The sequence below is a fragment of the Oceanococcus sp. HetDA_MAG_MS8 genome, from assembly GCA_019192445.1.
In the GTDB taxonomy this organism is placed as follows: domain Bacteria; phylum Pseudomonadota; class Gammaproteobacteria; order Nevskiales; family Oceanococcaceae; genus MS8.
In genome coordinates, this window is record JAHCMK010000003.1 from 57,672 (window position 1) to 114,430 (window position 56,759).

At 59.6% G+C, this 56,759-nt stretch carries 55 protein-coding genes (2 of these 55 cut by a window edge); 25 read left to right on the forward strand and 30 right to left on the reverse strand.

The genetic code is table 11. From position 1 onward, the window contains the following. Both KI787_06005 and KI787_06010 read left to right on the forward strand, forming a co-directional pair. Positions 1-875, forward strand: partial view of a M1 family metallopeptidase gene (locus tag KI787_06005; protein MBV6629496.1) — the final stretch only. Its footprint begins 1,123 nt before the window's first position; only the last 875 of its 1,998 coding nucleotides appear in the window; its start codon lies beyond the left edge, outside the window; it ends in the stop codon at positions 873-875. 158 nt (positions 876-1,033) lie between these two features. Next, positions 1,034-2,134: a prolyl oligopeptidase family serine peptidase gene (locus KI787_06010; protein ID MBV6629497.1), complete on the forward strand. Its 1,101-nt coding sequence runs from the start codon at positions 1,034-1,036 to the stop codon at positions 2,132-2,134. An 11-nt stretch (positions 2,135-2,145) separates the two neighbouring features. Here KI787_06010 and KI787_06015 read toward each other — a convergent pair whose 3' ends face one another. Continuing rightward, positions 2,146-3,039, reverse strand: coding sequence for a LysR family transcriptional regulator (locus tag KI787_06015; GenBank protein ID MBV6629498.1), 894 nt, complete (start codon positions 3,037-3,039; stop codon positions 2,146-2,148). Positions 3,040-3,145: 106 nt separating this feature from the next. Here KI787_06015 and KI787_06020 point away from each other — a divergent pair, with 106 nt between their 5' ends. From KI787_06020 to KI787_06030, 3 genes are all read left to right on the forward strand, one after another. Then, complete coding sequence (locus KI787_06020) at positions 3,146-3,352, forward strand: hypothetical protein (GenBank protein MBV6629499.1); 207 nt, start codon at positions 3,146-3,148, stop codon at positions 3,350-3,352. Continuing rightward, a complete protein-coding gene (locus tag KI787_06025; protein MBV6629500.1) occupies positions 3,349-4,323 on the forward strand; it encodes an alpha/beta fold hydrolase in 975 nt (324 codons plus the stop codon). Before KI787_06020 ends, KI787_06025 begins: the two co-directional genes overlap by 4 nt. Positions 4,324-4,428: 105 nt before the next feature. Continuing rightward, positions 4,429-4,716 (forward strand): hypothetical protein, encoded by a 288-nt coding sequence (locus KI787_06030; GenBank protein ID MBV6629501.1) that lies wholly within the window; start codon positions 4,429-4,431, stop codon positions 4,714-4,716. A 63-nt stretch (positions 4,717-4,779) separates the two neighbouring features. Here the strand turns inward: KI787_06030 and KI787_06035 are convergent, their stop codons facing one another. Continuing rightward, on the reverse strand, positions 4,780-5,874 hold the full coding sequence (locus KI787_06035; protein MBV6629502.1) for a hypothetical protein: 1,095 nt from the start codon (positions 5,872-5,874) through the stop codon (positions 4,780-4,782). Positions 5,875-6,186: 312 nt separating this feature from the next. On the opposite strand from KI787_06035, the gene KI787_06040 reads away from it, so the two are divergent. Next, a complete protein-coding gene (locus KI787_06040) occupies positions 6,187-6,507 on the forward strand; it encodes a winged helix-turn-helix transcriptional regulator (GenBank protein ID MBV6629503.1) in 321 nt (106 codons plus the stop codon). Between the two features lie 55 nt (positions 6,508-6,562). Next, positions 6,563-6,922 (forward strand): hypothetical protein, encoded by a 360-nt coding sequence (locus KI787_06045; GenBank protein ID MBV6629504.1) that lies wholly within the window; start codon positions 6,563-6,565, stop codon positions 6,920-6,922. Positions 6,923-7,024: 102 nt separating this feature from the next. On the opposite strand, the gene KI787_06050 is transcribed toward KI787_06045, so the two are convergent. Beyond that, the gene (locus KI787_06050) at positions 7,025-8,080 is read right to left on the reverse strand and encodes a GTP-binding protein (GenBank protein ID MBV6629505.1); all 1,056 of its coding nucleotides are present in this window, start codon (positions 8,078-8,080) and stop codon (positions 7,025-7,027) included. Between the two features lie 201 nt (positions 8,081-8,281). Here KI787_06050 and KI787_06055 point away from each other — a divergent pair, with 201 nt between their 5' ends. From KI787_06055 to KI787_06070, 4 genes are all read left to right on the forward strand, one after another. Beyond that, positions 8,282-8,920, forward strand: coding sequence for an ATP-binding cassette domain-containing protein (locus KI787_06055; protein ID MBV6629506.1), 639 nt, complete (start codon positions 8,282-8,284; stop codon positions 8,918-8,920). Beyond that, positions 8,917-10,362 (forward strand): ABC transporter permease, encoded by a 1,446-nt coding sequence (locus KI787_06060; protein ID MBV6629507.1) that lies wholly within the window; start codon positions 8,917-8,919, stop codon positions 10,360-10,362. Before KI787_06055 ends, KI787_06060 begins: the two co-directional genes overlap by 4 nt. Continuing rightward, positions 10,362-11,183 carry a DUF3299 domain-containing protein gene (locus tag KI787_06065; GenBank protein MBV6629508.1) on the forward strand — a complete coding sequence of 274 codons (822 nt, stop codon included), beginning with the start codon at positions 10,362-10,364 and terminating at the stop codon, positions 11,181-11,183. Before KI787_06060 ends, KI787_06065 begins: the two co-directional genes overlap by 1 nt. 332 nt (positions 11,184-11,515) lie before the next feature. Beyond that, on the forward strand, positions 11,516-12,187 hold the full coding sequence (locus KI787_06070) for a DUF2490 domain-containing protein (GenBank protein MBV6629509.1): 672 nt from the start codon (positions 11,516-11,518) through the stop codon (positions 12,185-12,187). 476 nt (positions 12,188-12,663) lie between these two features. Here KI787_06070 and KI787_06075 read toward each other — a convergent pair whose 3' ends face one another. Beyond that, a complete protein-coding gene (locus KI787_06075) occupies positions 12,664-12,879 on the reverse strand; it encodes a hypothetical protein (GenBank protein ID MBV6629510.1) in 216 nt (71 codons plus the stop codon). 10 nt (positions 12,880-12,889) lie between these two features. Further along, positions 12,890-13,744: a hypothetical protein gene (locus KI787_06080; protein MBV6629511.1), complete on the reverse strand. Its 855-nt coding sequence runs from the start codon at positions 13,742-13,744 to the stop codon at positions 12,890-12,892. 234 nt (positions 13,745-13,978) lie between these two features. Between KI787_06080 and KI787_06085 the strand changes: the two genes are divergently transcribed. Continuing rightward, on the forward strand, positions 13,979-14,356 hold the full coding sequence (locus KI787_06085) for a FixH family protein (protein MBV6629512.1): 378 nt from the start codon (positions 13,979-13,981) through the stop codon (positions 14,354-14,356). A 37-nt stretch (positions 14,357-14,393) separates the two neighbouring features. After that, a complete protein-coding gene (locus KI787_06090) occupies positions 14,394-15,620 on the forward strand; it encodes a hypothetical protein (protein ID MBV6629513.1) in 1,227 nt (408 codons plus the stop codon). Between the two features lie 564 nt (positions 15,621-16,184). Here KI787_06090 and KI787_06095 read toward each other — a convergent pair. The 5 genes from KI787_06095 to KI787_06115 are packed head-to-tail and all read right to left on the reverse strand — an operon-like array spanning position 16,185 to position 20,654. Then, entirely contained in the window at positions 16,185-16,652 is a 468-nt protein-coding gene (locus tag KI787_06095) for a Mov34/MPN/PAD-1 family protein (GenBank protein MBV6629514.1), read from the reverse strand. Continuing rightward, a complete protein-coding gene (locus KI787_06100; protein ID MBV6629515.1) occupies positions 16,649-18,280 on the reverse strand; it encodes a ThiF family adenylyltransferase in 1,632 nt (543 codons plus the stop codon). Before KI787_06100 ends, KI787_06095 begins: the two co-directional genes overlap by 4 nt. Next, complete coding sequence (locus KI787_06105) at positions 18,277-19,419, reverse strand: hypothetical protein (protein ID MBV6629516.1); 1,143 nt, start codon at positions 19,417-19,419, stop codon at positions 18,277-18,279. The genes KI787_06100 and KI787_06105 overlap by 4 nt, the downstream gene beginning before the upstream one ends. Before the next feature lies 1 nt (position 19,420). Beyond that, entirely contained in the window at positions 19,421-20,416 is a 996-nt protein-coding gene (locus KI787_06110) for a patatin-like phospholipase family protein (protein ID MBV6629517.1), read from the reverse strand. 4 nt (positions 20,417-20,420) lie between these two features. Then, on the reverse strand, positions 20,421-20,654 hold the full coding sequence (locus KI787_06115) for a DUF2188 domain-containing protein (GenBank protein MBV6629518.1): 234 nt from the start codon (positions 20,652-20,654) through the stop codon (positions 20,421-20,423). Positions 20,655-20,774: 120 nt separating this feature from the next. Between KI787_06115 and KI787_06120 the strand changes: the two genes are divergently transcribed. From KI787_06120 to KI787_06140, 5 genes are all read left to right on the forward strand, one after another. Continuing rightward, positions 20,775-21,098: a helix-turn-helix transcriptional regulator gene (locus tag KI787_06120; protein MBV6629519.1), complete on the forward strand. Its 324-nt coding sequence runs from the start codon at positions 20,775-20,777 to the stop codon at positions 21,096-21,098. 3 nt (positions 21,099-21,101) lie between these two features. Further along, the gene (locus KI787_06125) at positions 21,102-21,956 is read left to right on the forward strand and encodes an ImmA/IrrE family metallo-endopeptidase (protein MBV6629520.1); all 855 of its coding nucleotides are present in this window, start codon (positions 21,102-21,104) and stop codon (positions 21,954-21,956) included. Between the two features lie 212 nt (positions 21,957-22,168). After that, on the forward strand, positions 22,169-22,684 hold the full coding sequence (locus tag KI787_06130; protein ID MBV6629521.1) for a hypothetical protein: 516 nt from the start codon (positions 22,169-22,171) through the stop codon (positions 22,682-22,684). Positions 22,685-22,727: 43 nt separating this feature from the next. Further along, the gene (locus KI787_06135; GenBank protein ID MBV6629522.1) at positions 22,728-25,403 is read left to right on the forward strand and encodes a hypothetical protein; all 2,676 of its coding nucleotides are present in this window, start codon (positions 22,728-22,730) and stop codon (positions 25,401-25,403) included. Then, positions 25,397-28,402 (forward strand): hypothetical protein, encoded by a 3,006-nt coding sequence (locus tag KI787_06140; GenBank protein ID MBV6629523.1) that lies wholly within the window; start codon positions 25,397-25,399, stop codon positions 28,400-28,402. Before KI787_06135 ends, KI787_06140 begins: the two co-directional genes overlap by 7 nt. Before the next feature lie 268 nt (positions 28,403-28,670). Here the strand turns inward: KI787_06140 and KI787_06145 are convergent, their stop codons facing one another. Then, on the reverse strand, positions 28,671-28,928 hold the full coding sequence (locus KI787_06145) for a helix-turn-helix transcriptional regulator (GenBank protein ID MBV6629524.1): 258 nt from the start codon (positions 28,926-28,928) through the stop codon (positions 28,671-28,673). Between the two features lie 76 nt (positions 28,929-29,004). Here KI787_06145 and KI787_06150 point away from each other — a divergent pair, with 76 nt between their 5' ends. Then, positions 29,005-29,472 carry a hypothetical protein gene (locus KI787_06150; protein ID MBV6629525.1) on the forward strand — a complete coding sequence of 156 codons (468 nt, stop codon included), beginning with the start codon at positions 29,005-29,007 and terminating at the stop codon, positions 29,470-29,472. A 7-nt stretch (positions 29,473-29,479) separates the two neighbouring features. On the opposite strand, the gene KI787_06155 is transcribed toward KI787_06150, so the two are convergent. From KI787_06155 to KI787_06180, 6 genes are all read right to left on the reverse strand, one after another. Continuing rightward, complete coding sequence (locus tag KI787_06155) at positions 29,480-30,085, reverse strand: hypothetical protein (GenBank protein ID MBV6629526.1); 606 nt, start codon at positions 30,083-30,085, stop codon at positions 29,480-29,482. Next, positions 30,066-30,341: a hypothetical protein gene (locus KI787_06160; protein ID MBV6629527.1), complete on the reverse strand. Its 276-nt coding sequence runs from the start codon at positions 30,339-30,341 to the stop codon at positions 30,066-30,068. Before KI787_06160 ends, KI787_06155 begins: the two co-directional genes overlap by 20 nt. Further along, positions 30,338-31,261 carry a hypothetical protein gene (locus KI787_06165; GenBank protein MBV6629528.1) on the reverse strand — a complete coding sequence of 308 codons (924 nt, stop codon included), beginning with the start codon at positions 31,259-31,261 and terminating at the stop codon, positions 30,338-30,340. The genes KI787_06160 and KI787_06165 overlap by 4 nt, the downstream gene beginning before the upstream one ends. Then, on the reverse strand, positions 31,249-31,530 hold the full coding sequence (locus tag KI787_06170; protein MBV6629529.1) for a hypothetical protein: 282 nt from the start codon (positions 31,528-31,530) through the stop codon (positions 31,249-31,251). The genes KI787_06165 and KI787_06170 overlap by 13 nt, the downstream gene beginning before the upstream one ends. Positions 31,531-31,602: 72 nt before the next feature. Further along, entirely contained in the window at positions 31,603-32,853 is a 1,251-nt protein-coding gene (locus tag KI787_06175) for a site-specific integrase (GenBank protein ID MBV6629530.1), read from the reverse strand. Continuing rightward, positions 32,846-33,082, reverse strand: coding sequence for a hypothetical protein (locus KI787_06180; GenBank protein MBV6629531.1), 237 nt, complete (start codon positions 33,080-33,082; stop codon positions 32,846-32,848). The genes KI787_06175 and KI787_06180 overlap by 8 nt, the downstream gene beginning before the upstream one ends. 122 nt (positions 33,083-33,204) lie before the next feature. Here KI787_06180 and KI787_06185 point away from each other — a divergent pair, with 122 nt between their 5' ends. Continuing rightward, positions 33,205-33,444, forward strand: a complete 240-nt coding sequence (locus tag KI787_06185; GenBank protein MBV6629532.1) for a helix-turn-helix transcriptional regulator — start codon at positions 33,205-33,207, stop codon at positions 33,442-33,444. Between the two features lie 923 nt (positions 33,445-34,367). Here KI787_06185 and KI787_06190 read toward each other — a convergent pair. Then, positions 34,368-35,150 (reverse strand): WYL domain-containing protein, encoded by a 783-nt coding sequence (locus KI787_06190; GenBank protein ID MBV6629533.1) that lies wholly within the window; start codon positions 35,148-35,150, stop codon positions 34,368-34,370. Between the two features lie 119 nt (positions 35,151-35,269). On the opposite strand from KI787_06190, the gene KI787_06195 reads away from it, so the two are divergent. The 5 genes from KI787_06195 to KI787_06215 are packed head-to-tail and all read left to right on the forward strand — an operon-like array spanning position 35,270 to position 42,453. After that, positions 35,270-35,698 carry a hypothetical protein gene (locus tag KI787_06195; protein MBV6629534.1) on the forward strand — a complete coding sequence of 143 codons (429 nt, stop codon included), beginning with the start codon at positions 35,270-35,272 and terminating at the stop codon, positions 35,696-35,698. After that, the gene (locus KI787_06200) at positions 35,685-37,151 is read left to right on the forward strand and encodes a DUF3375 family protein (GenBank protein ID MBV6629535.1); all 1,467 of its coding nucleotides are present in this window, start codon (positions 35,685-35,687) and stop codon (positions 37,149-37,151) included. The genes KI787_06195 and KI787_06200 overlap by 14 nt, the downstream gene beginning before the upstream one ends. Continuing rightward, on the forward strand, positions 37,148-37,864 hold the full coding sequence (locus KI787_06205; protein MBV6629536.1) for a DUF4194 domain-containing protein: 717 nt from the start codon (positions 37,148-37,150) through the stop codon (positions 37,862-37,864). Before KI787_06200 ends, KI787_06205 begins: the two co-directional genes overlap by 4 nt. Beyond that, entirely contained in the window at positions 37,857-41,306 is a 3,450-nt protein-coding gene (locus KI787_06210; GenBank protein ID MBV6629537.1) for an AAA family ATPase, read from the forward strand. Before KI787_06205 ends, KI787_06210 begins: the two co-directional genes overlap by 8 nt. Beyond that, positions 41,254-42,453, forward strand: coding sequence for a hypothetical protein (locus tag KI787_06215; GenBank protein ID MBV6629538.1), 1,200 nt, complete (start codon positions 41,254-41,256; stop codon positions 42,451-42,453). The genes KI787_06210 and KI787_06215 overlap by 53 nt, the downstream gene beginning before the upstream one ends. Before the next feature lie 173 nt (positions 42,454-42,626). On the opposite strand, the gene KI787_06220 is transcribed toward KI787_06215, so the two are convergent. The 12 genes from KI787_06220 to KI787_06275 all read right to left on the reverse strand — a co-directional run. Further along, complete coding sequence (locus tag KI787_06220; protein ID MBV6629539.1) at positions 42,627-44,012, reverse strand: transposase; 1,386 nt, start codon at positions 44,010-44,012, stop codon at positions 42,627-42,629. Positions 44,013-44,122: 110 nt separating this feature from the next. Further along, positions 44,123-45,007 carry a class I SAM-dependent methyltransferase gene (locus tag KI787_06225; GenBank protein ID MBV6629540.1) on the reverse strand — a complete coding sequence of 295 codons (885 nt, stop codon included), beginning with the start codon at positions 45,005-45,007 and terminating at the stop codon, positions 44,123-44,125. A gap of 15 nt (positions 45,008-45,022) precedes the next feature. Continuing rightward, the gene (locus KI787_06230; GenBank protein MBV6629541.1) at positions 45,023-45,700 is read right to left on the reverse strand and encodes a ceramidase domain-containing protein; all 678 of its coding nucleotides are present in this window, start codon (positions 45,698-45,700) and stop codon (positions 45,023-45,025) included. Further along, entirely contained in the window at positions 45,697-46,917 is a 1,221-nt protein-coding gene (locus tag KI787_06235; protein ID MBV6629542.1) for a permease, read from the reverse strand. Before KI787_06235 ends, KI787_06230 begins: the two co-directional genes overlap by 4 nt. Continuing rightward, positions 46,914-50,048 carry an efflux RND transporter permease subunit gene (locus tag KI787_06240; GenBank protein MBV6629543.1) on the reverse strand — a complete coding sequence of 1,045 codons (3,135 nt, stop codon included), beginning with the start codon at positions 50,046-50,048 and terminating at the stop codon, positions 46,914-46,916. The genes KI787_06235 and KI787_06240 overlap by 4 nt, the downstream gene beginning before the upstream one ends. 9 nt (positions 50,049-50,057) lie before the next feature. Then, positions 50,058-51,914: an efflux RND transporter periplasmic adaptor subunit gene (locus KI787_06245; GenBank protein ID MBV6629544.1), complete on the reverse strand. Its 1,857-nt coding sequence runs from the start codon at positions 51,912-51,914 to the stop codon at positions 50,058-50,060. Positions 51,915-51,919: 5 nt separating this feature from the next. Then, positions 51,920-53,206, reverse strand: coding sequence for a TolC family protein (locus KI787_06250; protein ID MBV6629545.1), 1,287 nt, complete (start codon positions 53,204-53,206; stop codon positions 51,920-51,922). Next, the gene (locus KI787_06255) at positions 53,199-53,579 is read right to left on the reverse strand and encodes a MerR family DNA-binding protein (protein ID MBV6629546.1); all 381 of its coding nucleotides are present in this window, start codon (positions 53,577-53,579) and stop codon (positions 53,199-53,201) included. The genes KI787_06250 and KI787_06255 overlap by 8 nt, the downstream gene beginning before the upstream one ends. Before the next feature lie 60 nt (positions 53,580-53,639). After that, positions 53,640-54,485 carry a class I SAM-dependent methyltransferase gene (locus KI787_06260; protein MBV6629547.1) on the reverse strand — a complete coding sequence of 282 codons (846 nt, stop codon included), beginning with the start codon at positions 54,483-54,485 and terminating at the stop codon, positions 53,640-53,642. Next, positions 54,482-55,000, reverse strand: coding sequence for a DUF411 domain-containing protein (locus KI787_06265; protein ID MBV6629548.1), 519 nt, complete (start codon positions 54,998-55,000; stop codon positions 54,482-54,484). Before KI787_06265 ends, KI787_06260 begins: the two co-directional genes overlap by 4 nt. Further along, positions 55,000-56,163, reverse strand: coding sequence for a c-type cytochrome (locus KI787_06270; GenBank protein ID MBV6629549.1), 1,164 nt, complete (start codon positions 56,161-56,163; stop codon positions 55,000-55,002). Before KI787_06270 ends, KI787_06265 begins: the two co-directional genes overlap by 1 nt. Before the next feature lie 22 nt (positions 56,164-56,185). Further along, positions 56,186-56,759, reverse strand: partial view of a copper resistance protein B gene (locus KI787_06275; protein MBV6629550.1) — the 3' portion only. It continues 185 nt past the right edge of the window; 574 of the gene's 759 nt are visible here — the last part of the coding sequence; its start codon lies off the right edge, out of view; it ends in the stop codon at positions 56,186-56,188.

Consider the following 56,759-nt stretch of genomic DNA (forward strand, 5'->3'; position numbering starts at 1 on the left):
ACGGCACCGGACAGGTGGCTATGGAACGCACGATTGCCCGCAATGCGCTGCGCGTGAAGTACGCCGAGATTGAGCCCGAGTTAGAGCTTTTGGCGCCAGAGCCGGGCGTGTTAGCGACTCCAGATGAGTCCAGCAGTGCCACGATTTACACCAAAGGGGCGTGGTTCCTGCAGTTTTTGGAAGAGCGTTTTGGCCGTGATGTGTTTGATCCCTTTTTACGTGGTTACTTCGATCACTTTGCCTTTCAAAGCATCACGAACAGCGCGTTTCTGGACTATCTCAAACAACACCTTTTAGAGCCGTATCCTGGGCGGGTGCGCATGAGCGAGGTAGAGGAGTGGCTGTTCCAGCCAGGTATTCCCGCGCAAGCCCCCGTGACTCGCTCCCAGAGGTTTTCGGCGGTAGATCAAGCGCGTGAACAATGGTTGAGGCAGGGCGAGTTGCCCCAGGCGGAACTGACCCAGGCTTGGGTCACTCAAGAGTGGGTGTATTTTCTGGAAGGCATGCCGGCCACCTTGGAAGTCGCACAGTTAGCAGCCCTGGATGCGGCCTATGGGTTCACGGGAACGGCCAACGGGGAAATCGCCCAACGTTGGTATCCGCTCAGTATTCGCAGTGACTATGTTGCCGCGCGTCCCGCCATCGCCAATTTTTTGCGCAATGTCGGACGGCGCAAGCTCATCATGCCCAGCTATAGAGCCCTGGTGGCAACGCCAGCCGGGCTGGCTTTTGCCCAGCAGACCTTTGAGCGAGCACGCCCCGGTTACCACCCTATTACGACCGGGTCCGTAGATGCGGTGATCCGTCGAGCTCAGCAGCGTTATGCGGCTCAGGAGGAGGACCAAGAGCAGGAACAAGAGCAGGAGCAAGATTAGGACTGGCTCTCAGCGGGGGCGTCATACAGCACCCTGCTACTGCATTGCGCTCCGCACGGGGGTTTCATTGAGCTGCTGGCGGTTTGGCTGGCCAGGGCGGGGCGGGTGCTATGCTCCAGGGCACCTGCGTCAATGCAGGCTGGAGAAGGAGACAAACAATGCGAGAACTACGGGCCATTGGCTTGGCGCTGGTAGGCGTGCTGGCTGTGCAAGCCTGCGGGGGCGGGCGTCCCGATAAGCTGGGTGCGGCGGAGGTTCTCCGCGCTGATAACCACCCAGCAGGCGAGCCCTTAGCGGGCATCAAGACCGAGCTTATTCGCATTGATTCCAGCGCTGTTCAGCAAGCCCTAACCCCGGTTCCTGCCGCCGAGGACCCCCGCCTGCCAGAGGCTATCCTGAGTTACTTACCCGGCTCTGAGCCCACTAGGCTGGTGGTGATGTGCCACGGTTTGAATCAAGATGTGCGCAGGGTGTGGGTGCAGCATACGGAAGCCGTCGCGCGGAGCGATACGGCTGCACTCGCAACCAACTACCGCGACAATTTCCGCTTTCCCATTGCCAAGGGGGCGCATGACGTCATCGCGGCAACCTTGCAGGTCAAAGCCCGTTTTCCAAGTATCGAAACGGTCTACTTAATGGGCGTGTCTATGGGGGGCGCTGTCGCCGCGACGGCCATTACAGAGTCCATCGCCTTGTCAGCAGATGGACAATCGCTATTTCAGCACTGGATTGCCCCGGAGCCGCTCACCAATTTAGTTGAGGCTTGGGCGGAGGCCAGTGTGGCCTTGCCGGCAATCGCGGCAGACATAGAACATGATGCTGGCGGCACGCCGCTTCAGGTTCCGGCCGAATATGTGCGGCGGAGTGGGGCGCTTAATGCCGATATGATGGCGGCTGGTGACTTAAAAACCCTGACCATGACCCATGCCGTCAATGATGGGCTGGTGGTTTACAACCAAGCTCGCGAGATGGCGACCGCCGCCGCAGCATTTGGCATTCCGACGCAGCTTTGGACGGTTTTGCGCGTGGCTCCGGAGCAAGACACAGGGAGCCAACTCACAGCGGCGATTACAGGGTTTATTGGGGCCCCAGACCCCACGCAGCCCCTGGGGTTGTCGGGACATGGCTGGGAGGGTGACCCGCATCACCCTATTATGCGGATCGCCTTCGAGCAGTTAGAGATGTTGCTCGACGGCAGTTATGACGAATCGCTGCCCTATGCCGAGTACTTGGTCGATGAGGGTGAGCCCGGCCTCTAAGGCCTTCTGAGTTACAAGTTGAGCTCTTGAATGCGCTCTTCTAAGCACTCGATGAAGGCATGTAGTTTGGGCGAGCCAAAACGGCTCGCGGGATACACCGCGTATAAGTGAGCAGCCCCGAATCCTTGGTAATGATTTAAAACCTGGCGTAGGCGACCCTGCTTCAGGTCGTCAACGACGCTGTAGTTGGGCAGCAAAGCCAGCCCCACACCGTCGAGCACCAGCTGGCGTAGAACCTCCGCGCTGTTCACTTCCAGGGCTGGCCTCACTGCGGCTTGGACTGGGCGACCTTGGTAGCGAAACAGCCACTGCATATTGCCCAGCCCGGAGTAACCCAAGCACATATGGGACACCAGCATGTCGACATCATCCGGAGTGCCGTGCTCGGCGAGATATTCGGGCGAGGCGCACATGGCGAATTGTACGGTGGTCAGGCGCTTGGCCACCATGTCAGGCGGTGGTCGATCCGTGACTCGGAGGGCGAGGTCGAAGCCTTCGCTCAAGAGGTCCACCATCTGGTCGCTGGCGTGGATTTGTAGCTGAATATCCGGATATCGCGCATGGAAACCCGCCAACATCGGGGCCAGCAATAGCTGACTGATGGACTGCACCGTCGTCATCCTGAGCTGTCCACGCGGCTGAGATTGCAAGCTGTGCACGGCCTCTTCAGCTTGTTGTAGTTCAGCGATGATGCGGGCGCAGTGCTTGGCCAGTCGGTGGCCGGCCTCTGTGAGGGCTAACTTACGGGTGCTGCGCCTTAACAGCTGTGCTCCCAACTGCTCCTCCAGTTTCGCCACACGTTTACTGATCACCGAGGGCGTCAGTTCCAGCTGATTGGCTGCACCTACAAAGCTACCGGCCTGGACGACGGCGTAAAAGGTGTGCATCAAAGGCCAATGGTCCATAAGCCAATTCATTCCCTAAAGGAAATAGTCTTTTTCATTAAACGCTATTTATCCATGAATAGGCTAGGGCTAGTCTGAAGCTTTACTGCTGAAGAGGGTCAGAACCATGACCGCCACACCTCAGATTTCACCGTCCAGCAAGCCGATGCAGCGCAGGCTGCAGCAACCCACGCCTGTAGCGCAGGCATGGGCAGTCACGGACACCGAGATTTATGCCGATCTTTGCTACGGTCGGGATGACGACGAGCCGGATCAGGGGCTGCCACCGAGCTTTGATGTGCTCAGACTCTGGCGCCAGTGGGGGCAGTCATGACTGTAGCGGCGCAGCTGCCGATGGCTATCTCAGGTGCACCGCAGGCCTCAGCGGCGCAGCCGACCATAGCGCAGCCACTTTGCGTTCCAGCCAGGGACGGATTCAGCCTGGGGGCGACCTGGTTTAAAGCCGCGACCGAATCCAGTTCTCGTTGGCTCATCATCAACAGTGCTACGGCAGTGCCGCAACGGTACTACCGGCATTTCGCCAGCTACATGAGTGCGGCGGGGTTCAACGTGTTGACCTTCGATTATCGCGGTATGGGCTTATCCAGGCCTCAGTCTCTAAGGGGTTTCCGAGCCTTGGCCAGCGATTGGGCGGAGCTTGATATGGCCGGAGTCATTGATTGGGTCCATGATGAGCATGGTCCAGAGCAGCTGATCGTCGTCGGTCACAGTATCGGTGGCCAGCTCATGGGGCTGGTCGACAATCCGCACAAAGTGGACGCCATGCTCACCGTATCCTCACAAAGTGGGTATTGGCGCTTGCAAGGAGGCGAGCAGAAGTGGGCTGTGTTGGCGCATATGCATCTGACTTTTCCGGTGTTGTCCCGGCTTTTTGGTTACATGCCCTGGAGCAAACTAGGCAGCAGCGAAGATATGCCCCAAGCCGCCGCTTTGCAGTGGGCGGCCTGGTGTCGCCACCCAGACTATGTGTTGGGAGATGCCCGCCTTCCCCTTCAACGCTATCAGCACTTCAGCGCTCCGGTGTTGGCTTACAGCGTGGCCGACGATAAATGGGGTACTGCGCGGGCGGTGGATGCCATGATGCGCGCTTACCCTCAGGTGGAGCGCAGGCATATACAGCCACAGACATGGGGTTTAAAGCAGCTAGGCCACTTTGGTTATTTCAGGCCCAGTGCACAAGTGCTGTGGAGCGAGGCTTTGGAGTGGCTGGATTCTCTGCCGCAGGCGCAGCGCTTGACGGGGGTGGTGCATAGCGGTTCGCCATGCTGGAGTTTGCGTCAATAAACTGACGCTATTTACCTCCGGGAAAGCTCCACTTATGATGCAGGTGTGAAATTTATGTTAAGACCCTCGCGCAACAGCGGCGAAGGCTCAACGTAGGAGAACCCCATGAATCTCACCCTTGCTCGTCAGTTTGTAGAAGAAGCCCTGGAAAACGGTTTGCAGCTCCACGGCATTAGCGTGAGTGGTCACCCGGCCATCAGTTTCGATCCGCTGAATCCGCGAGCCGAAGAAGCCCGCCGAATTTTTCAATCCACTGAAGGCTTGGTGCGTGATTTGCTCCGCGCCGCCATGATAGAGCACTGCCAGAAGCAAGAGCTGCCAGCGGAGTTGGATTCCACGCAGGCTCGCGCAGATTTGCGCAGAGAAATGGAACAGGCCCAAGTTACGCATTAAGTCTGGTGATAACAGCGCCGCTGCGGGACGAGCAGCGGCGCCATCGCATGAGAAAGGTGGGTGCTACAACGACCGCCGCACCCATTGCCCACGATCTGCGGGGCCGCGGCAGGCCCATACAGTGCGGGTCTCCAAATTGATGTACAGCACGGCATCAGTCGCCGTGCCCTGGTCGTCTTCGGCGTAGCGATTGATGCTATCTACGCCGTCGCTGCGATCCGAGAAGATGGCCAGCAGCCGGCTCTCATCAACTTGCCCCTCTAAGAGCATGCTTTGCACGCGGCTGAGCCGTGCCGCACTGCTGCTATTGGTGGGTTCGGCTTGAACACGAGCGTGCTCGTCGGCTAAGCAGTGATTTGAGCGCCCCAGTGGTTGTTCGCCGGCATCCCTCAGGTAGGCACCGCTTGGTGAGCGTTCCCATTCATGCCGGGTTTGGGTGTCGGCCATCCAATAACTATGCGCGGCAGCCACTGGCGCCTTTTCCACCAGCGCGGAGGCCTGTGCCGCAGTTTCGCAGCGAATAGCTCGGTGCAAAACGCCCAAGTAGCCGACGCCTGGTTTGGCGCCCAGAGTTTTGAGGTTGGTGGTGCCGACGGCAACGCCATGTTCGTTGCCGCCCATGAGCGTTAAGCAGCCAGCGCAGGTCACAGAAAACGTGGCTGGTCCAGCGAGAGGGCGACGCTGTACGCCGACCACAAAATCGACATCCTGCGGGTTCAGGTCCCAGGTTTGGCCAGCCCAGGCATGGCCATGACGACTGTAAGTTGGAGGCACCATGATGGAGGTGCAGCCCTCCGCGTCTGCAGCGAAATCGTGCCCAGGCGCTTGCTCACCTAATAGCACCACGTCGCGCATATCGGTCATTTGAGTGGCGGCATACAGGGCTACGGAGTCTACCTTAGCGCCTTGGGCAATACCTCGATGCTCTTCCATTCCTGGTCCGTCCCAGGCCGTATGAATATCCATAGACTGCCGGGCAACCTCACTCAGCGAATCCACCAGTTTCGGTTGGCCGCGCTCACTGCCGTAGGACCGCATGGCGGCAAAGCGCATATCCACAAAGGCTTGAATCTGCTCCCGCCAATGCTCGCCTTGGGCCTCTCCCATGGCGCTGGGTGGTCCAGAGACTTCAAGAATGTCGAGTGTCAGTGCGGCCATGGGCGGATGTGCTCAGCAAAGGGGAGAGGGTTAATCCGTAATTTTACTCGGTTGAGGAAGCGCTGATTGAATCGTCGAGCGCAGCAAGGTGAGTTGTCGCCGGAGCGCAAAAACCGGAGTGTATGTGGGTATACATGAGGATTTCGAGCACCGCCGACAACTCAGATTGCAGGTGCAGGCATTAAATCAGTACTTCCTTAACTGGATACAGGCTGCCGTGGGCTTGGGTGCCGAAGAGAGTCGAGGCCATTGGCGCTGCCCTCTCTTGATCTTTGCTTGCCAATACTCTATGGTTCTTTGGAGTATTGGAAAATGAAAATGTCACTCGAGTACAGCAACAAACAACTGGAAAAAGCGACGGCCATTTTTAAAGCCTTGGCTGACCCAGAGCGCTTGGACATCCTGGTGTCGCTGGCCTCGGGTGAGGCCTCCGTGAGCGAGTTGGCGCAGGCACGTCAGCAGCGCTTAGGCACCGTATCGGCCCGGTTGCAGGTGCTGTCCCGCGCCAATCTGCTGCGCCGTCGTCGTGATGGTCAAGTGGTGCTGTATTCGCTGGCCGATGACCACGTCGTAGAACTTATCGAAAACGCATTGGCACACGCCGATGAAGATCACCCAGGGCACGCGGACTAACAGCCTATGCTGCGAATCCAACTGCTCCACTCAGGTCCGTCCCAAGGAGTCAGTCATGAGCACCTGTAACAACCCTCAACACCACAATCATAACCACGAGCATGGGCCCAACTGCGGGCATACCGCCATTCAACATGATGGCCATGTGGACTACCTGCATGACGGTCATCTGCACCATCCCCACGAGCAGCATGTGGATGAGCATGTGTTGCCGGTGACGGCCACAAACCCCAGCGATTGTACCCCGGATCACCAGTGCAGCGGTCATGCCGATGGCCACGTCCACGGCCCCGGCTGCGGACATGAAGCCGTTCCCCATGGGGATCACGTGGATTATCTGGTCGATGGTCATCTGCACCATCCACATGGCGACCATTGCGACAACCATGGCCCGGTGACGGTGGTCTCTGCCTGAGACCCTGCTAGCCTGAGCACTCGCCCGCGTTCACAGATGGCTGTGAGCGCGGGCTCGGCTCCATACCGCGGATCGACGTAACAAGGCTGTGGCGCAGAGGCGCTACTGAGGTTTGTCTGTGCTCAGTCTGCCGTCAAGAGGTCCTTCGAGCACGCAGCTCCACAATATGGTGTCCACACGATCCAGCTCTTCGGGCTGGTCCGTGATGCACTCTAAACGGCTATCCAGGCAGTCATCCCGATGGCTGATGCTGAGTTCCTCATCCACCATGTTCAGGCTCAGCACGCCTTCGTCGGTGACTATCACCGCCTTGAGTCGCTGCAAAGCCAGTGTGCTTAAACCAGCGCGCAGTTTGGATGCGGAAAAAACATAATGGGGCTCGAAGACCCAGCCGCGGCTGACGAAGCCGTCCCCGGCATTATCGACCCGCACAAAGCCCTGCTCGGAATCTGCTGCCGAGGTGGGGGGCGACAGTGTTTGGGTGCCGCGCTCGTGGGCATGCGTCTTGGCATTCTCCTGCGCTAGCGCGGCCGCGCTCCGTGCTGGCTCAGCCAGCCAAGCGATGTCGAGACGACCCTGCTTCACGGCATGCACCGGGGCTTCGGTGCCAATGGTCTGCGCCATGAAATGCTGGAGACGGTCCAGATCATCTACCGCATAGGTATCGGACTTATTGGCCACGATCACATCGGCGATTTGTAACTGCTGCACAAAGGTGGGGTGGCTGGTGTAGCGGGAGTCCGACACCTTACGGGCGTCGACCAAAGTGATCGTCGCTCGCAGATCCAACACCCCGGCATAGTGCGGGGCACCCAGCGTCTGCATCACTTCTACCGGATGGCCCAAACCGGTGGGTTCAATCAGCAGGCGATCGGGGCGCGCCTGTTGTAGCAGCGTATTCAGGGCGACCTGCATGGGTAGCCCCGCAGCACAGCACATACAGCCGCCCGGAACTTCGCGAATAAAAATCCCGCCCTGTTCGTTGGCCTGGCTATGAAACAGGGCACCATCAATGCCCACCTCGCCAAACTCATTAACCAGAACCGCCCAGCGCTCGGATGCTGGCTTACTTGCCAGAAGATGCCGTATCGCTGTGGTTTTCCCTACACCGAGAAAGCCGGTCATGATGTTGGTGGCTACCGCATGAATGAGGGGCATAGCGAAATGAAAGCCTGTGTTGGGGTTGCGAGCTGGCTACTGTGCCCCTCTTTGAGAGGACATAATGTTATGAAATATCATCCCAGTGGTGTTGTTGCGCTCATTTAGGGGTCAGCGCCATTGATGATCCTGCACCAGCGCGTATCGAAGTCTATTCAACGGAGAACCACGGGCCTGTGTCTTCAGAAAGCGAGTCCTGCCGTGCTTGAGCTTATTGACCTGCAACATGCCTACGGCGAGCAAACGGTTTTGCGCATGCCACCAACACATCTGGAGCCCGGGGAGCAGGTGGCGGTGGTGGGGCCTTCCGGTTGTGGGAAGACCACCTTGTTGCACGTTGTGGCCGGGCTTTTACAGCCCACCCATGGGCAGGTGATCATGCAAGGGCAGGATGTGTACGCCCTCTCGGCGAGTCAGCGTGATCGCTTTCGGGGGCGCCAGGTGGGCATCGTGTTTCAGAAGTTGCACTTATTGCCCGCATTGACCCTGCGTCAAAACCTGCTGCTGGCGCAGCGGCTGGCAGGTGCTGCGCAGGACCACCCTGCCGTTGATGCGCTTATAGCCGATTTGGGTCTGGCTGATCTGCACTACAAGAAGCCCGCCCAGCTCAGCCTGGGGCAGGCCCAGCGCGCCGCTGTTGCCAGAGCGCTGGTCCATAAGCCCGCACTGCTGCTGGCCGATGAGCCCACCTCGAGCTTGGATGCCGCCAATGCCGACCGCGTGCTCACCCTGCTGAAGGTACATGCGCAGCTGGCGGGTGCCACATTACTGGTTGTGACCCATGACCAGCGCTTACAAGGCCAATTGGATCGGGACATTGTGTTGGGTGGTGATGCATGAGTTGGCTGCAATTCGTGGCTCTCAATCTGCGCCACAACGCCCTGGGCACGGCCGTCAACCTGATACTGCTAGTTTTAGGCACGGCCAGCATTGCTTTGCTTTTGTTGGCCACTCATCACTTCCAGCAACAGGTGTCGCGTGATGCCCAAGGCATTGACTTAGTTATTGGAGCCAAGGGCAGCCCGTTGCAACTGGTGCTGTCCAGCGTTTATCACGCGGATATGCCCACCGGGAATATTCCCCTGGAGTCTGCACGGCGGTGGCGCCAAGATCCGAGGGTGCAGGCCGTGATCCCGCTGTCGCTGGGGGACAGTCATCGCGGGTATCGCATCGTAGGAACCACGCATGAATATCCAAGTTTATATGCAGCGAAGCCTCAGGCTGGGCGGCTGTGGGAGCAGCCCATGGAGATTGTGGCCGGTACCACAGCCGCCCAGCAGGCCAATATTGCTGTGGGCGATCGCTTTGCGGGCGCGCATGGCTTGGCGGAGGGCGGGCATAGGCACCAAGACCGCCTTTACCATGTGGTGGGAATTTTGCAGCCCACGGGTACGGTTCTGGACCGGCTGCTATTGACCTCGCTGCAGAGCGTTTGGGCGGTGCACGGCGATGCGCACGATGAGGATCAGCATCACATGGAGCCCTCAGGCGAAAGCGACGACGGCCACCATGATGAGGACAAGCACCATGCGCATCGTCGCCCGGAGAACGACCATGACCATGCCGAGGATGAGGCGCTCGAAGACCACTCCCATATTCATCAAGAGAAAGAGGCAGACCGCGACTTCCACGGCCACCATGATGAGCATGACCACGACCATGACAACGAGGGTGGGGATGGGGAGAATGACGAGGGCGCGCTCCATCATGAGGGGGAGCACCCTCACAACGATGCCGACCGCGAGGTCACCGCGCTGCTCATTCAGTACGCCACGCCGATGGCGGCACTCAGCCTGCCGCGGGAGGTGAATGCCCAGCCATTGCTGCAGGCCGCCGTGCCTGCCAAGGAGCTCACGCGTCTGCTGCAATTCATCGGTGTGGGGCGTGATCTGGTTTTGGTCTTTGCTGGCCTGCTGATTCTGGGGGCGGCGTTGAGCATATTAGCCGCGCTCTACAATGCCCTGCGTACGCGGCGTTTCGACCTTGCCATGTTGCGCTGCCTGGGTGCGACGCGGCTGCAGCTCTTGCAGTGCATCCTGCTCGAGGGAGTCGTGCAAACAGCCGTGGGTTTGGCTGTGGGCGTGGCGCTCGGTCATGGGATATTGGCCGCCATGAACATCTGGCTACCTGTGGCACAGGCCGGCGCTTTGAGCCCTTGGGTATGGTTGCCCCAAGAGACTGCGCTGTTGGGGGTGGTGTTGCTACTCGGTCTCCTGGCCTCGGCATTGCCGGCTTGGCAGGCCTATCGCACCGATGTGGCCCACACTCTGGGTGGGCAATAATGGTCTGGCGCCACGCATTACTCTGGCTTTTTTGGGGTCTGCCGCTGAGTACTCTGGCCGAGGCGCCTGCGCCGGCTCAGCCAGATAAAGTTCAAGACGCAGAAGTGTTCTTGCAGATCTTTACCGAGTCGGGTTATCAGAATGCGCAGGGTGTGCAGGTCATTGATTTGCTGGAGGGGGACTACGCTTACATCACCTTGCAAGCCGAGACCATCGACGGCAAGGCGGTGGTGGGTGCCACTCCCGAGCTCTCCCTCAAGGGCAGCAGTCGCATCCAGTCTTTGACCCCGCCTGGGGGCAAAGACCGCACCGATGACGCTGGCAGCTACGAGTTTGCCGTGGTGGGCGGAAGTATGGGGCTGGATACGCTGACGATCGCCGTGGGCAAGAGCACGGTGCAGGTGCAGATCAACGTCATCAGTCTGGAGTCAGCGGGTTTCGCGCCGCCAGCCTCCGTTGAGGGCAGTTTTCCCTGGGATGAACTGCTTCAGGCAAGCATCGAATATGGCGTGGATGGTGCCGTGCGTGCGAGCTTCCCCAGCAAGCTCAAAAAGGCCAACGGACAAACCATCAAACTTGCCGGGTTCATGATGCCTTTAGAGCCGGAGGCCAAGCAGCGACACTTCCTGCTCACCTCCAGTCCGCCCAGTTGCTTCTTTCATATTCCGGGCGGTCCAGCCGGGGCCGTGGAGGTGCTTGCCCCCCGCGGTGTGAAAGCCAGTTGGGATCTGCTGTTGTTGGAAGGACGTCTGGAGCTGCTGGAACACAGCGAAGACGGTGTGATTTATCGCTTGCACGAGGCCAAGGCACTAAAGCTTTAGTGACCAATGCGCAGGCTTTGAATTGGGGCTAGGGTCGGGCCAAGATCGCCCTCGCGAAGCGCTGTTCGCGCACACAGCCTGCACACTTGAGGGTCGCCCTTGGCGCGCGGAGGCCGTTCTGGCGCCAACCCTGCGCAGGCGCGTGATTCCACCTTGCATGAATTTGAATCCTGGCTATTCATCGCGGGTTCATCTTGGACACAGGACGCGTTCATTGAGTGGAGGGCATCTTCAGCGCTACACCAAACCGGGCGCGTTAAGGGCCCTCATAAAAGGGAAAGGAACTCATGTGCAGACCATCGAAGACGACCCTAAAGACGATCGCGTTCCTCATGTGTTTTGGCCTCTTGCCGCAGCTCTCGCTGGCTCAGATCGATCAGGGCCAAACTGGCCTGTGGAGCATGTACTTTTGGAATGCTAGCTTTGATGACAGCGTCTTTGGCGCACAGGGCGACGTTCAATATCGGCAATGGGAGGTCGGCGAGGACCTGGAGCAACTTCTGCTTCGCGGTGGCCTGACCTGGCGTCCTAAGAGCATGCAGAACACCTTGTTAACCCTAGGCTATGCCAACATTACCTCCGGTACCTTCGGCCCCAGTGATGCGCAGTCCACAGAGAACCGCATCTATCAAGAGGCCTTGCTCGGTCAAAAACCCGCGAGCTGGTTACACCTGCGTCACCGCTTCCGCTTTGAGCAGCGCTGGGTCGAAGACCAGGACTTCCGCACTCGATTCCGATATGCAATCTTTGCCGACGTTCCCTTAAACGGGATTGATCCAGGCCCGGGCTCGATCTATCTGTCTTTGTATAACGAAGTTTTCGTGAACGGTGAGCGTGATATTGGCGGCGGTAATGAGGTGCAGCTGTTTGACCGAAACCGCAGCTATGCCGCCTTAGGTTACGGCCTCAATAATGGACTGCGCGTACAGGCAGGATATATGCACCAGGAATCCGCGAACTTTGGCAAAGGACAGCTGCAGCTAAGCCTGCACCAGAACTTCTAGCGCCGCGCGGCTCGCATCCTCGTTAATGCCTTCCGCTTGAGCGTTCGTCACGCCTTAGAGAGGCAGTGGGTTGCTGGAGGCTCCCTAGCGGGAAAATTGAGGCTTAGAGCACAGTCCGCAAATGTAACGTGCTTGGAATAAAGCCCTCGGCCGTGACTCGGAGACACATTTCAAGACGGAGGATTGTTTGCTAACTCCACGATTTACGTAGCGGTGCGCAAGGGGCTGCGGATAGACGCGGGCACCTTCGGTCCTGTTGCTCTAGCGAGGGGTGGAAGCCAGGGACAGCTCGCTCGAAGAAAAAGCTATATGTGCTTGAGCTGTAGTAAAAGCCTCTTCCAAATACCTCGGTCTACACAAAAGCTTAGATCGTTAACGGTGGCGGGTCTGGCGGCTAGTAGGGCGCGGTACATTGACTATGAACAAAAAAGAGTCGACGCAAAGCGCCGACTCTCCGTTTGCAATGATGGGCTTCGTCAGAAGCCGCCACGCCCACTGTCATCGAAGACGGCGGCGTAGTCGAATTCCTCATCGGGAACCGCCAGCGCCTCTTCTACTGAGGTAGGCACCACGGGCCCGGGCGGTGGTGGAGTGGGGTTTACTCCACTGACGCCATCATTCTCTGAGCATGCACTGGTCAATGCCAAGGCTGCCAAAGCCAGGGTGCATGCCGTTGCTCTATGCAAGGACATCGTCGACCCCCTAGCGGAAGCGCTCGAAGTTGAAGTTGGGGCTGAAGTCATCGCCGTTATCGAAAGCGCTGGACTCACGAACGAACAGAGCATCTGGGTTACCAGTGCCGTTATTCATTCCGAATCGGAAGCTGCCAGTCACAACCGTGTCGTTGATGATGCCGGAGCTATTGCCCAAGTAACTGATGCCATCACCGGGAGCTGGCGAAAAGTCGGCACTTGGAAAATCACCGGTACCTGGGTTGACGCGATGCCCGGTTGAGGTGATTCGGCTGCCGACAATGGCAACCCGCGCCGTATCAGACACCACAATGCCGTTATTGATGTTGTGTTCGGCGCGCACATTATCGATCATCACACGCGATTCTCCGGTTACACGGACGCCATCAGTCCAGTTGCGTGTGGTGAGGTTACGCAGCACAACCTGCCGGTTGGCCGGTGCATCCACAACGATGCCAGGGGCACTTTGCAGGCTCCCTGATTCCGGAGCCGGCTCGCCTTGAACGAAAGCCTCAATGTTAGCGCTGACGCCTGGGGCCGCTTCCAGCGTCACATTGCCAGTGATTCTGACAACTTCGGGAAAGGTGCCCGAACTCACAACGGTAATGATGCCGTTTTGAGAAATGTCAGCCAAACCTCCGGCGATGGTTCCGAAAACGTTATCGCCGTCGGCATCTTCGGCTGCACCGATCAGACCGTCGCCATCGTAGTCTCCACAAGCAGCACCGGTAAGGCCGTTGATGGGCGCGTCTGCCGTAGGCGTGCCTAGGCAATTGCCTTCAACAAGTACCGGGTGATTGGCAAGTGCATGCCCCCCATGAAGCGCTAGCGCCGCAATAGCGACACAGCCTAGTGTCTTGTTCATCTTATTTGTCACTCCTCAATCGTTTGAAATTATGGGTTTCCCCATTACTACAAACGCAGGCGTGTGATTTTTAGATGCAGCGAGGCTGAAATAGACGGCTTTGCGTTACAGGGTTGTTTTGTTGATACTCCAGCAGCCTGGTTATCTGAGAGCCTTTGCATGGAACACACATGTCGCGTTTTCGCTTCCCACCGCCCTCCTATGCTGCGTTTGGGTGCGCTTGCTTTTTTCGTGATGGCTGCGGGATTGGTTGCTGGCTGCGGAGACAGCAAAAGTTCTACTGATGCTTGGGCTGAGGTTGAGGGCGTGAGCTACAAGCTCGTCGCCCAGCCGATGATTGAGCCTTTGGCCATCAACACCATCCACGACTGGCGTCTGGTATTGCAATCACCGAAGGCGCAGCCTGTGAGTGGGGCGCAATTCAAGGTTAGTGGCGGCATGCCGGCTCATAACCACGGTCTGCCGACCGCTCCTCGCGTCACCGCTGAACTGCAGCCTGGAGTGTATAGGCTGGAGGGAATGAAGTTTCAGATGGGCGGCCAGTGGGAGGTGCAATTCGACGTTCAAGGTGACTTGGGCAAAGAGACCTTAACCATTGCTTTTGAGCTCTAGACGAGTCCGTTTTCTGCGCTTCGTATGGTGGGTGCTGGTGAGTATGCTGGCAGCCTGCGACCGGGCAGAGCCACACCTGCCGTGGACTCAAGATGAACTTGCGATCATCGAAACACTTTGGCTGGGTCGCTTGCCCGAGATGCCAGCAGCGAAGGGGAACACGGTCGCCGACAACCCTCGCGCCGTCGATCTTGGGCACCGGCTTTTTTTTGACAAGCGTCTTAGTGCGAACCAAGGCATAGCCTGCGCCAACTGCCATCAGCCACAGCTGCAATTTACGGATGGCTTGCCGCGCGCTCAGGGGCTTGGAGTAACGCCCCGTAAGAGTATGAGCTTGGTGAGCAGTGCCTTTAGCCCATGGCAGTTTTGGGATGGTCGGCGAGACAGCTTATGGGCCCAGGCGCTCCAGCCCCTAGAGGACCCTCGGGAACATGGAATCACGCGAGTGGAGGCTGTGCGGGTTCTTTCTCGAGATCCGCACTACCGAGCTTTTTATGAGCGCATCTTTGGGGCTTTGCCCGACCATGACTTAGTCGAGAGCCTTCCTCCTGCTTCCCCTCTTGGTCAAAGTGAAGAACGGGATGCCTGGAACAAAATGAGCTCGGCAAATCAGTCACAGATATCGGCGGCCTTCGCGAACATTGGCCGCGCTTTGGAGGCTTATCAACGTCAGCTGCGGTATGGCCCTAGCCCCTTCGACGAGTTCGTCCAAGCGGCCACTCAAGGACAATGGGCAAACGCGAATCAAGCGCTTGGAGAGCAGGAGCAACGCGGCTTGCGATTATTTATCGGTAAGGCGAACTGCATTCATTGTCACAACGGCCCGTTATTGAGCAACAACGAATTCCACAACACGGGCTTAGAGGGGCCAGGTGTTCTTCCCACGGACCGTGGTCGAGTGGATGCTGTGCGTAAACTGCTCGCCGATGAATTTAACTGTCTCGGCCCTTACAGCGGAGTCGAGCGCCAAGACTGCGATGAACTACGCTTTGTCAAAACAAGTGGTATTGAGCTCGTTGGCGCCTTCAGAACCGTGAGCCTACGCAATATCGCGGAGCGGCCACCGTATATGCATACCGGGCAATTCTCCACTTTGGAAGAAGTCGTCGAGCACTACGACCGGGCGCAACCCACAATCATCAGTGATGAACTCAAGCCGCTGAATCTGACTGAGCAAGAAAAAGCCGACCTTGTCAGTTTTCTCGGCTCATTGAGCGGGCCACTGGCCACCCCGAAGCGACTGTTGTCACCACCGAACTACTAGGATTGGGTGTCGCAGACTACCCAGTCCTCGCGCTTATGTTCATCGTAAGCGGAGCGGCGGCGTTTAGCTTGTGCGCTTGCTTGAGTGGCGCGCCCGGCAGGCTTCGGAGGGCATAAAGGGACGCAACTGCATTTCACCCCAAGAGCACCCGTACACCGTTAATACACGTGATTCCTTCATTCTCTGCGAGCTTGCCGGCGGACGCAGCGTCACTTAGCGTCAATTTTTCTTACACAAGGTCGCTCGTGGTGTTTTGTGCGATTCGCACAAAACGACTGCTGCTCTACTGATGAAAACGTGAGAAATGCGGTCTCAATTCTGTCCCCGGCGAACGAGAAAGAACCCGCAGGCTTGGTTTCGATGGCGACTTCTATCGTGGACTAGAATCCTACCGAGTCGGTGTCTTCAAAGCGAGATTTTCGATGCAGAAGCGGGTTACGAATCGAGCACGTGCGAAGCGCTTCTCATACTGCTTCGCAGCGTCAACCAAGCTCGCCAGCATAGACAGAACCCGCGTTCTAGGCGACCCAACTAAGACCATCGTGCGCGCGTGCAGTGTGCTTGCTACAAGGGTCGGTAGCACTCCACTTTCCCGGACGCACTCGCCCGCGCCACGTACAAAGAAACCGTTCCGACGATTACAGCCACCACGGGCTGTTTATCAGCTCGAATCGCAGCGAGCCGTTGCCATTCTGTGTAGTCGATGTTTGAGGGACAGGGATCGCGCTCGGCATGTGTATGCCACTCGCCGAGGTACCTAATTTGCCCCCGGCTTCGCCGCCAGTGGGCTCCCGCAATCTGCGCGTGGCCGTGTGGTGCTCGCCGGAAGAATGCGCGGCAACGGCGGTCAGATGTTGTTGGAGTTGTGGCGTGAGTGATTGCAAGATGTGAGCCGTGAACTGTCCCTAGCAGGATGCCACCGGCTTCCAGATCCAGCGCCCGCAACTGTCGGTGCGTCTCGAAAACCCGACGAGCGAAAGTAGACAGATGAAGCAGTCGCCTGCCATCCATCGACACCCAAGATTCGCTCATGTGCAGGCTGGGCAATGCGGATGGACCCCCAAATCTGCATCCTCAGTAGCGCTGGAATAACTAGGCTCTACGATTCGAGTTCTTAGCCGCGGCGAAGTCCGCCCATTGACCCAGTCAAGTGCCATGTCTGCGCCCAGCCCCGCAGCCTGCAGAGACACCGAGGCAGGAAATGGGACGTACAGATCTTCACAGCCTTGGCCCGCCCACGATATCGGCAGATCTTCCGAGACCGCAGGGTACTGACCCGTACGGTTGTACTCCCACAAGCAGCGACTACATGCAGCCGATTCCGTGTCACGCATGATCCCCCGCACGGCGGTGCCTGGACCTTCGATCCAGATCGAGAGAATCGGCGTGCCCCGCGGTTGAGCGTTCGTCAGCCAATGACCTACTGTGTCTTCCCCAGTCGCATCAACGATCAGATCAGTCGAACTGATCTGTGCTTCACGCACGTCCACCGGAACTGCCCGGACATGCGCATCTGGCATCAGGCGCTGAAGTGAATCGGACAGCGCCTCGGCCTTGGGGTGGAGCAGGCTAGAGAATCCAAGCTGGTGTCGCCCAAGATTCTGAGGCAGCAAGATCTCACAATCGACCAGCGTCAGTTCACCACGACCGCTGCCCGCACCAGCCTTGACGAGTAACTCTGCAAGGTAACCGCCGATCGTTCCGCAGCCCACGAGACAGATGCGCAGATCCCGAAGAGTTCTCTTGCCTGGGATGTTTCGCTCAGCAACATAGCGCTCGTCGAGCCGAAAAACGGTCAACGGAATCACCTTGGATTGCAGCAGAGCGCGCTGAGACTTGGCTACTCGTCTAGCAGGACTACCCTCTGTAGTTCGCGAAAAAAGTACGGCAAACGCATATGTGAGAGATGGGGACTCGACGAGCACGACGCTGCCCGGCTTTTTCGAAAGCATCCCCTCATTCAAGCGCTGCGAGATCTTTCTCCGACAAGCGCCGTCGAGGTGTGATTGCCACGAAAGGAGTTGGCCGACGGTGCGGGGCGGCCAAGCTTCTCGCATAGGCCTTGGTGCTGCGGATGTCTTGACCCGATAGACCGGAACCACCTGCTCCTGTACCCGCATCCCGCAGGGCTCGAGTTTCGCATTGGTCCTCGGCACATCGTCTGTCGCGCACCAATACGTTCGGTCGTTCAGTTTCATGGTGATCGCCTCTACCTTGCCCGTCTCCTCGGACTTTAGGTCTGCAAAGCAGATCGACTCTCCCCAATACGCATGAAACTCTTCCTCAAGGTCATCGACCATCTCACCAGACAGCACTGATTCCAGCACTTGCTCCGCCCGAAGAATGCAAGCCAGTGTTTGACCGACGGGGTCAAACTGATCTAGCGAGACCTGCCGACCATTGAGGTAGCAAAGCCATCCTCCCGAAGAAACGTGAGGAAGAACCGCGGGTAACCCACTAGGCAGATCTGTCAGTCGAATGCGTGGCGGAGCAAAAAAAACCGGATCAAGCTCAATGATGCACTGGTGTGACGCAGCAGCCCCCGGAAGCCGAAGCACGCCTTGGGCTTTCGCCCATCCCGTGTCTGATCGACCGATGTAGCGAAATCCGCGCTCTGCCAGCGCATCCAAGACCTTGGTGACAGCAGAGTCTCCGCTCACCCTGCTTTGGAGTGACCAACCAGCTCGCTTGGTCCCGCCTGCGCCGGCGTCGCAGCGATTGTCGCGGCAACCGATACAACCCGCACGCGACTGGGGTCATTGGGAAACCTGGGACCGAGCTCACGGATAATCCAGTTGCAACCCTGGGTTGGGCTGCTCGACTGGATTGCCCCGCGCAGCAGCGATTCAAAATTCGTAAGCGCCTGCGCAGCCTCCTCTACTCCCTCGGGACCAAGCCGATCTGTCAGCGACTCTTTTTCGTCGGTGGGGTTGGAGACGCCGGATCGAAGCACTCTGGGGAGCTGCTCAATCACATCCAGCAGTGCGAGGTCGTCTCTCCGATCACGCTTCTCAAACGCCGATGCTGCTGCGACCATCAACAAGACAGACGACGGACCTCCCGCGACCCAGTGCCAATCACGAAAGGCTTTCAAGTAGCGCACTACTCTCCTAAGCTGCTCGCCTTTGGCGTCAACTTCAGCGAGGAACCAGTCTTTGATCGGCCTTGGATCAGACTCCTTCCAGTTCTCCCTCCGGTGTGCCAGCAAGACCTTGTCGACTGGCAGCGCTGTCCAAGCGTCACGCTCTGCAAAGGCAACAGCTTCCTCAAGCGTGTCGTAGCCGTAGCGGTTGAAGGACAGCGACTTGAGAGTCTGAAACTCCGAATCCGGTATCGCGTAGAGGGGAACGTCAATGTGCGCACGCTCTGAAATCTCGATGCGAATACATGTTGACTTGCTTGAATCCAGCACCCAACCGTTCTCTTCGATCAGTGGCGCGAGCGCCGCCTCTGCTGCCGCGAAGAACACTGCTGAAGCGGTGCTTGGACGATTGGTTTGCGCGACGAAGCTGAGCGGCAGATAACACCCGTCGTCAAGGTCGCATTGCTGAGGTTGTCTAGCTGGCCCATTCAATGTCCGGTATGCCCACGACCCTTGAGTGAAAAACCTTGGCGCAGGGATGGATCCCTCATAGCCTTGCTCGCGAAGCACAGTGGCAAGCCGTGTACGAAGACATGCGCGCACCTGCGTCTTCGCGTCCGACAAGGTTTGTTTTTCGTCACGCGTCAGATCGAGACCCGCAAGCAGTGACCGCTCAGTTTTGTTTGTAGTGTGAAAAAGCGGGCTGAAATCAAGCATCTCAGTTACCCCCTGTACTTTTGTTTGGACCGTGGAAAAATTCTGGAACGTCGGCGCGGTGGTTCCGGAAGGGTTTGAAGGCTGGGTCGCCCAAAGCGCGCTGCGCGGCGTGTAGCCCCCGTGTTCTCAGCGTCTGTGTTGCCGCGGCACTAGCTCGGTCCAGTGCTTTGATATCTTTGCTTTGGTCAGGTGTGGCCTCGTCATCGATACGGTAATAGTGAGAGCCAAGTAGCTGCCTCAACATGGAATCGACCGCTCCTTCCTGAGCGGAAATGACGAGATCAAACAAACTGCCGCGCCACCGCCCAAACCCGCGGTCTAAGTTTGCGTTGCCTCGGATGGTTGCCCCGATTGTCATAGTCCCAATCGAGAGCACACGAACGGTGGTGGTTGTATTCGGCGCGATGAAATGATTGACCTCATGCAAGCCGAACAAGCCTGGCGCGTTGGCTACGAGGCCGCCATCTGCAAACACGCCTCTCACGTTCTTCGAGAGCGGAAAGTAGACAGGTGCCGCAGTCGTTGCCATCGCAGCTTCCACGACAGGCATTCGGTAGTCGATCTCAAAGCTCTTGTGATGTGGCGTCTTGAATATCTGCCCACTGCCTTTCGAATAGTTCACCGCAGGCACAAGCACCCGATGCTGAAGGTCGCCGATTTTTGTGTTGCCGAACTGCTTCCGCAGCGCGGCTTTCAGCCCCGTGGAATCGTGCTTGGCGCAGAGCCAGAAACCGCAAATCCGCCGATACAGGCTGCGCGAGCCGAAAATTGCCGCTCCCTCATCCTCGAAAAGGCGCTGTAGTTCGACCGCAGGGATCTCCGCCGCCAACCCCATCGCCAACATCCCACCTACGGACGTGCCGCAGATTAGGTCGAAGTGCGAGGCGATCGGGCGACCCATCGCGGCTTCCAGTTCGGCCAGAACCGTCGCGGTGTACAGCCCGCGATAGCCGCCACCGGAAAGCGCGAGTACATGAAGTGTTGAGTCGGCACCCATCGCGCTAGCCCCTAGGCGGGAAGGGGTCCGGGCCGTGACTATCAGCACCGCTGATGCGCCCGTTCTTGTTGTGTATCCGCAGCTCTGTTTTCTGATTGCGGCTTACAGCCCGACCGCTGTCAATGGCCTCTTGCTTGGTGCCGTGATGGCTACTAGCGCGAGCTGCGCCTCCCCTTTTCACGTCCCAGCCTCCCGATGGATTGGGAACCACATGATGGCTATTGCTTCGTTTCGGCATGGCAATACTCCAAGCTAAAGATGGAAGAAAAGTACGTCTATACCGAACAAGCTACGCGCTTGCAGTTCGGAAGTCAAACAAGCAACATACGTCGTTTCCGAACCACCACTTGGACGAGCGATGCGGGTAAATGCTCTTGGACGCAAGATCAAGGAATTGCGCAAGGCGAGCGAGCTGACGTTGGATCAACTGGCTGAGCGATCAGAGTGCAGCAAGAGCTATATCTGGGAACTTGAAAACCGAAACCCGCCCAGACCGTCTGCCGACAAGCTCTCGAAGATTGCCAGGCAACTTGGTACGACGCTGGACTACCTACTGGATGATGACGGCCAAATCAACCAGGAAGACGCAGCGGATACGCAGTTTTTCCGGGAGTATCAGCAAATGCCGGCGGAGACCAAAGAGAAGTTCCGCAAGATGGTCGAACTGTGGGGCAAGGAATAGCTAGTGGAGCAAAAGCGCCCCAAGCGATGGGCGAATGATCTCACCTTGCTGCTAAATGCCCGCGACGGTTCGGAGCGGTTTCCCGTTGATGTCCGGCAACTAGCGTTGGATTACAGTGGCCAGGTATTTCCGGAAGATCCAATCAGCTTGATCAAGGGTGCTGAGCTTCCGGGGTTTGAGGGTGCGTTGCAGCGAGCTCCTGACAGCGAGCTTGGTTGGGGAATTTTCTACAACAATGAGATCAGTCAATCGCCAGGGAGGATCAACTTCACGCTCGCCCATGAGTTTGGGCACTACTTAGTGCATCGGCTAAGTCTTCCGGACGGGATTCAATGTGATGCCGAAGATATGGTGCGTTGGGGCAGCGCGTATCAGGTCATGGAGCATGAGGCGAACGATTTCGCGGCGACACTTCTCATGCCTCTCGACGACTTCCGGCGGCAAATTGACGACACAACGCGTCCGACGCTGGGCGATCTCAGCAGATGTGCTTCCAGGTACAACGTGTCCTTGATCGCGGCGACGCTTCGGTGGCTTCAATACACCAGGAAGCGAGCCCTGCTTGTGAAATCCTCCGATGGCTTCGTTCAGTGGGCGCGATCAAGTACCCGAGCATTCAAGACCGGTGCCTACATCAAGACAGTCGGCCGCCCGCCAATCGCGGTGCCAATCACCTCCCCTGCTGCCGATCCCGACTGCCCCGATGGAACTGGTCATGTGGCGTCGCATCCGGAGAATTCCTGGCTTCCAGAGCCATGTGTTGAAGAATCGTTCGCATCGCAGCGTTATGACTTCCGCCTAAGCCTTTTGCAGCTAGAAGATGACCTGCGTTACGTCGAGGGCTTCCGGGAAGGCTGAAGCAGCCAGTTGAGAACGGCATTCCCCGGGGGGGTGAGGTCTCCGCAAACCAACGGTCACTCAATAGTGACGCACTGATCGGTAACGCTTTCCTATCGAAAGTTATCCCATGTCGAACCAATCGCGCTGTCACTAAACCGCCAAATCAGCCGAGGTGCCGAAAACAGGGTGTAGATTGAAGGTGTGATTTATTCCACCGCAGGGCTATCCCAATGGAAGAAGGCATCCCAAAGCTGAGAATCGCCCAGGAACAGCGGCGAGTTCTGGGCCTGAAGCTAATCCGCCCCCAGGCAACGCAACTCCGCATCACCGATGCCGCTCGCTTCGTCGTCAAGGCTGGCACGTATTCCGGCGGCTTCGAGATTGAGGAGGTTGAAACGGTCTTTGCGCTGCGCCCACCGATTGTCGTCCCCTCGAAACACGACGGTTTCGAGTATGACGTGATCGCCAACTTTGAAGGCTTGGTGTGGTTCCGCACCCTGTCACCGCTAGTACAAAGTCGCGTGTCACGCATAAACTGCCTCCGGATTGAGGGCAGCACGATGCCACGAGAGAACTGGCCTGCAATCGGCACGTGGTTCCTCGAATACTTGTTCGGAAAAATGTCGACTCGCACGGAGCGGGCTGCTCGCAAAGCCGTACGACACTCCCGATTCCGAAAGTTAGAGCCGCTTGCAAAACTCGAAGTAGCACTGGAGCCTTTGACCCGAGATACGCGAGATGACTAGCGCAACACCCCTGCGCTGGAGCGGTGGAGAATCGAGCGTCCTCATGCCCTTGGACGTACTGTGCAAAGAGATCGCACAGTCCAACTCGATGACCGAGGCCGATGCGCGGACGCTAGTTGCAATTCTTGGCATGCCGCCGAGCGGTGAGTACCTGATCGATGGACTCCGTCGCACTATAGAGGTGCTGAATCTGGCGGAGGCATCCTTCGATGCGTGCTTCTCTGTGACTACGACGCGGATTGATCGCGCCGATCAGCTGAGGCGGCAGATCAACGTGATGCTGGAGTACCTGGAAGCTCTCCCGCTGCCCGCCGACGACCCAAAGAAGCTACGCATGGCAAGGGATTCGGAAGATGCGCGACATCCCCTGCGCGGATATTGCCTGTCCCGGATGCACTTCTGGTGTCTTCTGTTTTACGAGCTGAACCCGGCGTGGGATGACGGTGCAACTGGACCGGCTTATCAGCAAATCGCGGCGGAAGTCGCGGTCCATATCCTTGCAGCCAACTCTCAGGTCAAACCGGACAGCTACTTCTCATTTTGCCGCGAACACTGGAAGACAGGCGAGTGGCCAGCAAGCTCGCCGTTGAAGCTGGTCCAGGAATCGTCCGGCGACACGCTGGCGAGCCGCGTCGCAAATGCGGCAGTTGCCGTTCGGCAACTCGCACACCCCGAGTTGGGGCTCGCCGACGCTGAACACGATGGCGACTTCGATCCTGCCGATGTGCCGACCGACGAACCAGAATCTGACGGGGGTTCGACAGAGGGCGATTCAGCAATCGATGAATCCCCGGATGAAGACTACAAACAAGTTCGCTTGGCGATCTCCCCGGCCAGCAGCCCGGATGATTTCGGCGCTTTGGTTGTGGCTGCCGAATCCTCAGGTATCTGGTCCCAGATGGCCGCTCGCAGAGTGGCGCAGCTCAGCCGTCTGCTGGAGGCGGTTCGTCCATTCCATCATCGTGCGAACTCTCGGGCTGCAAAGATACGTGCGGGCTCCCGGAACGCACCACGGGGTACAGCCCGTCGCGCACTGCGAGACGGTTACGTACGACTCCCCGGTTCCGACTATGTCGAGCAGCCATCCGGAGACGCGGGCGGCGGAAGCGTTATGGGCCGGCTCCCGCCGGGCTCCGATGACCCGAATGACCCTAGATACGACGACCGCTGGATGCCCACCGATGACCGTATTGAAGGCGAGCTACTCGAATCGATCTTGGCAGAGTCGGAAGGTCGATCCAAGACCAAGCGACCAGCTACTGCAGGCTCTCAAGCACACCAGGCGCGGTGGGCAGCCGAGCAGGCGCGGCGATACCGCCTACTTCTACCGTTCCGAATTGACTCGCTGCACGCCGTTGACGGAGCCGCGTTGTTGCGAGCGATCACTGAGGGGCAGATACCAGGCGCCTTCTTCGACGCTAATCCATCAGAGAGCGAGAACGACCTGCGCGAACGCCTGAGCGAGGCGCTTGGTCCGTGGCTTTGCTCCCTTGCTCTTGGCCGGGCATACAAATACGCGTTCGAAGTTCGGATTGTGCTGGATCAAGCTGAGGCAGAAATTCTCGAGAAGACCATCTGTTTCTGTCGCTCCGAAGCGTGTTGGAGCATTCCGTTCGAGCCTCCGGCTTGGCGCGACCTGGAAATCACTGCGATTGAGCGGCCGGTCAACAAACGCCTTGTACTGCCGGACCTCGTCGGATTCTCGAATTTCTTGAGATCAAACCCGTCCGCGCTTGACGGTAGTCAGCTTGCTGCGAAGAAGCTAACCCAGAAACGCCGGAAGCTGATTGCTGATTGGATCGAGGCCGTCACCCCGGGTTGCGCGGTATCGATTGCTGGCGTGGAACGCTCGCTGTTCGAGCGCCTTGTCATCGCGACCTCTGGCGACATCGGTCTTGCCTCATTGATCACTGGCCGAAAACATGCGCACTCTGGATCCGTCGCTCACTACGCACACTACACCGCTGACGAGGTGCAGACAGCGTATGCGAATGCATTCGAGCCGCTGGGTGTCAATCCGTCCAGCGTCGAATTGCTGCCAGGCAGCGCAGACAAAGGCTACGGTGCCAAGCGTGTGCCGACCCGAACAGCGGTTTCCACGTTGCTCCAAGGGTTGCGCAACTGCGATTCTGATGATCTGTACGCCAAGCACAATCAGTACACGCTGTACACGTACTCGAGCATGCACTTGGGCATCGCATTGCGGTCTATCGTCGACCCGCGCTTCAAGTCGGTGTCCGAACTCCTAGGTGCGCTGGTGAGCTGGACGGATAAGGCGCGGACAGACTATCACCGGCGAGTATCGATTCTGTGCGATGCCATCGTCTCGCACCTTCGCCACTACGCTGAGTACTTGAACTTGGCGCGGGCTACGGATTTCTTGCCAAGACGACCGAACAAACTGGCGAACGCAGCGCTTCTATACTTCATCGACGGAAATTTCGAACCCCTCCGTCCAATACACTTCGAACGGGCAACCGCAGCCTATTACCCGCTTGAGCCGTACTCTCTGCGTAGGTTTATGCGCACTGAACTGGCTGCACACCCCTCCGTGGAAGGGTGTGATCTTGATGCGTTCTTCGGTCATTGGTTTGATCGAGCCTCACCCCATGACCCATTCTCATGCTATGCGTTGCAACGCATGAGGGTACTCGCGAGCGGCCCTGTTCCGGATGTGCTGGCGAGTGTCGGTTTTCAGCCGATGACGTTTCAATGGTAGGCGAGATCGCACCGATCTGGTCTACCCCGCCAGATGACGCATCGGACTTGGCACTTGTGGCCCACAGAGAGCTTCTTGGCGTTATGCACCAGCTGTCGAAAACGGAGCCATTCGTTCTCGACCAGCCTGAGAAGCTGTCTGCTGACCGCGTGATGCAGCGTGCGATACCGCTGGTGCTCGACCGCGTAGCGCCCACTGTTCCGAGCCCGCTGTTGCTCAATCTGCTCGAAAGGCGGCTTGCGCAGCTGAAACCAGATTCCCGGTCTTCGGCAGACAAGGCCAAGACCTACTTGCCTGCTTTTGGCAGTAAAAACCGGGTCAGCAAGGATTTCGGAAAGACACAGGAGGATCTCGCTGACCTGATCGATGCTTTCAACTACGCCGTGCGTCAGCGTCGGCACGTTTGCAAAACTGCGACGGCTGAGTCAAAGGCCGGCTACTTTCTCCTCGCGCTGATGCTCCGCTCGCGTTTGTGTGGCGAGAACACCTTAGCCGCGGCCCTCAGAAAACTGGCAGAAAAACCCCATGCCGAGTCTGGCAGTGGGTGGGCCTGGATGGATGTTGTGGTGGATGCAAACAGCCATGCGAGCACACATGTACGGCGCATCTTTGTCGATCCCACAACGCTTTCGCTGTGGGCTATCGCCGCCCGCAAGGCTGCTGATTTGCCCGAGCCGCAAGGCAGCACTCGCCACAGGAACCCGAAGAAGCATTTCCGGCGGCTGGTGAAGCGGTGCGTCGGCGCTGCACTCAACGACATCTTTGGCAGCGGCAGCCGTAGCCCCCGGGGCTGGACCGTGAACCGCATTTGCAAGGCTGTTGCCGAGTGGGTGCATATCAATACCTGCCCGATCCTGGCCACGTATGCGGCAGGAGAACTCGGCTGCACCTCCCTGACCCTGGATACATGGCTGCGACTGATTGGCTGCCATTTTTCTGAGCCGACGCCAACTGATGCGCGGGCGGCACCTGATCTTGACCAGACAAGGCACTCGACAAGCGACGCGAGCGGCCAAACAGAAGACGACTGGTTGGACGCTGCACTGTCTGGCGAGCTCGATGAGGGCGGATTCATCGGCGAACTCAATCGTGTCATGCGCGCGCCGATGGATGAGTGGGACTCAGGACTGACGAAGCTGCTCCGGTCGTCTCAGAAAGGCGGGAAGGCTCGACTACGGACTGAGGTGTTGATCGTCCGGTGGATTCAATGGCTGGCAAGCGGTCGAGCAGACAGCCAGAATCCACTTCGCGCAGGCACGATACGGTTATACAAAGGGCAGCTCGCGAATCGGATTCTGCAAGCGTTTCCTGACGACCTGTCTGGCATCGATGAGGATTCACTGACCAGCATCTACGAGGCCGTTGGAGAGGCCACGACAAGCCCGCAGAACAAGGACCGTGTTCTCGGGACGCTACGGCAATTCCATCAGTTCGTCCGGCAAGAGCTTGGGCTTGACCTGCCTGATGTCCAAATCGAAGGATTCAGCGCTGGCGGCTATGCGGTCAGTGCCCGAATCGTGACCCATGCTGAAGCTGATGCCGTTCTCTTCGAGCTTGAGAGCGGCGAGCGTACCCGCAAGCTCAACGCGAACGATTCTCTGAACGCTCGTGCGTTGGTCATCTTGGCCTTCTTTCGATCGCTGCGCTTTCAGGAGGCCGTTGGCTCCCAACGACGAGATTCCAGAGGGCACGAATTCGTTGTGCGCGACAATCATGTGCGGACGACAAAAACTCGCAATGGCGTCAGGCGCCTGCCATTGCTTGATTTAGATGAGCGCTACCAGGTGTTGCTTCGCGAACATTCCGAGATCGCTGCTACGGCGGCAGGCTTCCCGTTCTGCAAAGGCAAAACCGAGCCCTCGGAAAAGTCGGTTAAAGAGCATCGCTGCCGGCAAGACCTGAAGGTCGCTCTCAACAAAATTGTCGGTGACCCGCACCTGCATCCCCACAACCTCAGACATAGCTTTGGGAGCTTGACGGAGTTCGGAGCGCTGACGGAAATCTTGAGATGGCGCAAGCTGAGCGTGCACGATCATCCATTTTTCTCAGACTGGATGGCGGATGCCTCAACCCGCGCCGCAGCGCTCATGCCTGAAATCAAAAGCCCCCTGCAAGGCGACGGCAGCGTCTGCGCAGCTATCTCGATGATGATGGGCCATGCGTCTGAGTCAACGACGTTCCAGCACTACATCCACACAATGGATCTCGTCTTATTTCTCGCGTGCGATCAGACGTTTGAGCGGGTTGATCTGGCGGATAAGCAGCGGCATCCACGCTTCGCGGCAGGGGAGGCAGCACTGTTGACCGCAGCGATGGGGCTCTGCCCGACCACACGGGTCCAGACCGACGACCTCGAAGCCCTCCACAAGAGAATCGGGGCGCTTTCTGGCGGCAGGATGATAAACCACGAATCTGTCCGAGACAGCCGTTACGACCCAGCATTCACGTCCCGGCCGCTTGAGCACTTAACACTCGAGGGCTTGCGCGCCACAGACTCCGGGGCATCGGCCGAGACAGCGTACGATCAGCGTGGAGAGCCTACCGGTCAGGCGCAAATTGACTGTGCTCAATCGATGCTCGACCTAGTTCGAGATGCCTCAAGTGCCGAGGTGGAGAGCCGAGTGCGGATGTTGGACACCCTCGCTGCCGGCCTGCGGAAAAACAGTGATCTGTCATCGATGAAAATCAACGAAGCGAATGATTGGCTTGCGTCATTCGAGTCTGCCTTCGGCGAGACAGTCCAAGTCGATTTGAAGCATGTCTTCACACCAAACAGGGAGCGCAATAAGGTCCGAGAAACGATCTCGCCCAAAGACTTGCGGCGGCTTGCAAAGAAAGGTGCCCCAGGCGTGGTTTGGCTGCGCATCCGTGACCCTCGACCGGGGGCAGCGCCGGAGCGCAGCCGTCTTCAATCAACGGTGACTTGGTGCCTCAAGCGATTGCCGAGCTACGCTCGCGCTGAGCTGAGGAAGCTAGGGCAAGCGGATATGTTTGTTTGAGACCTGCTGGGGCTGACAGGCCAAGAGGCCCGTCAGGCAGGAATGCTAGGCTGTTGGCAAACAACAACAAGAGGTCGCGATGACCGTATCTGATGCGCTAAACCTTTCCGCCTGCTTTGCCGCCTACGGCTGCACGACGGCCAACTTGCCTATCGCCGTGACCGTATGCGTTTGCCTTGCGGTTGCCGCCATCTCAGGCTTTGCTGGGTATTGCGGTGTTTCCAACGCGTCGTTGGCTTCCCAATAAGGCTAGGTTAGCCCGACAAGCCTAGTTGGAAGACGGTTTACGTACGCGCGCTTCATAAGCGATCGCGAAATCGGCAATCGTCGTTCCACAAGCCAGACAGACCTCGTCTATTTCCTGCAATTCGAGTCCCCGGTCTCCGGATTCGAACTTGCTAACGTGGCTCTGAGGTTTTCCAAGAGCTACCGCAAGTTCAACTTGTGTGAGCCCGGCATCCTCGCGCTTCGCGCGGAGCAAATCCGCTACAACTTTCCGTTCATTGCTCCATCGAAGGCGTCCCATAGCCAAATGCTAGAGACGCACCCAAATTATCCCTTAAAGGGATATACTCGGCCCGAGTTTTTACTTGGCCTACACCATGCAACAGCTTCCGAAGCTCGGGATTCTTAGCGCACTATTGATCTCTGGATGCGCTTTACTTCCCGACCACCAAGCCTATGCGCCAGGCTCGGATCCATCGCAACGGTCTGAACTGCGAGTCTACGACGCCGGCAATTTTCAGAACCCGGGGCCGGATGCTGCGGACATCAAGGAGATCAACGGGCAACGATTTTCGCTGATCGACCATTCAACCCACAGCAATGTGTTCGTAGTCGATCCTGGCGAGAACGTCGTCACGTACAAGTGCACGGATCACGAGGACCCCCAACACTGGTGGAAAGTTGTCGAACGCGCTCGGCCGGCAACGTTTACGCTGCAGGTTGAGCCTGACAGCGTCTACGACCTGGGTTGTCGATGGGAGCGTGCGCCTGCCAGCCCAGCACCTTCACACCGAAGGTTTGTACTCATCTGGCGAAAACGAGAGGCACCTCGCTCACAGCAGTAAGCGCGTTCTACCCGGACTCGACCGGTAGCAACAAGGCATCGAGCGTTGCCTTACGCTCCAAAGCCAGCGTTCGGAATCTACGCAAATCTCGGCGCACACGAGCGAGTTTGGCCTCGCTGGCTGCGAGGTCAGCCTTCATACTGGAAAGCTCCGCATCCGCGGTGCGTTGCTGTTGAATGGAGTCGTGGAGCTGGTCCGCCAAAAGCGCCGCATTTGCTTGGGCTGACGCTGTGGTCTCGTCGGACTCGGCCAAGCGTTCGTCCAGCTTCTCTCGACAGTGCGATTTCGCTGCATCCACAAACTCACTGAGTAGCGCCCGAACTCTCGCCTCAAACGCTGGCGACATCTGTACCCAACTTCGCAGTGACTGTTCGGCAGCTAGCTTTGCAACTTGCTGGCGGGCATTGACCGCTCGGGCTTTGCGCACGCCGCCTGCGGCACGGCAAATATCTGTCACACGTGGGATGCGTCCAGACTGCTGGTAGATCGAGATCGCAACATCACGAAGCTCAGCATCTGTAATCGCAGCGGCGGGCGCTGCAGCCGCGTCGGAACCGGGAACGCTGTCGTGGTTCCCGGTTCCGGGTTCCCGCTCAAGAGAGGAAGTCGTCATGGCTTGCTCCTACAGTTGTGATGAATGCGATCGCTGCGATAGTTGCCACTGCTGTTTCATGGTCAAGGATTGAGAGAACCAGCAAAGCAAGTCCCACCGCGCTTGCGACTCCAACAGTCTCGAAGAGTGGGATCCATTCGCTGTCCCGCCAGCGTTGCGGCAGTACCGGTGCAAGCACCGCTACGAGTGTGCTGATCAGGCCCAACCATCCAACGACAGTAATGAGCTCGACCAACTCCGGGTGAATGCCGTTCATGCCGCATTTCCGAGAGTTGGCGCGAAGTACTCGCGCGCTGGGCCTGAGTTGTCCAGCACCACGTGACGCCCGAGGCGCGTGCCAAAGACCTCGGCAACGCTCTCATTGCATGTTGCGGCCGAAAACTGGTCAGCAGAACGTAGACAGTGGATGAGTCGGCCCGATTCGCTCGGGTGATGCCGGTGCCCGTACAGGCAGTACTCGACAGCGTCTGCCAACTCCGGCGCCTCTCCCGCCAAGCTGGCTAGTGGTGCGCGTAGCAGTTCGATCGCCGCAGCTTCATGGCGTAGCCGCACGGGTTCTATCTGCGGTTGGCGTAGTGGCGGTACGAGTTTGCCCACGTCGTGAAGCAACGCCGCGACAACCCCCACTTCGACCTGCCATCGCGGCAATGGAACGGGTCCGACTGCCTGACGATGAAAGAGCACGGCCACTTCAATGCTATGGGCGGCAAGACCACCGGCGAATGCGTGGTGGTTTGCCCGGCTAGCGGGCGCCGTGAAGAAGCCGCATCCAACCTGTCGTAGTTCGAATGCTTGCCGCAGAAACCTCCGAAGGTTTGCGTCTTCGACCGGGGCCGCAGCAAGCTCTAGCTGCTCGTCGACTGACAGTTCGTCCGCGAGAGAATCAAGCGCAGCACTGCTGGCGCGCACGACTGGAAAGTGATCCAAGCGCCGGGTGCATAGCGCTTCAACGAGCGGCAGGCCGTCGATCAGCTCGCTGCTGCACACACCCTCGACAAGGTGATTCGGTGACTTCCCGAACTCTTGAACGTCTTCGCGATCGATGTCGAGCGCAAATTCGCCGCGCCGCGACACCATGTGGATAATCTGCGAGCGGAGCAAGCCTTGGGAGTCGCGAAGTATCCGAAGGCGCTCGGCCACTACGCGAACGTGAGTTCCCGCAGCTAGGTATCCCATTGGTCACTCTCCCAAAGCGCAAGCCGCCGCTGAAGGCGCGCCCGCAGCGTGGCCGGCGAGGCACCTTTTGAACCGGCCTCCTGACTGTGCAGCCACTCACCGACTGCCGCGGCATTGTCCGCTGAGCAGTCCGCGCCAAGTGGCATGACGAGTTCAGTGCTGTCGGCACGCATACCAATGCTCGAAAGCAGCACTTGAATCATGCGAGCTTGAATCGTCCGTTCTGCGGACTGCCGCATCAGCTTGGTCAGTGTTTCTTCGCCGATCATCGTGCTGCCTCCGCAAGTACTCGGCTTAGAACCAAAAAGCTCGTGTATCCAATGAATCCCAGTGTGTTGTCGCTAGGCATCCTCAGCCTCCTCGACGCCGCCGTGCATTGCAGCTGAAACGAAGCTATCGAAGGCGGACCCGTCACGCCGTGTGAGGTTGGGTACATAGCGCGAGTAGACGCGAAACAGCATCTCCGTCGTCGTGTGACCCAACTGCCGGGCGATCCACTCGGGTGCTTCGCCAGCAGCCAACCACAACGTCGCGCAGGTGTGGCGCATCTGATACGGCCGACGATCCTCGATGTCGAGATGCCGCAACAGGGGCTTCCAAACGCGGTTGACGAAGTTCTGGTTGTTCACGGGCCCGCCAGCACGTGTCGCAAAAACGTACTGGTCAGCAAATTGCCTGGGGTTGGCATCGAAACCTTCTGGCTTCATCTGCTCTAGCGCCTCGATCACGGGCTGCGCCAGGTCAATCTCACGCTGGGAACCATCCGTTTTGGTGTACTCCGTCCGGCCGTGGCTGTAGGTCTCCCGAACCAATAGTTGCCGGCGGTCAAAGTCGACGTGCCGCCACTTCAGCCCATGGACTTCGCCGGAGCGAAGCCCTGTGAGAAATCGCAGTGTGAGGTAAGGTCGATAGTCTTCCCGCGCAGCGTCCAGAATCTGGCGCATCTCCTCGACGGTAAACGGCTGAATATCCGTCTTGCGAACCTTCAGCCGCTTGACGGATGCACACGGATTCGGGGCACCGGTGATGAGCGATGCCTCTTCCATGATCATCCGGAGAATGCCGATGACACGGTTCACGGTTGCCGGCTTGAGCTTGCGCTCGCTCTTCCCATTTCCACCGCAGGTCACGCGTTCTGCGTTCACCAAGTCCGCACGAAACGCGAGCACCGCATCGCGATCAATCTGATCGACGGTCTGATCGCCGAATGCTGGCAACAGATGCCGATCGAGAATGGAGTCCACTGCAGTGCGATAGGAGTCCCGCCACTCAACCTGCTTCTGGTGCTTCCACTTCTCAACCAGCTCAGAGAACAGCGGAGCAGGCTCTGTGTCGGCATGCCGTGATGCGACTTGGAGAGGGCTCCCACCGCGCGATGGGGTATCAAAATCGCGTGCACGGCGGCTGTCAGGGAAGTAGCGGGCGTAGTCGAACACGCCCTCGACGATGTCTCCTTCGATGCGCGCCAGGACCTTCTCCATGCGCTTGCGATTGGTCGCGTTGTCAGGAAGCCGTGTGTACTCGCGACACCGCGTCTTCCGATAGCGAAAATCGAAGTACAGCATCCCCTCTCGGACTGCAATGCTACCCATGGCAAACACCGCCTGATGCCATCGGGATGCACAGATCGTTGTCAGCGATGGGCTGAAACATGTCGCTCTCGATGGTTTCCCAGAGATACAGAATCTTGCGCCCGCCGAACGGGCGGACGTAGTGGCGGCCCTCCAGCAGCACCGAATCCTTGAGTCGGTTGCGGATCGTGCGGACGTCGTACTTGATGCGCTCAGACAGCTCAGCTGTCGTCAAATAGGTCTTGCTCATGCTATGTTCCCTCTCTGTGGCCTAATGCAAGTAGCAGGTGACACATATTTGCATCACTTGCTGCTCATTATAAGCATCATGGGATGCATGTCAATAGCATTTGAAACATATTTGTTGCAGATATGATCCGATTCCGCCTCTCAGAACAGATCGCAGACAAGCAATACCGGGACGGGGAGGTTCTTTCGGTAAAGCGGATCGCTGACGAAACGGGGCTCCACCGGATGACGCTGTCGCGTCTGATGAACCAGAAGGGGTACAGCACCAGCACTGAAGTGCTGGACAAGCTATGCAACTACTTTGAGTGCGGCATTTCAGACTTGGTCGAGCACATTCCAGAAAACAAGAGCACCGACGAGTAATAACTCCGCTGTCGCGATACTCAGCTTGAGATGGTCACTCCTGAGGACGGCGCGAGACTTCACGAGCGCGCCTAGCAAACCGGCAGGTTCAAACGCGCCGAGCTATGCCAGTCGTATCCCGGGCGTCGGGTATAGCAGCAAACTATCCGACCGGATTCCCATAACCGCCGGCGGCTTAGCGCCAATGAACCACGGCCTTGGTGCCAGAGCGAGTGGCATTGCTGTCCAATCTAAAGCGACGTTTCTTGGGCCCTGGCCTGACGCGAATTCATCGGCAGTCTTGTCGCCTGGGTAGCCGGCAAGCCGATCAAAAAATCGAAGTTCGTCCACTGAGAGGAGTGCTTGGCCAACGTGCTGCACACCTTCTTCGGCGAAAACGAGATGAGCCATCAGCCAATCGCCAACGCACCAGTGGAGCAGGCAGATTTGAGCAACCGCAATTTGGATCTCTACGTCACCGGCTGGATCAGGGTCTAGACAAAGGTCTAAGCCATACAGTGGGAGATCGTTCGCTGGGTGCGTGGCTTGTTTTGGGAATGCTCGCAGATCAATGAGTGTGGTCACCGCGTTCTCCAGTAGATAGGGAGAACACATTCTCTGTCAGACCTCCCCATTCGCATGGCGGGAAAGTGCCAAACACCGGTCAGCGGCCACCACTGAGCGGGGCTTCGATATTCCAAAGACGCAGGGTCACCTCTATTCCTGCCATGCGACAAGCAGCGACCTACTCAGTTGCACGAGTTTCATCTTCTGTGAACTGGTGACAGAAGCCCTCATCTGAGGCGACAAACTTACGGACAGCACATGCCAAGCTGTATGGCCTGAAACTCAGTGCAGTGTGGGGTTGCACAGCTGCGATACAACATAGATCGCCCATGCGATAGCACCAGCACCGCCCGGCAAACACGCCACGGGGTAGCCCATCAGGTCGACCCGAACGTCGCCCAAGGCGCCAAGTCATCGGCGTTCATCAACACGAGCTGGTAATCCGGTGGCTGGTGAGCGTCGATATGAGTCGCCACGCGTAGGTCCTGGAGTACAAACGGGATCAGGGCCCGCCGACATCGAATGATGCGTCCTGCGGTCCCGCGGAACAGTTCGTTGCGGATCACCTGTTCCTGGCCGCTCGTAAGGCCCGGGTGGGCCATCAGGCGCAGATCGGCCGACTCGCTCCAGTCGACGTCTTCTGGGACCTCGGCGACGGCAGGCTCACCGTCGTGTGCCAGGAGCATGCGGCCCAAATTGAAGTTGCGGTGCTCACCGCGCAGCACGTCGAAAGCGCGCACATGCCAGCGCCGGCCGCCACGGACGAACGCATGGGGGTAGATGGTGCGCTCCACACCCTCAGGACGAGTCATGGAGTGATAGATCACCAGCACGCCGTTGCCAGCGGTGGCAGCCGTGTGCAGAGCGCGGTGCAACTCGGCATCCACATCGGTCAGATCACGGTGGGCGTCTTCAACCACCGCCACCGACCGGCCGGCCATCTCCATGTAGGCGTTGAACCCGCCCTCGAACACCGCCGGTTTGAACTTGGGCCCAGCGATCCAGGTGCCGCGGTCCCCGTTGCCGGCCGGCTTCACGGTGGTCGGGTGAGACTCCCTGATCTCGGCCAACATCCGACTGGCCTGCACCTGCTGAACGCCGAAGTGCTCCCGGAGGCGTTGGTTGCTGATACGGCCCTCGTAGAGCAGAACTGCTTCCATGAAGCGCTGACGCTCCTCGCTGTTATTGGGCCTGGTCATGCGATGGGCATGTTGTGATCTGGATCGGTCGGCACTGCAGGGGCTTTCCTGTTCGTATCTTATAAGATAAGTTATCTTAAATGATACGCCCTCCACAACGAAGCCGCATGGCCATCGAACTGCTCGTCGATAACCGCAAACTGCCCAGCCGCCTCATCGACGTCCTGAAGCGTGTGCCTAAGCCCGGATTCGTCTGCGAGTCCTTTGCGGACTCCATCCGGAAGGTAGTGCAACGCCTGCGCCACGGTGACGACCTTCTGGTGCCGATGTTCGGCGGGTACTGGCTGCCCGGAGAGCTCGCGGTAACGCCTCCGCGTGAGTCAGCGTGGTGGGCCTGTAAGAGCAATATGGAATTCAACACGATTGTCAGCCCAGACTTGATCCAAGCGCTACGCAACCCAGGAGCTCTGGATCGGGACGACGAGGTCAACGAGAAGCGCTTCGCCGACTGGAAGGAATATGCCTACCGGCTGGGGCCGGCGGCGCGGGGCCCCAATGAACATCCGTGAGCGCGCCAACCGTTACGAGCGGCTGAGCAAGCATGCGGCGTGGACGCTGCTGAAGGCCTCGAAGTCCTCCTACACCCTGGCTTTCCTCGAGTCCCTGTTCGTCGATAACTCGGAAGTGCCGGTGGCTCAAGCGCATACCGCGCTGAACGCCTACCTGGCCGATTGGCAGTCCGGGTGGGCCGACACAGACGTCAACGCCAAGGTGCTGCTCCGGCAGTGGACTGCGGCCGGGTACATTCGGGATCAGGATGGCCACTACGTAATGACCGACGCCTGCGCGACGGCGATTTCGTTTGCCAGCGGATTGGATCGGCGAGAGATCGCGGCCACCGCCACGCACCTGAAGATCATGCAGGACTCCGTGGACGACCTGCTCTACGCGCTCTCCGAGGATCAGAGCGAGCGCAGTGACATCGTGCTGGCCAAGATGGAAGAACTGCGGGCCGAGCACGAGCGCATCATGGCGGGAGACTTCGAGCTGCCGAGCGACCAGGAGCAGAAAGAGGCCGTCCGCCACATCCTGGCGGCTGCCACGCGGCTGGCGGGCGACTTCAGGCTGCTGGATGACCAGTACCGGGAGCGTAGTCGCCTGCTGTTCGAGCAGATCAACGCCAGCGACGATGGGCGCGGCGCGGTGATCGAGCAGGCACTGGACAACGAGGACGCTATCAAGCGGACGCCAGCGGGAATGGCCTTCGAAGGCTTCTATGACCTGCTCGCCAACTCCCATTTGCGCCAGGAGTTCCAGGCCAAGCTCAAGCGCCTGTTGGAATCACCCGCGGCACGCTTCCTCGAACCCGGCGAGAGGCGTTTTCTCAAACGCCTGACATCCGAGTTGATGGCCGAGAGTGGGCGGGTTCGCAGCAGGCGCAAGCGCATGGGTGCTGCGCTGTCGGGCTACGTGCAGACGGCCAACCGAGCAGACCGCGTGGAGATCGATCGGATGCTCGCTGAGGTCAAACGTCTTGCGCTGGAAATCGCCAAGGGCGTGGATGTGTCGCCGCACCACAAGATGCGGTCGGTAGCCATCAACACTGGCAGTCTGGCGCTGTACTCGCCGGACGCGTTGCGTCTGGCAGCGCCCAAGCACGTGAACTTTGACGTCGAGGTTGTCACCCACGAGGTCGATGACGACCTAAGCGACGAGCAGATCGAGCGCATGTCGACCTTCCAAGTACTAGCCCTGGCCAAGCGTATGGCCGAGTTCATCGCGTCCCAGTCCGGACAGACGGCAACCGTTGGCGATTACGCCAAGGCGTCTCTCATCACCGGCGGGCTGGAAGAGCTGATTGGGACGTTCCGGGTGGCCAAGGCAGTCGGCGGGCTGGACCTGCAGATGACCGAGGAGATTGAGTTCTGGACCAAGGCCGGCGAGCGCTGCCGCGCGACAGTGCCGGCGATCCTCATGGGAACGGACCGGTTCCCGGATGACCTACGTGAGCTGAACCTATGAGTGGTGATGACCTGACGACGCCTGTGACCGTTGATGCGGTCCCGCCCGAGCAGAACCGCGGGACCACAGACGTTGAAGCCGCCGGCGTGAGTCTGGGCGACTCCGCTGAGATCACGTTACTGCGAAAGGCGCAGCAGTGGTTACTGGGTCACGGTGTGGTCTACCACTCGAAGCACCCGGAGTTGTACCGTGCATTGACCGGCAGCCAGGCCTCCGTACGCACCCTGCTCAACGAGCTGGGTCTCTCCATGACGGTGGAGGAGACGGTGGGCGTGGTGATGCTGCGCTTGCCGACCCCCGACGATGACGAGGACGAGGATGCCCACCCCCTGGTTCGGCGCTCGACCCTGTCGCTGACCGATTCGCTGACGGCTGTCGTGCTGCGTGACTACTACCGAGAGCGCCAGGCCCAGCAGGACATCACCATCCAGGTCGACTTAGAGACGCTGCAACAGCGCCTGCAGCCGTTCATGGCCATCTACGACAGCAGTGAGGCGCTGTTCAACAAGAAGGTCGGCGCGGCGGTCGATCGATTCAACAAGTGGCACATTCTGAACAAGGTTCGCGGTCAGGATGACGTCTACGAGATCACGCCCGTCATCGCCATCGTAGTGGACGCCCGGTGGCTGACCGGGCTGGTGAGCGAGTTCCGGGAGCTCGCCGAGAAGAAAGCGGGCGCGAACGCCGTCAATGAGGAGGCAGCCGATGGCTGACAGCACGCTCGGCGTCGCCGACCCAACCGAACTCCAGAGCTACACGCTCGAGGACCTAGTCCCAGACCTGCAGTACGGACTCACTGCGCTCAGCGTCCACAACTGGGGGTCATTCAGCGGTGGCTGGAGTGCGCCCATCGACCCCCAGGGAACGCTGATCTGCGGGGATACAGGTGCAGGCAAATCCACGCTGGTCGATAGCATGCAGGTGCTGCTCCTCAAACCCACGCAGACCCGATTCAACACTGCGGCCAGTTCCGAGGATGCTAAAGACCGTTCCCTGGTGACCTACGTCCGTGGAGCCTACGACTCCGAGCGGGACGGGGCACGCACGATCCCCAAGATGATGCGCACCGGTGCCACCTATTCAGGCGTGAGTGCCCGGTACGCTGGCACGGACGGAACCGACGTCACATTGATGGCGCTGTTCTGGATCGCCGGCCCGGGTATGGCACAGAGCGATGTGAAGCGCCTGTACGTGCTCGCACGGCGCAAGCTAGAGCTGCCCGAAGTCCTGGAAGCGGGGGTCTCAAACTCAGCCGGTATCGACCGATCTTGGCTGGAAGCCCGGTATGGCAATGACACCTCGGTGCAGTTCTTCCAGAAGTGGGACGACTATGAGGCTGCGTACCACACGGCGCTGGGCCTGGAAAACCCTAAGGCGCCGGCGCTAATCGTCAAAGCGATGGGGCTCAAGGAGGTCCGCGACCTCACCGCGTTGATCCGCGACTTCGTGCTCGAGCCGGGTGAGGCGGCGGCGGTTGCGATCGACGCTGTGCAGGAATTCCGCGAGCTGCAAGGCATATACCAGGAGATGGCGGTCGCCGAGCAACAGGAAGCCAAGCTGGCGCCCCTAGAAGGTTACAAGGAGCGCATCGAGGCGTTGCAGGACCGCTTGGATGCGCTCACGGCTCAGTTGGGCGCTGTACCCGCCTATGTGTCAGGGCAGGCGCTCGAACTGGTTCGGGGGCGCTTGGCGAAGCTGCGGGACGACCTGCAGCGCCAGAAGGGCATCGTGGCCGACGCCAAGGCGGAGGTCGATGCACTGGAAGTGCGGGCAGAGGAAGCCCAGAGTACCTATCTGCTGTCAGGCGGCAATGACATCGCTGAACTCGAGGGCAAGATTGCACGGCTGGATGAGCAGATCGGGGGAGCCTCAGCCGCCGCGAAGGACTGTATGTCCCAGGCCGCCGGCCTGGGCGTGGAGCTAGCCGGTGACGGGTTGACCAAGGAAGCGTTTACCGAAATTCGTGCACGTGCGGCGGCGATCGCAACCGACGCCGACGCACTGCGACAGCAGGCGGCCGATGAGTTCGGCGATAAGTACGCCAAGAGTCAGAACCTCGCAGAGCAAAAAGCGTCGGTCGACGAGGAGTTGGCGCAGATTGTTGGAAAGGGCCGGACGTCCAACATCCCAGAGGCGTTTCAGTCGATTCGAGACCAGTTGGTCGGGGCATTCGCTCTGGATCCTGAAACCTTGGTGTTCCTCGGGGAGATGGTGCAGGTTAAGCCGCAGGACGCGCCGCTGCGTGGGGCCATCGAGCGAGCGCTGGGCAAGTCGCGGCTGGACCTGCTGGTGCCCGAAAGCGCGGTCGGAAGCATCAACGGCTGGGTCAACGCGCGACACCTGGGTGTGGACTTCCGGTTCCATGGCGTGCGGGAAGACGTCGCCCCGAACAGGGACTTCAAGCGTGACGGCTACATGCGGCTTTTGGATTGGCGGGACCACCCATACCGTGAGGCCGCAAAACGGCAGCTCATTTCGTACGACAAATCGATTAAGGCCACGCCACAGGAGGTCGCCGAGACTGCCAACGCCATGACGGCCGAAGGCCTGATGAGCTACCGGGCAGGAACCTACGACAAGCGCGACAGCAAGAGGATCGACGACGAGGACAACTGGTACACCGGACATAATGGCGCGGTGCGGCGTGATCTGCTGGCTCGACGGTCATGCGGGCTTGATGAGGCACTGAAGTCCGCAAACAGCGACCGCGACGCAGCACATCGTGCTCAGACGGCGATCGGGCACCGGATTCAGATCATGCAGGTGCTGAGTGAGCTGACGTGGGACCGCGTTGATGCGGGCAGCTTGATCGCACAAAAGCGAGAACGACAGTCGGATATTGACTACCTCAAGAACAACGACGTAGACCTGGCAGCGGCAAAGGCGGCAGTAGACACGGCGAAGCAGGAGCTGCGAGCAAACCGGGAGGTGCTTCAGGACTCCCGGTCCGCCCAGACCCGCATCGAGAGCGCGATCGAACAGGACGAAGGACGTGAGGCTCGTTTCGCGGAGACTGCCGGCTCCGAGCCCATCGACGCCGAGATCGCTGAAGCGCTCCGAGCCCACGAGATGGACGTGACCTGGGAGAAGCTTGAGGACGCCGGTGGCGTCGAACGGCGTTTGCGTGACGCTGTCGCGGCCGAGAGCCAGGGCGAGTCCGACAAGCTGAGCGACGCGAGCGTAGCCGCGTGCAGGGTCATGGCCACGTACAAGGAGAAGTGGCCGGCCCACGCTGGCGATCTAGGCGACAACCTTGCGTCCATGGAGGGCTACCTAGGGCTGCTGGAAGAGATTCGTCGCGACCGGTTGCCGAAGATCAAGGATCGCTTCACCGAGAAGCTGAACCACAACGCGCTGCAGTCGCTCGAGGCTGTGCGGGCGTCGATCGAGCAGCAGCAGGAAGACATCGAGCAGAGAATCGACGACGTCAATCACGTGCTGTGTCGCGTCGAGTTCGAGCCGGGCACCCGCCTGAACGTCATCCCGACCGCCCAGCGGTTCGTGGAGGTGGACGACTTCGAAGCGAAGGTGGATGCAGTGCGTGCGGTCAGCCTGTCGGAGGATCCGAAGAAGCGCTATGCCGCGTTGGAGGTGGCCATGAATCATCTGGCCACGTTCACGGATCCCAGCCGGCTTTCAAACCTGGGCTCACTACGCTTGCTGGATGCCCGCTACAGGATGGAGTTTTCGTCCAACAAGACCGACATCCAGACAGGCGAGGTGCTGTCCTCACGCGGCAGTACGGGAGGCTTGTCGGGTGGCCAGCGCGAGAGCTTCAGCAGCTTCATCGTAGCCGCCAGCCTGGCGTACGCGTTGACGCCGGCCGGGGGCAAGGCCCCGCGGATGTCGACGGTATTTCTGGATGAGGCGTTCTCACGCACGTCGACGGCCATGATCAAGCCCGTCATCGCCGTCTTCCGTGCTCTGCGACTGCACATGAATCTGCTGACGCCCTACAAGGAACTCGACACCAGTGAGCAGGCGACTCGGGCCGTGGTTCTAGTCGAGATGAACGACCGGACAAAGACGAGCTCTCTCAAGCACATCACATGGGAGAAATTCCTAGAGGTTCGGCACGGCAAGGGGATCGAGCGGCTGCCGGATGGTGAAGTTCGTTGGAGGAAAGAAGGTGGAGCCGATGAAGCTGCCGGATGACGTGCGTCGGCGCTTGCAGGCGCTGGAGTGGGACAACCGCCAGAATTTGAGCGGGCGCATGCTCGGTACCCGCGTGTGGCCCATTCGTGTCGCACTGAACTCGCCAAGCGGCGTGAAAGCGATCGACCGCCTGACGGAGTTTCGAGAGTTCGCGCTCGCCTGGAAAGCCCCGGACGTCGCCCAATGGGTCGCTACCGAGACACGGAACCTCCGTGGCCTGGGTGCGCAGGAGGTCCCGACCCACCTGATTCTAGAGACCCTTGAGGATCTGGTGGGATTCCTTGGAGCGCCAGCGGCATATGAGTGGGCGGCCATTCGGGAGGGCCTAGAGCGCGTCGATACGCGGTGGTGCGACACTTGGCGGCACTTTGTATCGGATTTAGTGGAGCTCGATCAGGGTACGGTCCAGGACATCTCTCGAGCTGTGGTCCAGCTCAAATCCATGCGCGGATGTGTGGAGTACGTGCGCGAGCTGCCGCTCGATGGGGTTGGCACGAAGGTCGTAGAACAACACGAGCGTCTAATTGGGCAGCTGGTGGACCTGCACTACTGCGGAGAGGTGGCCGAGGCCGGTGGGTTGTTGGCCTGGCTCGGTGTTCGGCACCCGCCGAAGGATTGGTTGATGGTCCGACCGCTGTGCGAAGCGGTCAGGCAGCGGTTCCACGGCGCCGACAGCATGCGAATGGGTTGGCAGACGTTGGCAAAGCTGAACTGGCCTGCCTCAACGTTGTTCGTGGTCGAAAATGCAACCAGCGTGTTCGCGTTGCCAGAGGTGCCAGATGGAGTCGCAGTGGCTGGAACAGGCGGCAACATCGGGTGGTTGGAATCGGCTGCTAAGCGATTTCGACGGGTTATCTACTGGGGCGACCTCGACTACGACGGATTGGCGTTTCTCTCGCGGGCAAGGCGATTGGCACCGGGAGTCACCTCCATGCTGACATCGCTAGGCGTCTACGCGGAACACGGTGGGCGGGCGATCGCGTGCGACTCCAAACGGGAGGCGGTGATCGACGAGACATTTCTTACAAAGGATGAGCGGCGGCTGCTGTGCGCGCTGGTCGAGGGTGGTGTTTGGATGCGACTGGAGCAGGAGAAGCTGCCTGGCAATCTCGTAGCCTCAGCCGCGTCACTGCTCGCGAAAGGTTAGTGGGCGTGAGGTGTGTACGGCGACCAACCCTTTTGTGCCGATTCTGTTGAAAAACGCGATGACCATTCGAGTAGTGCGCACGCGTTGCCTGATCCATCGATCGAAAACGGAGCTCAGCTTCCCCTTTCGGGTCTAGGCTTCCCGAAAGCCGCCTGTTTTTCGTCCAATCTCCGTCATCCAGGCACACCAATCCTGTAATCCGGCGGCGGTCTGGCAACGAGCTTGGCCATCCGTCGCAGATTTTGAGCGGTCGCCGCCATCACGAATTCGTCGGCAGCGCCCGACAGGCCTCGCAGTCGTAGCCGCTCCAACCCAAGAATCCGCTTGAGGTGCGCGAAGCGCATCTCGACTTTCTTGCGCTCACAGCGTGAGCGCCGGTACTCGTCAGACTTGCTGATCTCGCGAGCGACGTTACGGGCATCTTCATGGATGCTGCGCGCAATCTTCCTGGTTGGTGTGCTCGGGCAGCATTGCTGCTTGAGTGGGCAAACTCGGCAGTCGTAGGTGCTGGAGCGATACAGCACCGTCCCGGCTTTGGTGATGCCACTGCGCGGTTTGGAAAACTGCCGGCGTCCCGGGATCAGCGCATTGCCCTGCGGGCAGCGATATTCATTGGCCTCGCCATCCCAGACAAAGTCGCTGCTGGGTATCGATCCATCGGTGCGCTGATGTTTCTCCCAAACCGGGATGTGCGGCTCGATGCCTTTGTCATCGACCAGCCAGGACAGCATCTTGGCATTGCCGTAAGCCGTATCTGCAACGAGCTTTGTCGGCTGAATGCCGCAGCGCGCCTCGACGCGATCGATCATCGTCTTCGTCGATTCCACTTCGGCGATACGGTTGGACGGCGTGGCCTCGACATCGAGGATGACGCCATGCTCGATGTCGATCAGGTAATTGGTGGAATACGATAAGAACGCCGGACCGCCGGTCGCAGCCGTCCACTGAGATTGCGGATCGGACAGTGACACCGACTTCCGAGCCTCCAGCGCAGCGCCGTCCCCCAGCGCCTCGAGATACTCACGGACGGCGCGGCTACGTTTCTCGGGCGCACCCCAGTCGATGGGCTCTGCTCCGGGCACGCCGCGCTGCCGACTGGCGTCAGCCGGAATCAGGCTGGCATCTACGGCGAAGCCTTCACCTTTGACCAAGCCGACTTGCATACATCGGTCCACGACCTGATCGAAGACCCAGCGCAGCGTCCCGCTGTCGCGAAAGCGGCCATGACGATTCTTGGAGAAGGTCGAATGGCTTGGCACTGCGCCGTCCAGCCCCAGCCGGCAAAACCAGCGGTAGGCAAGATTGAGATGGACCTCGTCGCACAGCCGACGCTCGGAGCGAATGCCATAGCAATAGCCAACGATCAGCATCCGCACCATCAGCTCTGGATCGATTGAGGGGCGGCCAGTGTGGCTGTAGTGGTCAGCGAGATGTACTCGCAGCCCCTCCAAGTCCAGGCACGCATCGATCTGGCGCAGCAAATGGTCTGCCGGGACATGCGCTTCGAGTGAGAACTCGTAGAACAGCGCCGATTGGCTGTCCGAAAGCGAGCCCATCATCGGGCATTATTCCATTGAAAAACAATTATTTAATTATATCTCGGCACGCCTAAACAAGGGCAGGATTGCGCAGGGTTTTTCAACAGAATCTGCCAAAAGCGGCCGGTCACTCAATGCTTGCAAGCGACGAGTAGTGTCCATGTCGTCGAACCGAACTCCGGGCTCAGCTTCAAGAGCTCCTGTGCGTCAATCTCAAACCCTTGGCTCTCAAGCAGCGAGGCGTAGCTGTGCGAGAAGGTTCGTTCTTGCCCGAACGGGCGGGATTCGGTTTCAGTCGCGCTATCGAGATCGTCTGCAACGGGCTCGAGCAGTGCAATCGCGACTGGCGTACGGGTGATGGCCTTGATCAAGGCGAGCAGCTCGGTTTGGCTGAAATACTCGAGCACGCCGCCGATTGTCAGGTAGACCGTCTGCGGTTTTGCGTTCTCAAGCGCCCAGCTCGTGGCTTCGGCGGCCTCAAACGATGTGTCGGGATCATTGTTCGCTGCACTGTTCCGCTCGACCTGTTCCGGGCTGAGGTCGAGGCCGATCAGACGATCCAGTCCCGGCAAGCGCTCTCGCAATCTCGGCATAAGTAGCGCTTCACCGCAGCCAATTTCGACCAAGGTGTTGTAGGTGCCAGGGTGGGCTTCGACGTGGCTGATGAGCATGGCGAAAATTTGCGAATGCCCCGCTTCCCACATTGCCCAGAAACGATCTCGAGTCGCTTGATGGTGAGCAGTTCCCGATTGTTCGCGCCAGAACCACTGTTGCAGTGCGGACATATCTTGCGGGCGATTTTTTCGCCGACATCGATGTGCCCACGCCGCGATGATCTGACGGTCGACAAAACCTGGATAGCCGGATAGCTTGCCCTGTCGAATGAGTTGCGCCCGGGGCGCGGCGAAGATTGAGAACAGTTTGCCGAGAAAGACCCGCAGCAGACGCTTGACGGGGTTATTCGGCAAGGAGTTCGGCCAATACACCTCGGTGGCCTTGTTCGGTGAGTGGGTCATCAGAAACCAGAGTCCTTATTTCGTGACGTCGGCAAAAGAATCGAACTGCCGATAGAACAATTCGATTTGCAAGAGAAAACCGGCAGACAGCAGATGCCAGATCGCATGACCTGACAGCCAGTGACGCGAGGGATCACACAGGTGCGGCACGTCATCCAGCGCCCAGGCGATGACGGCGGCCCCGCCTGACGACCACGCCAGCAGGTAGTGCCGCCACTCGATCTGAGCTCGGTGCTTGTGTGCCAGCCAGCATTCGATATAGCAGCACGGCATCGCAATGAGGAGAACGGGCAGCGCCCAATCGGGCCGCAGGCTGACAATGCCGATCATGAGAGCAGGCAAACCCAACGCGGTGCCCATCTGTGTGGCCGTGCCGATTTCCAGCCAGCGCCGGAGATTGAGTGCTGTCATCACGCCTGTGATTCCGTAGATCGATGCCCAATCCGCCATGCGCCCCCAGCTCAGATTGGTAGCGTGGTAGGCGGATGACCCCACCGCGATGACGATTGCCAGATACCCGAACCAGTGCGCTCGGCTGCCGTTGCGTGGGCGGCTCAGCAGCCAAAGCCCGACCAGCAGATAGGCGAGATTGCTGGCCGTATTGCCGGGCTCCACGACCCAGGCGCACAAGTTGGCCTCGCACACCTTGTCGAGCTGGCCGGGCTCTGTGAGGTCGCGCCATGGGCAGCTCACGCGAGCAATCCGCGTATGACCAAACCACCCACCAGCCAGACGATGGACAGCGTTACCAGCACAAGCCCAAGCCACTCGGCAGCGCTGCGCGCGGTGTGCTCGCCATCCCCGCCGTCAGACGCATCGCGCCCCTGCCACCAGAGCCAGGCGAGCGCGCCGCTGCCAGCCAGAAATAGCAAGTTCAGCCAGAACCCGTAGTTCGGCTCGAAGAATTCACGGTCAACCACGCTGACTGATCCCGGCTCTGGCAGCAGGTCAAGCGCGAGCAGGCCGTAGTGCATCAGCAGTGAGACCGCCACGAGACCGGCCAGCAGCATGCCGAGGATGTAGAGCGCCATCTTCCAGCCGTAATACTCGGCGTTGATCCGAAGCACCGGCCAAACGACCAGATCGGAGAAGATGAAGGCCATCACCCCGGCAAAGCTGACGCCCTGACCGAACAGCAGCGCGGCCAGCGGGATATTGCCCATGGAGCCGATGAAGGTGAAAAACGCTGCCACCGGCCCGACAATGGTTTGCAGCAGCGTGGCCGCAAACCCAGGCTGGCCGCTGTCGCCGGAGCCGACGAACAGGGTCTCGAAGAATGCATCCGGCACGAACGCTGCGATCACGCCTGCCACGGTAAATCCGATCAGCACGTCCTTCCAGACCATCCGCCATTCCATGACGTAGGTCTGCCCGATCGCCCGCCAGCCGGCCAGAGTGCCGATCGCCTTGCGCCAGGAGGCGCCATCATTGCCGGATCTGTCGCCATCTTGTTCGAACCGCTGGCGGGTTCGTTCGATCAGCCGCTTCGGCTTTGTCACGCGAATGAACAGCCAGCAGAAGCCGATCAGCAGCAGGCCGCCGACGTACTCGCCCACCACGAACTGCCAGCTCAGGAACAGCGCGATAACGATGCCGAGCTCGATCACCAGATTGGTGGAGGCGAGCATGAACGCCATCGACGGTGCCAAGCCCGCGCCTTTCTGAAACAGGGCGCGCGTGGTGGACAGCGCCGCAAAGCTACACGAGCTCGAGATGAAGCCGAAGAATGTGCCGAGCGCCATGGCACGCGGACCGTCGCTGCCCATGGTGCGCTGCATCTGCGCGCGTGTGATGCCGGCCTGAATCAGGCTGGAAATCAGATAGCCCAGCGCAAACGCCCACAGCGCCATCCAGAAGAATCCGACGCTGGTGTGGGCGGCCTGGCCCCAGGCTTCGAGGAAGTTGTTCATGACGCCTCCCGGGCGGGATTGCTTGTATCGGTATCGGTTGAGCGGTTGCGGTAAACCAGCACGTAGCAGGCTGGCAAAACGATCAAGGCCAGCAACAGCGTGGTAACCAGCCCGCCGACTATTGGTGCGGCAATGCGCTGCATCACCTCGCTGCCAGTGCCCGACCCCAACATGATCGGGATCAGCCCGGCGATGGTTGCCACTGCTGTCATCACGACTGGGCGCAAGCGGCGCAGGGCGCCCTCACGAACGGCACTCACAAGGGCGTCTGCGCCGCGCTCGCCGGCTTGCCGGTGCGCCTGCAGGGCCTGATTCAGGTACGTCAGCATCACCACGCCGATCTCTACCGCCACGCCGGCGAGCGCGATGAAGCCCACAGCTACGGCGACCGACAGATCGAACCCCAACCAGTACAGCAACCAAACCCCGCCTGACAGCGCCATCGGCACAGTCGCCATGATGATCGCCACTTGCGCGGCGGAGCGGAACGCCAGAAAAAGCAGCAGCGCAATCACCGTCAGCGTGGCCGGCACGACAAGCTGCAGTCGCTGCTTCGCACGCTGCATGGACTCGAACTGTCCCGACCAGTTGATCGAGTAGCCGGGTGGCACATCCAGTTGCTGGCGGACCAGATCGCGTGCATCGGCCACGTACGACCCCACATCACGCTCGGCGATGTCGACAAACACCCAGCCTGTGCGACGAGCATTCTCGCTCTTGATCATCGGTGCACCGTCTTCAATGCGAATGTCGGCCACATCGCCGAGCAGGATCTGTGCACCGGCCTCGGTGATGATCGGCAAGGTTCGCAATGCTTCGGGTGAATCGCGCCACGCTTGCGGGTAGCGCAGGTTGATGGGATAGCGCTCCAGGCCCTCCACGGTCTCGCTCACATTCATACCGCCGATCGCGGTTCGCACCACGGCTTGTACATCGGCGATGTTCAGACCAAATCTGCCGGCGGCGAGCCGGTCAATATCGACCGTTAGATAGCGCCCGCCGGCGACGCGTTCGGCGTAAACGCTAGCCGTCCCTTCAACTTGCGGCAGCAGCGCTTCGATGTCGCGCCCAATACGCTGAATCACTTCAAGGTCCGGCCCGTTGACCTTGATGCCGACCGGCGTCTTGATGCCGGTGGCCAGCATGTCGATGCGCGTCTTGATGGGCATCACCCAAGCGTTGGTCACACCGGGCAAATCGACGCGCTGGCGAATTTCGTCGCGGATGGTGTCCAGCGTCATGCCAGGCCGCCACTCGCTTTCGGGTTTGAAGGTGATCGTGGTCTCGATCATTGTCAGCGGCGCGGGGTCTGTGGCTGTGTCGGCACGCCCGATCTTGCCGAACACGGTGTCGACCTCGGGCACGCTTTTGATTAGCTTGTCTGTCTGCTGCAGCACTTGCCGCGCCTTGCCAATGGAGATGCCGGGACGGGTGGTGGGCATGTACATCCAGTCACCTTCGTCCAGCGGCGGCATGAACTCGCTGCCAAGTTGCGTGGCGGGCCAGATTGCTGTCGCCGTTACGAGCACACTGCCAGCCAGCGCCAACCATGGATGGCGTGTTACGCCGCCTATCACAGGCCTATAGATGGCCGCCAGCCCGCGATTGATCGGGTTGTCGGATTCCGGGCGGATGCGACCGCGGACGAAGTAGCCCATCAGCACCGGGATTAGAGTGATGGCAAGACCGGCTGCGGCTGCCATGGCGTAGGTCTTAGTAAATGCCAGCGGCGCAAACAGGCGGCCTTCCTGCGCTTCCAGTGTGAACACCGGCAGAAAGGACAAGGTGATGATGGCCAGCGAAAAGAACAGCGCCGGGCCGACTTCTCTGGCTGCATCGGTCACGCGCTGCCAGTGGCCTCGGTCATCCTTTCGGCTCATGTGATGGTGCAGGTTCTCGATCATCACGATCGCGCCGTCCACCATCGCTCCAATGGCAATCGCGATGCCGCCCAGCGACATGATGTTGGCGTTCAGCCCCTGAGCGCGCATGACCAGCAGCGCCACCAGAATGCCAATCGGCAAGCTGATGACGGCGACCAGCGCCGAGCGCAGGTGAAACAGAAACAGTGCACACACCAGTGCGACGATCAGCAATTCTTCAACCAGCGTGGTCTTCAGCGTGTCGATTGCGCGACCGATCAGTTGTGAGCGGTCGTAAACCGTGACGATTTCCACACCACCGGGCAGGCCGCTTCTCAATTCATCCAAGCGGGCTCGCACCGCGTCGATGGTTGCCTGAGCATTGCCGCCGTGACGCATCACGATGATGCCGCCGACAACATCGCCCTCGCCGTTGAGTTCAGCAATTCCTCGCCGCAATTGCGGCCCGATTTGTACGGTAGCCACATCGGCCAGGGTGACCACCACGCCGTCGTCGTTGGTCCGCACTGGAATCTGCCGCAGATCGTCGAGACTGCTCAGGTAGCCGGTGGCCCGCACCATGTATTCGGCCTCGGCCATCTCGATGACGGCCCCGCCGGATTCCTGGTTGGCGCGCTGAATGGCGCGGTGCACTGCCATCAGCGGAATGCCGTAGCCTCGCAGGCGGTCTGGGTCGGCGATAACTTGGTACTGCCGCACCATGCCACCCACGGTGGCGACCTCCGCCACACCTTCCACAGTTTGCAGCTCGTATTTCAGGAACCAGTTCTGCAAGCTGGTGAGCTGTGCCAAGTCGTGCTGTCCGGTCCGGTCGATGAGCGCGTATTCGTATATCCAACCCACTCCGGTCGCGTCCGGCCCGAGCCGCGGGCTGGCACCGTCGGGCAGGCTGGGCGCAACCTGCGACAGATACTCCAGCACCCGCGAGCGCGCCCAGTAAGGATCGGTGCCGTCCTCGAACAGGATGTAGACGAAGGAATCGCCGAAGAACGAAAAGCCGCGCACCGTCTTGGCCTGAGGCACCGACAACATGGCAGTGGACAAGGGGTAGGTGACCTGCTGTTCCACCACCTCGGGCGCCTGCCCGGAATAGGCCGTCCGTACGATTACTTGGACATCGGACAGGTCAGGGATGGCGTCCACCGGCGTGGAGCGTGCGGCGATCACGCCGGCCACGACGACAAAGCCGGTAAGCAGTAGCACCAGTGGCCGATTGGCCACCGACCATGCGATCAGGCGTTCAATCATCGCGGGTGATTATTTCGGTGCGATCTTGGTCACACGGAAATCGCCAGCAGCCGGACTATCGGCGTCGAACTGGATGGCATCGCCAGGTGACACGGCGCCCAAATCCACCGAATCCGCAACGTCGAAGCCCATGGTCATGGCCGGCATGTTTAGCGACTCGATGCGGGCGTGTTTGAGGGTGATGCGGCGCGCGGCGGGATCAATCGCCTGAACCGTCGCGTCCGTCATATCACCATGCGACATCTCACCGTGATCCATCCCGCTATGTTCCATAGTCCCGTGATCCATCGAGCCGTGGTCCATGCCGCTGTGATCCATCGAATCATGGCCCATAACCTCGTGATCCATGCCGCCATGATTCATCGACGTGCCACTGATCGGATCGATCCGCGTGACGGTGTAAGTGCCCGGGCTCGGGTTCTCGACCGTGACCCGCACCCGGTCGCCAGCCGACAGATTGCTCAGATCGAGGTCTTCCGCCAAGCCAAAGCCCATCGTCATGCCGGGCATGGACATGCCGTTGCTGCCAACCGGCTCGAACGCGCCGTGCTGCAGCATGATGTTGCGGCGCTGCGCATCCACGCTTTGAATGGTGGCATCGGCTTCTCCAACCGGCACGCTCGCGGCGGCAAGCCGCAATGCTTCGGCATCCACGTTGGCCTCTGAATCGAGCAGAAATTGTCCCGACGTCACCACGCGATCCCCGTCCTGCAGCCCGTCGAGGATCTGCATTTGGTTGCTTGCGGTATGCCCGGTCTTCACGGCAACCACGTCGAAGCCGCCATCGCCAATCGCCTTGACCACCCGTGCGCCATCACCCGTGCGGATCACGGCTTGAGTGGGGACAAGCAGGGCGTTGTTGATGGCAGGCGTCTGAATGACGGCGGCCGCGAACATGCCGGGCCGCAGGCGGCGATCTGCGTTGTCGAACACCAGCCGTACGCGCAGGCTGCGCGTGGCTGCGTCGAGCGTCGGGTAGACGTGATCAACGGTGCCTTCCCAGACATGCTCCGGGTAGGCCGCCACGGTTGCTACGGCCAATAGCCCGGTGCGGATTGCATCGGCTTGTGATTCCGGCACTTGCACTGTCAGCCAGACCTTTGACAGATCGGCCAGCGTCATCACGTGAGTGCCGGGCATCACGAACTGGCCCTGGCGTGCGCCGAGTTCGGCAACGGTCAGATCACCTGGTGCCTCACGCATCTGGCGCTCGGCCGCTGACCCGCGCCGGGCTACGGCACGCACCTGTGCCTGGGTATAGCCCAGCGCTTGCAAGCGCGCCGCTGCGGCAGTGCGCAACCTGGGATTGCTGCGCGCGGCGATGTACTCGGCCTCGGCTGCCGCCAACTTGGGTGCGAACAGGGCGTAGAGCGTCTGCCCAGCCTCCACATCATCACCCTCGGCGGCGATGGCGAATTGCTCCAGCCAGCCCTCGGCGCGGGTGTGAATCATCTGGAAGCTGTTCTCGTTCCAACCAACCGTGCCAACGGCGCGGACGGGCGTCGTCAGACTGCGTCGTTCGACGGCAGCGGTTCGCACGCCAAGGTTCTGGGCGATTTGTGGGCTGATCGCGACGTCTGCTCCGCCAGTGTCGTTACCACAGAAAGGCACCAAGTCCATGCCCATCGGTGACTTGCCCGGCGCGTCGCGGCGGAAGTTGGCGTCCATAGGAGCGACCCAGTAGTCGGCAGCCGCACCGCCCGCACATGGGCCATCGCCACCGGCTGTCGTCATGGCCATGCCGCCGTCAGACATGCCGTCACCGGACATGTCGTGGTGCATCGACATCGAGGGTGCTAGCCAATAGCCAAGCCCCACGCCAACGGCGAGTATGAAGGTGGAAATCGCTAAGGTTCGTGTAGTCATCGGATTTACTCCTGTGCGTTGTTCGACGCAGTGGATTCAAACGGTGCGGGCCCGGCGAGCCAACGCAGCCGGGCCTCGTATTTGTAAATGTCGGTTTCGGCGCGCAGTGCGCCCAGGCGGGTGGTCAAAAGGTCTTCTTCCGCATCAATGACGTCGCGCGCGGTGCCACTGCCCGCGGCAAAATCGGCCAAGGCGGCTTCTTGCGCCTGCTGGGCCAGTGGGAGCAAGCGGCTGTGGTACAGCGCGAATGTGCGGATGGCTGATTGCGCCTTGGCATGAACGGAAGCCAGTTCCGCCAAAAGCTCATTACGTCGGTCGATCTGCTTGGCTGCCAAGCGCGCTTGATCCGACCGGGCCGCATCCAGCGCTGCATCGCGCTTGCGCTGCCCGAACGGCAGGTTCAATACAAAGCCGATCTGGCCTCGGTTTTCCTCACGCGGCAGCGTGCCGAGGTACTGCGCGGTGAGGCGGAAGTCCGGTCGATAGTCGAGTTCTGCTAGCGCTGCTTGTTGGGCCGACCGATCCTCGAGTGCGGCCAGTCTGGCCAAATCGGGGTTGTCATTGCCGAGTGCGCTTGCGACGACCGCTAAGTCCGGGAGTGAGCGTTGCGCAGGTAGCGCGCCTGGCGGTGCAACGCGAGTGCCAACAGGCTGACTCCGCAAGGCGTTGATGCGGGCGGCAATGCCGTCGCGGTTTGCCCGAAGCGTCAGGGCCTCCTGCACACGCTGCTCGCGACGCAATGACGCGGTCAGTACACCGCCCTGAGACCCCAGCCCGCTGCGGTACAGACCTTCTGCCGTGTCCTCGAGCTCGGTCAGCGCTCGCTGCTGAGCGTCGTTCACATCCAGCGCGCCGTGGACGAAGTACCAGTCGGCATACAGCAACCGGGCCATGAGCATGGCGCGCAGTTGCCCAGCGTCCAACGCTGCGTTTTCGCTTGCGGTCGCAGAACGTGCCGCCGCGCGCCGCGTTGTGCGCTTGCCAAACCATGGCAATGGCTGCTCAAACCGCAATATGTGGCCGGTATCCAGGTCGTGGACACCGATCGAGCGTGGCGCAATGGCGTATCCAAGAATCGGGTCGTCAAGCGCCCCAGCTGGTATTTCTCGCGAGCTTGCGGCATCCACGGCGTGTTCCAGTGACTGAAGGCCGCTGTTGTCGCGCATCACCTGTTCAACAAGAGCGTCTGCAGTCAGCCGATCATCATTGCCCAGGGCGTGCGCGTAACTCGTCGCACCAATCGCGAGGGCGAGCACCACTGCACTGCAAGGGGCGAATTGTTTTTTATCCATCCGCGGCTACCTCGCTGTAATCGTCCGGCAGGTCCTGGATCGACTCGATAACCGGGCAGCCTTCGACGGATCCCTCACCGTCGCAGGCTCTGACGGCGTTGGCCAGAACGCTGTGAATGCTCTGCAAGCTCTTGATATGTGACTCGATGCGAGCAACGTGCTTTTGCGCCAGCGCTCTAACATCGCGTCGTGAATCGCTGTCCTGAACACGCAGCAGGTCGCGAATGTCGTCTAGTGAAAAGCCGAGTTGCTTGGCGTGATGAATAAAGCGGGCACGATCGACGGCGTCTGGGTCGTACATGCGGTAGTTGCCAGCAGACCGTCTGGAAGCGACTAGCAGCCCCTGTGCCTCGTAGAAGCGCAGTGCAGACACCGAAAGCCCAGAAGCGGCAGACAGCGCACCAATTCGGAGTGTATTCCCATCGACCACAGTTCAGCCCCGTGAATCCTGATTTGAATTCTGTTGATTCGTCCAGCAGGCGACCATGAGTGGCGCAATCGCGCCCGCATCAGCTGGCAGCACGAAATTGGGCATTCGCTGTACAAAATCCCATTGTCCCAGTGCCGTCGCAAATGCATTGAGGCCTTTGGTGTCACCGTCATCATCGTCCACAAAGCACACAACAAGAGGCCTTGGGTTACTAGCGAACGACCTTTCGATTCGATCCAAGACCTGCTGCATAACAGGCCCATAAAAGGGGCTATAGAAGAACAGTAGGCAGGCGCTGTCGGGCAATGAAAACGTCGTGGCGTCCTCGTGGATAAATCGAATTTTGCTGCATCTCTGGTTGCCTGACCGGAAGTTTTGCAAATTCTCGACTGCCGAATCATGCAATGCATCTGAAAATTCGACACCGATGATTCGAGAAAACGGGAACTCTGCGGCGAGGAAGACGGCCTTCCCCTTCCCGGAGCCATAGTCGACAAATGTATAGCTGCTCAGTTCTACGCCGGCTGCGTGCAAACGGTCCATAACGAAGCGGAAACTCTGCTGGGGAACGGGGACGTAAATTTCCCGATCTGCCGCGCTTTCAGACTCGATGCCCAACTGTCGCGACGATTGTCCGGCCCAAGTGTCGACATTGTGCTCGGCGTCAAAATTTCGATTCACGCGATTCATTCGCCACAGTGACAAGTAGTAGCGAATTCGGGCAGTAATTCCTCCGATTCCGACGGTGTGGATATACCGGAATGTCCCGCCCACACCATGCCGCTTGAGCTTCATCGCAATTTGACGTAGGCCCAACGTGCGGCTGTCTTCGTTGTCAAACTGCGTCACGGTTGATCCTCTGCGTGAGTCTCAGGATGTTGTTCTGCTTTGCCGTGATGCGCGAAATCAGATCGCTGATCACCGCCAAACGCAATCACCGTGTAGGCGTCCAGCCGGTCACCCATTTCCATGCCAGGCGAGCCAATCGGCATACCTGGCACCGCCAAGCCGTCAACGGCAGGCCGCTCCCGCAGCAGACGCTGGATGTCCGGCGCGGGCACGTGGCCTTCGATCAGGTAGCCGCCAATCTTCGCCGTGTGGCAGGAACGCAGCTCTGCCGGAATGCCCAGCGAACCCTTTAGCGAGTTCATCTGTGGCTCATCCACAACGGTGACGGTGATCCCGTGGCTGCGCACGTGGTCCACCCACTTCTCGCAGCAGCCGCAGGTTGGTGACTTGTACACCGTCATCTGCGGTTCATTGGGCTGTGCCGTCACCGCCGGTTCTGACTGGCCACAGCCGGCGAGCAAGCTGCCGGCGAGGATGACAGCACTAACAGGTGCCAAAAATTGGAATCTACTCATCAATGTTCATGCTCCTTCTTGCCCGAAGACCAGTGCACGTGCTCGATCTGCCAGCCTTCCGCGTGCTTGTGCATGACCAGTGTTTCCGTGCTGATCACGTCGATCTCGCGCTCGCCAAGTTGAGCTTGCAGCCTTGAGCGCGTTGCAACCCAGGCCCGGTCGCCGTCGATGCCCGATTCGCGCGCAATGAACGTGCGGGTGGCTTGTTCGAGAAACGCCATGTCGCTACGCATATGCCCTCCGGCGTATTCGTCTGCCGACGTTTCTGCACCACCGGATTCGAAAATCAACACATCGGGCTTCAACAGCCGCCGCACGGCGGCCTCGTCGCCAGTGGCCAGCGCCGTGTAGAAGGCATTGGCTGCGGCTTCAGCGGCATTTCTAGCCGGGGGCGCAAGGTTGCTTTCCGCTGGCTGATCTCCGTGCGCCTGCGCGCCATGGTCGTGAGCGCTGTGGTCATGCCCATCGTGATCGTGCCCGCTTGCTGCGGCAGCCGTCGCAGGCGCTTCATGATCTTGAGCGTGGTCGTGCGCGTGGTCGCTATGCCCATCGGTCGCGTCTTCTACCGCAGAGGGTGTTGGCATCGCATGGTGTTCATCGTCACCTGGTCCGTGCCGATGGTCGTGCCCGTCGTCAGCGCCCAGCGTCTGCCCGGCGTCGCGCAGCAGCGATTGGTAGGCCTCGGCATCGCCACCCTCCATGGCCTGCAAGAACGCCACCAGCGCCCACAACTCATCGTCTTCGTGTGTTGGGCCGAAAGCGGGCATGCCGGTCATTCGCACACCGTTGCTAATCACCCAGAACTGTTCTGCAGGCGTGCCGTGGCTTGCCATGTTCAGCAGTTGGGGCGGTTGCGGGTTCATACCCGTCGCCGTCGGCGTTTCACTAAGACCGGGCGGCGTGTGGCACGTGCTGCACATCGCCTCGAAATTGCGCGCGCCAACCAATACGTTGTTGCGAGCATTCAAGCCTTCGGGAACCACAACGCGCTTGGCCTGGCGGGACACTGCGTTGTGGTAAGTGCTGTGCAAGAACCAATCGACGGCAGCGGCGTCATGCTTGGTCGCCGCCACGTTGACAAGGCCGAACTGCGACACTGCAAGCGCACCAACGAAAAGAGTGGCCAGCGTGAGGGCTGAGCCGACAAGAATCCCTTTGGTCATCGGTAGACTCGGTTGATTGTGATCAGAACCATGCGCGGACCCCTATAACGAGTGCGTTGATAGACGTAGCCGCACCTTCGTTGCTTGCCAGGTCCGCCGTTTCGCCGTAGCGCTGGGTCCAGGAAAAGCCCACGTAAGGCCCGAACTTCCGGCTGATCTCATAGCGCAGGCGTAGCCCCGTCTCCGTGCTGTTGACGCCGCTGCCGATGCCGATGGACTCCACAGCTTGCACGGCTGCATTGAGCTCGAACCGGGGTTGCAGGATCAGGCGTTGGGTCAGGAGCAGTTCGTACTCGGCTTCGACTCGGAACGACACATCACCATCGTCGCTGACGAAGGTGGCGGCATCCAACTCGAAGAAGTACGGAGCCAAGCCTTGAACACCGACCGCCAGAAACGTGCGATCAGGGTCGGGCCGAAAGTCGTGCCGCAGGCCGATCTGCAAATCCCAGAACCGGCTGAACATGCGTCCGTAACCGAGCTGCAATTCGGCTGATTCCACTGGCTTGCCCTGCGCGCCTTCGCCCTCGGTTTTCAGCCAGCCCTTGTGGACATCACCGCCATACCAACCTTGAGCGTCCCAGACATTGCTGTCC

What these genes read in the sequence shown, in the direction of transcription:
- KI787_06095 (MBV6629514.1), bottom strand. Translation starts at nt 16,652, where the DNA reads ATGAGCGAATCTTGGGTGTCGATGGATGGCAGGCGACTGCTTCATCTG.
- KI787_06030 (MBV6629501.1), top strand. Translation starts at nt 4,429, where the DNA reads ATGAATCTCACCCTTGCTCGTCAGTTTGTAGAAGAAGCCCTGGAAAAC.
- KI787_06040 (MBV6629503.1), top strand. Translation starts at nt 6,187, where the DNA reads ATGAAAATGTCACTCGAGTACAGCAACAAACAACTGGAAAAAGCGACG.
- KI787_06045 (MBV6629504.1), top strand. Translation starts at nt 6,563, where the DNA reads ATGAGCACCTGTAACAACCCTCAACACCACAATCATAACCACGAGCAT.
- KI787_06250 (MBV6629545.1), bottom strand. Translation starts at nt 53,206, where the DNA reads ATGGATAAAAAACAATTCGCCCCTTGCAGTGCAGTGGTGCTCGCCCTC.
- KI787_06060 (MBV6629507.1), top strand. Translation starts at nt 8,917, where the DNA reads ATGAGTTGGCTGCAATTCGTGGCTCTCAATCTGCGCCACAACGCCCTG.
- KI787_06175 (MBV6629530.1), bottom strand. Translation starts at nt 32,853, where the DNA reads ATGGGTAGCATTGCAGTCCGAGAGGGGATGCTGTACTTCGATTTTCGC.
- KI787_06070 (MBV6629509.1), top strand. Translation starts at nt 11,516, where the DNA reads ATGTGTTTTGGCCTCTTGCCGCAGCTCTCGCTGGCTCAGATCGATCAG.
- KI787_06075 (MBV6629510.1), bottom strand. Translation starts at nt 12,879, where the DNA reads ATGTCCTTGCATAGAGCAACGGCATGCACCCTGGCTTTGGCAGCCTTG.
- KI787_06140 (MBV6629523.1), top strand. Translation starts at nt 25,397, where the DNA reads ATGGTAGGCGAGATCGCACCGATCTGGTCTACCCCGCCAGATGACGCA.
- KI787_06110 (MBV6629517.1), bottom strand. Translation starts at nt 20,416, where the DNA reads ATGGGTGCCGACTCAACACTTCATGTACTCGCGCTTTCCGGTGGCGGC.
- KI787_06105 (MBV6629516.1), bottom strand. Translation starts at nt 19,419, where the DNA reads ATGCTTGATTTCAGCCCGCTTTTTCACACTACAAACAAAACTGAGCGG.
- KI787_06015 (MBV6629498.1), bottom strand. Translation starts at nt 3,039, where the DNA reads ATGGACCATTGGCCTTTGATGCACACCTTTTACGCCGTCGTCCAGGCC.
- KI787_06200 (MBV6629535.1), top strand. Translation starts at nt 35,685, where the DNA reads ATGAACATCCGTGAGCGCGCCAACCGTTACGAGCGGCTGAGCAAGCAT.
- KI787_06035 (MBV6629502.1), bottom strand. Translation starts at nt 5,874, where the DNA reads ATGGCCGCACTGACACTCGACATTCTTGAAGTCTCTGGACCACCCAGC.
- KI787_06190 (MBV6629533.1), bottom strand. Translation starts at nt 35,150, where the DNA reads ATGGAAGCAGTTCTGCTCTACGAGGGCCGTATCAGCAACCAACGCCTC.
- KI787_06155 (MBV6629526.1), bottom strand. Translation starts at nt 30,085, where the DNA reads ATGACGACTTCCTCTCTTGAGCGGGAACCCGGAACCGGGAACCACGAC.
- KI787_06020 (MBV6629499.1), top strand. Translation starts at nt 3,146, where the DNA reads ATGACCGCCACACCTCAGATTTCACCGTCCAGCAAGCCGATGCAGCGC.
- KI787_06080 (MBV6629511.1), bottom strand. Translation starts at nt 13,744, where the DNA reads ATGAACAAGACACTAGGCTGTGTCGCTATTGCGGCGCTAGCGCTTCAT.
- KI787_06185 (MBV6629532.1), top strand. Translation starts at nt 33,205, where the DNA reads ATGATCCGATTCCGCCTCTCAGAACAGATCGCAGACAAGCAATACCGG.
- KI787_06215 (MBV6629538.1), top strand. Translation starts at nt 41,254, where the DNA reads ATGGTGAAGTTCGTTGGAGGAAAGAAGGTGGAGCCGATGAAGCTGCCG.
- KI787_06265 (MBV6629548.1), bottom strand. Translation starts at nt 55,000, where the DNA reads ATGAGTAGATTCCAATTTTTGGCACCTGTTAGTGCTGTCATCCTCGCC.
- KI787_06225 (MBV6629540.1), bottom strand. Translation starts at nt 45,007, where the DNA reads ATGACCCACTCACCGAACAAGGCCACCGAGGTGTATTGGCCGAACTCC.
- KI787_06115 (MBV6629518.1), bottom strand. Translation starts at nt 20,654, where the DNA reads ATGCCGAAACGAAGCAATAGCCATCATGTGGTTCCCAATCCATCGGGA.
- KI787_06170 (MBV6629529.1), bottom strand. Translation starts at nt 31,530, where the DNA reads ATGATCGGCGAAGAAACACTGACCAAGCTGATGCGGCAGTCCGCAGAA.
- KI787_06160 (MBV6629527.1), bottom strand. Translation starts at nt 30,341, where the DNA reads ATGAACGGCATTCACCCGGAGTTGGTCGAGCTCATTACTGTCGTTGGA.
- KI787_06085 (MBV6629512.1), top strand. Translation starts at nt 13,979, where the DNA reads ATGGCTGCGGGATTGGTTGCTGGCTGCGGAGACAGCAAAAGTTCTACT.
- KI787_06120 (MBV6629519.1), top strand. Translation starts at nt 20,775, where the DNA reads ATGCGGGTAAATGCTCTTGGACGCAAGATCAAGGAATTGCGCAAGGCG.
- KI787_06205 (MBV6629536.1), top strand. Translation starts at nt 37,148, where the DNA reads ATGAGTGGTGATGACCTGACGACGCCTGTGACCGTTGATGCGGTCCCG.
- KI787_06165 (MBV6629528.1), bottom strand. Translation starts at nt 31,261, where the DNA reads ATGGGATACCTAGCTGCGGGAACTCACGTTCGCGTAGTGGCCGAGCGC.
- KI787_06130 (MBV6629521.1), top strand. Translation starts at nt 22,169, where the DNA reads ATGGAAGAAGGCATCCCAAAGCTGAGAATCGCCCAGGAACAGCGGCGA.
- KI787_06220 (MBV6629539.1), bottom strand. Translation starts at nt 44,012, where the DNA reads ATGATGGGCTCGCTTTCGGACAGCCAATCGGCGCTGTTCTACGAGTTC.
- KI787_06180 (MBV6629531.1), bottom strand. Translation starts at nt 33,082, where the DNA reads ATGAGCAAGACCTATTTGACGACAGCTGAGCTGTCTGAGCGCATCAAG.
- KI787_06150 (MBV6629525.1), top strand. Translation starts at nt 29,005, where the DNA reads ATGCAACAGCTTCCGAAGCTCGGGATTCTTAGCGCACTATTGATCTCT.
- KI787_06270 (MBV6629549.1), bottom strand. Translation starts at nt 56,163, where the DNA reads ATGACCAAAGGGATTCTTGTCGGCTCAGCCCTCACGCTGGCCACTCTT.
- KI787_06010 (MBV6629497.1), top strand. Translation starts at nt 1,034, where the DNA reads ATGCGAGAACTACGGGCCATTGGCTTGGCGCTGGTAGGCGTGCTGGCT.
- KI787_06025 (MBV6629500.1), top strand. Translation starts at nt 3,349, where the DNA reads ATGACTGTAGCGGCGCAGCTGCCGATGGCTATCTCAGGTGCACCGCAG.
- KI787_06050 (MBV6629505.1), bottom strand. Translation starts at nt 8,080, where the DNA reads ATGCCCCTCATTCATGCGGTAGCCACCAACATCATGACCGGCTTTCTC.
- KI787_06065 (MBV6629508.1), top strand. Translation starts at nt 10,362, where the DNA reads ATGGTCTGGCGCCACGCATTACTCTGGCTTTTTTGGGGTCTGCCGCTG.
- KI787_06135 (MBV6629522.1), top strand. Translation starts at nt 22,728, where the DNA reads ATGCCCTTGGACGTACTGTGCAAAGAGATCGCACAGTCCAACTCGATG.
- KI787_06235 (MBV6629542.1), bottom strand. Translation starts at nt 46,917, where the DNA reads ATGAACAACTTCCTCGAAGCCTGGGGCCAGGCCGCCCACACCAGCGTC.
- KI787_06145 (MBV6629524.1), bottom strand. Translation starts at nt 28,928, where the DNA reads ATGGGACGCCTTCGATGGAGCAATGAACGGAAAGTTGTAGCGGATTTG.
- KI787_06195 (MBV6629534.1), top strand. Translation starts at nt 35,270, where the DNA reads ATGATACGCCCTCCACAACGAAGCCGCATGGCCATCGAACTGCTCGTC.
- KI787_06240 (MBV6629543.1), bottom strand. Translation starts at nt 50,048, where the DNA reads ATGATTGAACGCCTGATCGCATGGTCGGTGGCCAATCGGCCACTGGTG.
- KI787_06245 (MBV6629544.1), bottom strand. Translation starts at nt 51,914, where the DNA reads ATGACTACACGAACCTTAGCGATTTCCACCTTCATACTCGCCGTTGGC.
- KI787_06210 (MBV6629537.1), top strand. Translation starts at nt 37,857, where the DNA reads ATGGCTGACAGCACGCTCGGCGTCGCCGACCCAACCGAACTCCAGAGC.